At 72.8% G+C, this 57,671-nt stretch carries 45 protein-coding genes, 14 pseudogenes and 1 riboswitch (2 of these 60 cut by a window edge); of the genes and pseudogenes, 33 read left to right on the top strand and 26 right to left on the bottom strand.

Annotated features, from left to right (window positions below; all coding sequences use genetic code 11):
- Together UG55_RS11495 and UG55_RS11485 are read left to right on the top strand one after the other, a co-directional pair.
- On the top strand, nt 1-747 hold the 3' portion of the coding sequence (locus UG55_RS11495; RefSeq protein WP_242424170.1) for a LacI family DNA-binding transcriptional regulator. 312 nt of this gene lie to the left of the window's left edge; only the last 747 of its 1,059 coding nucleotides appear in the window; its start codon lies off the left edge, out of view; the stop codon is at nt 745-747.
- A gap of 1,067 nt (nt 748-1,814) precedes the next feature.
- Nucleotides 1,815-4,298: an MMPL family transporter gene (locus tag UG55_RS11485; RefSeq protein ID WP_066066884.1), complete on the top strand. Its 2,484-nt coding sequence runs from the start codon at nt 1,815-1,817 to the stop codon at nt 4,296-4,298.
- A 48-nt stretch (nt 4,299-4,346) separates the two neighbouring features.
- On the opposite strand, the pseudogene UG55_RS35575 reads toward UG55_RS11485, so the two are convergent.
- From UG55_RS35575 to UG55_RS29965, 4 genes and pseudogenes are all read right to left on the bottom strand, one after another.
- Nucleotides 4,347-5,643, bottom strand: a pseudogene (locus UG55_RS35575) (heavy metal translocating P-type ATPase); the annotation flags it as partial.
- A 1-nt stretch (nt 5,644) separates the two neighbouring features.
- Nucleotides 5,645-6,830: cation-translocating P-type ATPase (locus UG55_RS35570; RefSeq protein ID WP_242424169.1), on the bottom strand; the 1,186-nt coding region annotated here is incomplete at its 3' end.
- 54 nt (nt 6,831-6,884) lie between these two features.
- Nucleotides 6,885-7,955 carry a hypothetical protein gene (locus UG55_RS11475; protein WP_066066999.1) on the bottom strand — a complete coding sequence of 357 codons (1,071 nt, stop codon included), beginning with the start codon at nt 7,953-7,955 and terminating at the stop codon, nt 6,885-6,887.
- A gap of 121 nt (nt 7,956-8,076) precedes the next feature.
- Nucleotides 8,077-8,283 (bottom strand): hypothetical protein (locus tag UG55_RS29965; RefSeq protein ID WP_206779365.1); only part of this gene is annotated, 207 nt, incomplete at its 3' end.
- A 238-nt stretch (nt 8,284-8,521) separates the two neighbouring features.
- Between UG55_RS29965 and UG55_RS35565 the strand changes: the two are divergent.
- From UG55_RS35565 to UG55_RS11465, 4 genes and pseudogenes are all read left to right on the top strand, one after another.
- Nucleotides 8,522-8,590, top strand: a pseudogene (locus tag UG55_RS35565) (Crp/Fnr family transcriptional regulator); the annotation flags it as partial.
- Nucleotide 8,591: 1 nt separating this feature from the next.
- Nucleotides 8,592-8,898, top strand: a pseudogene (locus UG55_RS35560) (Crp/Fnr family transcriptional regulator); the annotation flags it as partial.
- Between the two features lies 1 nt (nt 8,899).
- A partial coding sequence (locus UG55_RS35555; protein WP_242424168.1) for a helix-turn-helix domain-containing protein occupies nt 8,900-9,124 on the top strand: 225 nt, incomplete at its 5' end.
- A gap of 138 nt (nt 9,125-9,262) precedes the next feature.
- A complete protein-coding gene (locus tag UG55_RS11465) occupies nt 9,263-10,207 on the top strand; it encodes an LLM class F420-dependent oxidoreductase (RefSeq protein WP_066066880.1) in 945 nt (314 codons plus the stop codon).
- 91 nt (nt 10,208-10,298) lie between these two features.
- On the opposite strand, the pseudogene UG55_RS35550 reads toward UG55_RS11465, so the two are convergent.
- The 4 genes and pseudogenes from UG55_RS35550 to UG55_RS11450 all read right to left on the bottom strand — a co-directional run.
- Nucleotides 10,299-10,870: pseudogene (locus UG55_RS35550) on the bottom strand (NAD-dependent epimerase/dehydratase family protein); the annotation flags it as partial.
- 1 nt (nt 10,871) lies between these two features.
- Nucleotides 10,872-11,270, bottom strand: a 399-nt coding sequence (locus tag UG55_RS35545; protein WP_242424167.1) for an NAD-dependent epimerase/dehydratase family protein, incomplete at its 3' end; no start/stop codon positions are given.
- A 100-nt stretch (nt 11,271-11,370) separates the two neighbouring features.
- Entirely contained in the window at nt 11,371-12,606 is a 1,236-nt protein-coding gene (locus UG55_RS11455; protein ID WP_066066875.1) for a glycosyltransferase family 4 protein, read from the bottom strand.
- A gap of 475 nt (nt 12,607-13,081) precedes the next feature.
- Nucleotides 13,082-13,765, bottom strand: a complete 684-nt coding sequence (locus tag UG55_RS11450; protein ID WP_066066873.1) for a class I SAM-dependent methyltransferase — start codon at nt 13,763-13,765, stop codon at nt 13,082-13,084.
- Nucleotides 13,766-13,857: 92 nt separating this feature from the next.
- Here UG55_RS11450 and UG55_RS35540 point away from each other — a divergent pair.
- Nucleotides 13,858-14,319 (top strand): annotated as a pseudogene (locus UG55_RS35540) (helix-turn-helix domain-containing protein); the annotation flags it as partial.
- 1 nt (nt 14,320) lies between these two features.
- Nucleotides 14,321-14,520, top strand: a pseudogene (locus tag UG55_RS35535) (XRE family transcriptional regulator); the annotation flags it as partial.
- A gap of 509 nt (nt 14,521-15,029) precedes the next feature.
- On the opposite strand, the gene UG55_RS11440 reads toward UG55_RS35535, so the two are convergent.
- On the bottom strand, nt 15,030-17,294 hold a 2,265-nt coding region (locus tag UG55_RS11440), incomplete at its 3' end, for an AMP-binding protein (RefSeq protein WP_255360464.1).
- A gap of 243 nt (nt 17,295-17,537) precedes the next feature.
- Between UG55_RS11440 and UG55_RS35530 the strand changes: the two are divergent.
- The 4 genes and pseudogenes from UG55_RS35530 to UG55_RS11425 form a co-directional block, all read left to right on the top strand.
- A pseudogene (locus tag UG55_RS35530) lies at nt 17,538-18,078 on the top strand (3-dehydroquinate synthase family protein); the annotation flags it as partial.
- A gap of 1 nt (nt 18,079) precedes the next feature.
- Nucleotides 18,080-18,578, top strand: a pseudogene (locus UG55_RS35525) (3-dehydroquinate synthase); the annotation flags it as partial.
- The gene (locus UG55_RS11430; RefSeq protein ID WP_066066863.1) at nt 18,575-19,453 is read left to right on the top strand and encodes a shikimate dehydrogenase; all 879 of its coding nucleotides are present in this window, start codon (nt 18,575-18,577) and stop codon (nt 19,451-19,453) included. The pseudogene UG55_RS35525 and the gene UG55_RS11430, both read left to right, overlap by 4 nt.
- A complete protein-coding gene (locus UG55_RS11425; protein ID WP_083986678.1) occupies nt 19,450-20,493 on the top strand; it encodes an ROK family protein in 1,044 nt (347 codons plus the stop codon). Before UG55_RS11430 ends, UG55_RS11425 begins: the two co-directional genes overlap by 4 nt.
- A 29-nt stretch (nt 20,494-20,522) precedes the next feature.
- Here UG55_RS11425 and UG55_RS35520 read toward each other — a convergent pair.
- The 4 genes and pseudogenes from UG55_RS35520 to UG55_RS11410 form a co-directional block, all read right to left on the bottom strand.
- Nucleotides 20,523-20,669 (bottom strand): annotated as a pseudogene (locus tag UG55_RS35520) (HAD family hydrolase); the annotation flags it as partial.
- A 1-nt stretch (nt 20,670) separates the two neighbouring features.
- The coding region (locus UG55_RS11420) for an HAD-IA family hydrolase (protein WP_242424165.1) at nt 20,671-21,173 on the bottom strand (503 nt) is incomplete at its 3' end.
- A gap of 84 nt (nt 21,174-21,257) precedes the next feature.
- Nucleotides 21,258-22,370: a Gfo/Idh/MocA family protein gene (locus tag UG55_RS11415; RefSeq protein WP_242424164.1), complete on the bottom strand. Its 1,113-nt coding sequence runs from the start codon at nt 22,368-22,370 to the stop codon at nt 21,258-21,260.
- Nucleotides 22,367-23,533 (bottom strand): DegT/DnrJ/EryC1/StrS family aminotransferase, encoded by a 1,167-nt coding sequence (locus UG55_RS11410; protein WP_066066859.1) that lies wholly within the window; start codon nt 23,531-23,533, stop codon nt 22,367-22,369. Before UG55_RS11410 ends, UG55_RS11415 begins: the two co-directional genes overlap by 4 nt.
- A gap of 399 nt (nt 23,534-23,932) precedes the next feature.
- Between UG55_RS11410 and UG55_RS11405 the strand changes: the two genes are divergently transcribed.
- The 3 genes from UG55_RS11405 to UG55_RS11395 all read left to right on the top strand — a co-directional run bounded on the left by UG55_RS11405 (nt 23,933) and on the right by UG55_RS11395 (nt 27,470).
- A complete protein-coding gene (locus UG55_RS11405; protein ID WP_066066857.1) occupies nt 23,933-24,370 on the top strand; it encodes a type II 3-dehydroquinate dehydratase in 438 nt (145 codons plus the stop codon).
- 367 nt (nt 24,371-24,737) lie between these two features.
- Nucleotides 24,738-26,681, top strand: a complete 1,944-nt coding sequence (locus tag UG55_RS11400; protein ID WP_083986677.1) for a DUF6461 domain-containing protein — start codon at nt 24,738-24,740, stop codon at nt 26,679-26,681.
- A 114-nt stretch (nt 26,682-26,795) separates the two neighbouring features.
- Nucleotides 26,796-27,470: an alpha/beta fold hydrolase gene (locus tag UG55_RS11395; RefSeq protein WP_066066855.1), complete on the top strand. Its 675-nt coding sequence runs from the start codon at nt 26,796-26,798 to the stop codon at nt 27,468-27,470.
- A 40-nt stretch (nt 27,471-27,510) separates the two neighbouring features.
- Here UG55_RS11395 and UG55_RS11390 read toward each other — a convergent pair whose 3' ends face one another.
- Both UG55_RS11390 and UG55_RS11385 read right to left on the bottom strand, forming a co-directional pair.
- Complete coding sequence (locus tag UG55_RS11390; RefSeq protein WP_066066854.1) at nt 27,511-28,824, bottom strand: DUF2252 domain-containing protein; 1,314 nt, start codon at nt 28,822-28,824, stop codon at nt 27,511-27,513.
- 75 nt (nt 28,825-28,899) lie between these two features.
- Nucleotides 28,900-29,961 carry a YafY family protein gene (locus UG55_RS11385; RefSeq protein ID WP_066066852.1) on the bottom strand — a complete coding sequence of 354 codons (1,062 nt, stop codon included), beginning with the start codon at nt 29,959-29,961 and terminating at the stop codon, nt 28,900-28,902.
- A gap of 108 nt (nt 29,962-30,069) precedes the next feature.
- Here UG55_RS11385 and UG55_RS11380 point away from each other — a divergent pair, with 108 nt between their 5' ends.
- The 8 genes and pseudogenes from UG55_RS11380 (at nt 30,070) to UG55_RS11365 (ending at nt 37,055) form a co-directional block, all read left to right on the top strand.
- Nucleotides 30,070-30,471: a VOC family protein gene (locus UG55_RS11380; RefSeq protein ID WP_066066850.1), complete on the top strand. Its 402-nt coding sequence runs from the start codon at nt 30,070-30,072 to the stop codon at nt 30,469-30,471.
- Nucleotides 30,472-30,602: 131 nt separating this feature from the next.
- Complete coding sequence (locus UG55_RS11375; RefSeq protein ID WP_066066848.1) at nt 30,603-31,412, top strand: alpha/beta fold hydrolase; 810 nt, start codon at nt 30,603-30,605, stop codon at nt 31,410-31,412.
- Between the two features lie 52 nt (nt 31,413-31,464).
- Nucleotides 31,465-31,541, top strand: a riboswitch (S-adenosyl-L-homocysteine riboswitch).
- 16 nt (nt 31,542-31,557) lie between these two features.
- Nucleotides 31,558-32,971, top strand: a pseudogene (locus UG55_RS35515) (homocysteine S-methyltransferase family protein); the annotation flags it as partial.
- Between the two features lies 1 nt (nt 32,972).
- A pseudogene (locus tag UG55_RS35510) lies at nt 32,973-33,133 on the top strand (dihydropteroate synthase); the annotation flags it as partial.
- Nucleotide 33,134: 1 nt separating this feature from the next.
- Nucleotides 33,135-33,345 (top strand): annotated as a pseudogene (locus UG55_RS35505) (dihydropteroate synthase); the annotation flags it as partial.
- Between the two features lies 1 nt (nt 33,346).
- Nucleotides 33,347-34,271 (top strand): annotated as a pseudogene (locus UG55_RS35500) (B12-binding domain-containing protein); the annotation flags it as partial.
- A gap of 1 nt (nt 34,272) precedes the next feature.
- Nucleotides 34,273-35,268 (top strand): vitamin B12 dependent-methionine synthase activation domain-containing protein (locus UG55_RS35495; RefSeq protein ID WP_304440403.1); only part of this gene is annotated, 996 nt, incomplete at its 5' end.
- A 152-nt stretch (nt 35,269-35,420) separates the two neighbouring features.
- The gene (locus UG55_RS11365; protein WP_066066844.1) at nt 35,421-37,055 is read left to right on the top strand and encodes a DNA polymerase ligase N-terminal domain-containing protein; all 1,635 of its coding nucleotides are present in this window, start codon (nt 35,421-35,423) and stop codon (nt 37,053-37,055) included.
- Nucleotides 37,056-37,073: 18 nt separating this feature from the next.
- Here the strand turns inward: UG55_RS11365 and UG55_RS11360 are convergent, their stop codons facing one another.
- The 8 genes and pseudogenes from UG55_RS11360 to UG55_RS35490 form a co-directional block, all read right to left on the bottom strand.
- Nucleotides 37,074-37,421 carry an EthD family reductase gene (locus UG55_RS11360; protein WP_242424163.1) on the bottom strand — a complete coding sequence of 116 codons (348 nt, stop codon included), beginning with the start codon at nt 37,419-37,421 and terminating at the stop codon, nt 37,074-37,076.
- A 13-nt stretch (nt 37,422-37,434) separates the two neighbouring features.
- A complete protein-coding gene (locus UG55_RS11355; RefSeq protein ID WP_128422945.1) occupies nt 37,435-38,364 on the bottom strand; it encodes a CYTH domain-containing protein in 930 nt (309 codons plus the stop codon).
- Nucleotides 38,365-38,504: 140 nt separating this feature from the next.
- Complete coding sequence (locus tag UG55_RS11350) at nt 38,505-38,699, bottom strand: ferredoxin (RefSeq protein ID WP_066066842.1); 195 nt, start codon at nt 38,697-38,699, stop codon at nt 38,505-38,507.
- Between the two features lie 141 nt (nt 38,700-38,840).
- Nucleotides 38,841-39,674 carry a TauD/TfdA family dioxygenase gene (locus UG55_RS11345; RefSeq protein ID WP_066066840.1) on the bottom strand — a complete coding sequence of 278 codons (834 nt, stop codon included), beginning with the start codon at nt 39,672-39,674 and terminating at the stop codon, nt 38,841-38,843.
- 67 nt (nt 39,675-39,741) lie between these two features.
- A complete protein-coding gene (locus tag UG55_RS11340) occupies nt 39,742-40,320 on the bottom strand; it encodes a carboxymuconolactone decarboxylase family protein (protein WP_066066838.1) in 579 nt (192 codons plus the stop codon).
- 865 nt (nt 40,321-41,185) lie between these two features.
- The gene (locus UG55_RS11335; RefSeq protein WP_066066836.1) at nt 41,186-42,484 is read right to left on the bottom strand and encodes an acyl-CoA dehydrogenase family protein; all 1,299 of its coding nucleotides are present in this window, start codon (nt 42,482-42,484) and stop codon (nt 41,186-41,188) included.
- Nucleotides 42,481-43,511 (bottom strand): annotated as a pseudogene (locus UG55_RS11330) (acyl-CoA dehydrogenase family protein); the annotation flags it as partial. The pseudogene UG55_RS11330 and the gene UG55_RS11335, both read right to left, overlap by 4 nt.
- Before the next feature lies 1 nt (nt 43,512).
- Nucleotides 43,513-43,620 (bottom strand): hypothetical protein (locus tag UG55_RS35490; protein ID WP_242424190.1); only part of this gene is annotated, 108 nt, incomplete at its 3' end.
- A gap of 448 nt (nt 43,621-44,068) precedes the next feature.
- Here UG55_RS35490 and UG55_RS11325 point away from each other — a divergent pair.
- The 3 genes from UG55_RS11325 (at nt 44,069) to UG55_RS11315 (ending at nt 46,815) form a co-directional block, all read left to right on the top strand.
- The gene (locus tag UG55_RS11325) at nt 44,069-44,623 is read left to right on the top strand and encodes an enoyl-CoA hydratase-related protein (protein WP_066066832.1); all 555 of its coding nucleotides are present in this window, start codon (nt 44,069-44,071) and stop codon (nt 44,621-44,623) included.
- The gene (locus UG55_RS11320) at nt 44,620-45,402 is read left to right on the top strand and encodes an alpha/beta fold hydrolase (RefSeq protein ID WP_083986675.1); all 783 of its coding nucleotides are present in this window, start codon (nt 44,620-44,622) and stop codon (nt 45,400-45,402) included. Before UG55_RS11325 ends, UG55_RS11320 begins: the two co-directional genes overlap by 4 nt.
- Nucleotides 45,403-45,648: 246 nt before the next feature.
- The gene (locus UG55_RS11315; RefSeq protein ID WP_066066829.1) at nt 45,649-46,815 is read left to right on the top strand and encodes an acyl-CoA dehydrogenase family protein; all 1,167 of its coding nucleotides are present in this window, start codon (nt 45,649-45,651) and stop codon (nt 46,813-46,815) included.
- A 33-nt stretch (nt 46,816-46,848) separates the two neighbouring features.
- On the opposite strand, the gene UG55_RS11310 is transcribed toward UG55_RS11315, so the two are convergent.
- Nucleotides 46,849-47,301 carry a deaminase gene (locus tag UG55_RS11310; RefSeq protein WP_066066981.1) on the bottom strand — a complete coding sequence of 151 codons (453 nt, stop codon included), beginning with the start codon at nt 47,299-47,301 and terminating at the stop codon, nt 46,849-46,851.
- A 236-nt stretch (nt 47,302-47,537) separates the two neighbouring features.
- Nucleotides 47,538-49,133, bottom strand: a complete 1,596-nt coding sequence (locus tag UG55_RS11305) for a WS/DGAT domain-containing protein (protein ID WP_066066980.1) — start codon at nt 49,131-49,133, stop codon at nt 47,538-47,540.
- 1,009 nt (nt 49,134-50,142) lie between these two features.
- On the opposite strand from UG55_RS11305, the gene UG55_RS11300 reads away from it, so the two are divergent.
- The 7 genes from UG55_RS11300 to UG55_RS11270 all read left to right on the top strand — a co-directional run.
- Nucleotides 50,143-51,243, top strand: a 1,101-nt coding sequence (locus tag UG55_RS11300; protein WP_242424162.1) for a thiamine pyrophosphate-dependent enzyme, incomplete at its 5' end; no start/stop codon positions are given.
- A complete protein-coding gene (locus UG55_RS11295) occupies nt 51,240-52,232 on the top strand; it encodes an alpha-ketoacid dehydrogenase subunit beta (protein ID WP_066066826.1) in 993 nt (330 codons plus the stop codon). The genes UG55_RS11300 and UG55_RS11295, both read left to right, overlap by 4 nt.
- Before the next feature lie 47 nt (nt 52,233-52,279).
- The coding region (locus tag UG55_RS11290; protein WP_242424161.1) for a dihydrolipoamide acetyltransferase family protein at nt 52,280-53,667 on the top strand (1,388 nt) is incomplete at its 5' end.
- Between the two features lie 125 nt (nt 53,668-53,792).
- Nucleotides 53,793-54,737 (top strand): prephenate dehydratase, encoded by a 945-nt coding sequence (gene pheA / locus UG55_RS11285; protein ID WP_066066978.1) that lies wholly within the window; start codon nt 53,793-53,795, stop codon nt 54,735-54,737.
- Between the two features lie 74 nt (nt 54,738-54,811).
- Entirely contained in the window at nt 54,812-55,552 is a 741-nt protein-coding gene (locus tag UG55_RS11280; protein ID WP_066066822.1) for a pentapeptide repeat-containing protein, read from the top strand.
- Complete coding sequence (locus UG55_RS11275; protein WP_066066820.1) at nt 55,545-56,810, top strand: CaiB/BaiF CoA-transferase family protein; 1,266 nt, start codon at nt 55,545-55,547, stop codon at nt 56,808-56,810. Before UG55_RS11280 ends, UG55_RS11275 begins: the two co-directional genes overlap by 8 nt.
- 100 nt (nt 56,811-56,910) lie before the next feature.
- Nucleotides 56,911-57,204 carry a hypothetical protein gene (locus UG55_RS11270; protein ID WP_242424160.1) on the top strand — a complete coding sequence of 98 codons (294 nt, stop codon included), beginning with the start codon at nt 56,911-56,913 and terminating at the stop codon, nt 57,202-57,204.
- Here the strand turns inward: UG55_RS11270 and clpB are convergent.
- Nucleotides 57,191-57,671, bottom strand: the 3' end of a protein-coding gene (clpB, locus tag UG55_RS11265) for an ATP-dependent chaperone ClpB (protein WP_066066817.1). Its footprint extends 2,165 nt past the window's final position; the window shows 481 of its 2,646 coding nt (coding positions 2,166-2,646); the start codon falls outside the window, past its right edge; its stop codon occupies nt 57,191-57,193. The genes UG55_RS11270 and clpB overlap by 14 nt on opposite strands.

Genomic DNA, 57,671 nt, shown 5'->3' with positions numbered 1-57,671 from the left:
CAGTCACTCGGCTGGGCGGTCTTCCTGGCCAGCACCGATCTGGACGAGGCCCGGGAAGCCGACTATCTCGACCGGATGGCGGGGGCTGCCGACGGCGTGCTGGTCTGCTCGACGTCCGGCAGCCCTGACCAGGTGCAGCGCATGGTCGACAGCGGCATCGCCGTCGTGGCCTGCGACGAGCGCGTTGCCGTGACGGGCGCCGGCGGGGTCTTCTCCGACGACACCGCCGCGGGCCGGATCGCCGCCAGGCACATCCTCACCCGGGCACCGCGCCGTATCGCGATGATCTGCGGGCCGGAGCACCTCGCGACCGCCCGCGCGCGCCGCACCGGTTTCCGGGACGAACTTCAGGCGGCCGGGCGTTCCCTGCCACCGTGGCGGTCCCTGGCGAGCGACTACACGATCGACGGCGGCCGCTGGGCCGCCGACCAGATCCTCGCCTCCGACCCACGCGTCGACGCCGTCTTCTGTGCCAACGATCTGCAGGCCGTCGGGGCCGCGCAGGCGTTGCGCCAGGCCGGCCGCCAGGTCCCCGCCGACGTGATCGTGATCGGCATCGACGGGATCGCCTGGGGGGAGGTCACCGAACCGTCACTCACCTCGGTCACACGTGATCCACACCGGCTGGGTTCCGAGGCGGCCAGACTGTTGATCCAGATGGTGGGTGAGGGCGCCCAGCCCCGCGAGATCGTGCTACCGGTCGCCCTCGTCGAGAGGGACAGCACCCGCCGGAGCGGCGGGGACTGAGGTGGCGGAGGCGGCGGCGGCAGCGGCAGCGTGGACGGACGCGGCGGCCTCTGACGGGAGCGCGGCGGGCAGGTCCACGGCCTCACCCCGGCGGGAGGTGACGGCCGCATGGTGGCGCGCGGACCGGGCGGAGACCGCCGGCCTGCGCCGGGAGCGGATGAGGCGGTGGGAACAGTCGATCAGATGCCGGTAGAACTGCTCGTCGTCCAGGGCGGTGACCCGGGGGTCGATTCCCGCCCCACGTAAGCCGGCCAGCAGCATCCCGGCGGCCATCACCGAGCCGACGTCCGGGCTGGGGCCGGCGAGTAATCCGAGCAGGCGCTCCGCGAGCGCGGGGTACTCCGACTGCTCTCGCAGAATGGCCGCACAGGTCGGATCGCCCTGCATGAGGCCATACAGCCGGCGGTTACCGATAACCAGGTCGGCGAGGCCGATGATCACGGCGTCTACCTGCGCGGACCGTGACCTCCGGCTCTCCGCGCGGGCGGCCACCTCGGCGAGCTGGTCGAGTGCGGGCCGGACCACGGCGAGAACGATCTCGTCCTTGGTGCGGAAATGGTGGTAGACGGCCGCCTTGGTGACCNCCACGGCGTCCGCGATCATCTGGAGCGACGTCGCNCTGACGCCTTTTTCGGCGAACAGATCCAACGCGGTGGCTCGCAGCTTCTCCCGGCCTTCCCCCACGCCAACCCGGCGATCCGCCAGTTCGACCGTCACGATCTCCGTCTCCCATCCGGGCCCGGAATTCGACCCGGCCGGCCATCGTGGCCGCCGGGGCCGATCCCGCGCTTCGCGGGCCTGTCAGACCGGGATCGGCCGGCCCATTGTGGCCTACTACCTGCCCATTCGTGGCCGTACCTATGGATAGGACCCGTCCGGAGGCAACCGCGGGGCCACCGGGCCCTGTCCGCGCGGGCCCGCACCCGGTGGATGACTGATCGTCGTGCCCGCGAAGCCACCATCAGGCACCGCCGAACAGTCATCAGACGGCCGATATTCGAGGGAACGGCCCGGCGTCCGCGTGAAATCCGCGACGACGCGGGTGATGCGCCGCGAGGGGATGGATTGTGGGCACCGTTCTGTACCGGCTCGGCCGGTCCTGCCACCGCCACGGCCGTGCCGTGGCGGGCCTGTGGCTGGTCCTGCTCCTGCTGACCGGCGCCGGCGCGGTCCTGTCGCGCGGCCAGGCCGGCCAGTCGGTCGTCCCGCGCCCGCAGCACTCGACCGGAGGCGCCCTGACCGCAACCGCGCTGAGCGGGACGGACTCCCAGCGCGCCGTGGACCTGCTGCGGCAGCGGCAGGCGGAGACCAGGGCTGACGCCGCGACCGCCTACGTCGTCTTCTCGCTGCCCGCGGGAGCCGCCGGCAGGGCCACCCTGGCCGACCCTCCGCTGCGGGCCGCGGTCGGCGAGGCTGTGGCCGCGCTGGGCCAGACCGCCCTCGTCGCGCGGGTCGGTGATCCTTTCGACGCCGACGCCGACGCCGTCCCCGGCGAGGCCGGCCTCGCCGGGGACGGCCGCACCGCGTACTCGGTGGTCACCTATCAGGTCACCAGCTCCGAGCTGCCAGCGGACGCCCGCGGCGCCCTGCTCGCGGCGGTCGGCCCGGCCCGCGCGGCGAAGATCACGGTGGATGTCGCGGGGACCGCCGGGGGCGAGGCGTCCAGACCGCTCGTCACCGGCCTTCCCCGCCTGCTCAGCGCAGCGGGCGTGCTCGCGGTCGCGACCGTGTGCGCCGTTCTCGCCGCCGGCGTGCCCGTCGGAGTCACCGCGTTCAGACCCGGCCGCCGGCGCCGGCCTGCGGTGGGCCCCAGGTCCGGCACCGGGCCAAGCACACCGAGCACACCGAGCGGTTCGAGCGGGCGGGCCGCCGCGCTCATCCTGCTGACCGGGCTCGTCAGCGCGGCCCTCGGCATCTGCTGCGTCCGGCTGGCGGTCGACCGCCTGGGCCTCGACCCGGTGGTCGCGACACCGGCCCTGGTGATCGGGCTGGTCACCGGGCTCGGCTGCGCGGCGCACATCGTCGCGGCGGCGAGGCGCGAGTGGTCGTCCGGTCAGCTGGGCGCCGAGGCGACCGGGCGGGCTGTGGGCACAGCCGGTTCGGACGTTGTCCACGTGGGTCTCATCACGGCCATCGCCCCGGCGGTTCTCGCCATCGCCCGGGTACCGCTGCTGACAGCGCTGTTCCTGACGATCGCCGGCATCGTGGCGATCACCAGCTGCGTCGTGCTCACCCTTCCGGCGGCCCTCCTCGGCGCCGTCGGAGCCAGCCGCGGGCGGGCCACCGCCGCTAACGCCGGCAGCGCGGTCACCCCCGTCGGAGAAGCCCCGCCGGCCGGAGCCGGACGTCTGGCGGCGGCCGCGATCCGGCGGCCGGTGCCGGCGCTCCTGCTCGGCCTCGCCGTGCTCGGCCTGCTGGCACTGCCGGCAGCCGAACTGCGTCTGGGCGTCTCAGACGGTGGCTCCGCCGCGCCGGGCAGCTCCGAGCGCCGGGCCTACGACCGGATCAGCTCCGCCTTCGGGCCCGGCTTCAACGGGCCGCTGCTGCTGGTGATCGAGACGGCGGACGCCAGCGACCCGGAGGAGGCGACCGATCCGGAGGAGGCGACCGAGCGCATCCGCCGGACGCTCGTCGCCATGGAGAACGTCGCGCTGGTGACCGGGCCACGGCCCGAACCCGGCGGGCGGCTCGTCACGATGACGGTCGTCCCACTGACCGGCCCGGGTGATCCGGCCACCGGGGAGCTGCTCCGCGCCCTCCGGGACCGCGCCGCGGGACTCGCGGTCACCACCGGGGCGCGGATCACGGTCTCCGGTCAGAGCGCGATCAGCCTCGACGTGGCGCACCGGTTCGCCGACGTCCTGCCGCTCTGCCTGGTGCTGCTCACGGGCCTGACGGCTGTCGTGCTCCCGCGGGCAGCTCGCAGTCCCGGCGCGACACCGCCCGGCGCGATACCGCCCGGCGCGATGCCGCCCGGTGCGACGCCGCCCGGTGCGACGCCGCCCGGCCCGGCGTTCGCGCTGCTCGGGGCGGCCGGTTTCCTGGCCACCGTGATCGCGGCGGCCGGCGCCGCGGTGGCGGTGTACCAGTGGGACTGGCTGGCCGGGCCGCTCGGTCTTCGGGCCGGCGGCGCCGTCCCGGCAGCTCTCCCGCTTCTGCTCGCCGCGTTCCTGAGTGCCCTCACGACCGGCCACCAGGTGCTCGCACCTTCCGGGATCCGCGCGAAGCCGGTCGCGGCCACCGTCTTCGGCGGGTTGGTGCTGTCAGCCGACCCACTGCTCCGGGCAACCGGCCTGGCCGTCGCGTTCGGCCTCGCGGTGGACGTCCTGATCGTTCGCCTCACGGTCGTCCCGGCCGCGCTGTCCCTGCTCGGCCGGTCCGCCCGGTGGCACTCGCGTACTCCTGGCGGCTGGCGGCGACGCCACGGCCGGGACGCCGCGGGCATCCGGAGCCCGCAGGACCCGGAAACCACAGACGGCACGAGCACGGCGGCCGTCGACGACGAGCACGCCTCGTGGGCGCCCCCCGACCGCGATCTCGTCCACCGCTGAGGTCCCTGACGCGGCCGGCGCGGCCGCCCGCCCTCCGCGCCGGCCTCCTCACGCCTCCCGACCCACGGTGAACCGCCGCAGGCGCAGGCTGTTTCCGACGACGAACAGCGAACTGCCCGCCATCGCGGCTCCGGCCAGCATCGGGTTCAGCAGACCGGCCGCCGCGAGCGGGAGCGCGGCCACGTTGTAGGCGAAAGCCCAGAACAGATTGCCCTGGATCGTGCTCAGGGTCCGCCGGGCCAGCCGGATCGCGTCCACGGCGGCCAGCAGGTCACCGCCCACCAGCGTCAGATCGCTGGCCTCGATCGCTACGTCGGTACCGGTCCCCATGGCGAGTCCCAGGTCGGCCTGGGCCAGGGCGGCGGCGTCGTTGACCCCGTCCCCGACCATCGCGACGACCCGCTTGTCGGCCTGCAGCCGGCGCACGACCTCGATCTTGTCCTCGGGCAGGACCTCGGCGATCACGTCCTCGGGGGCGATCCCGACCTCGGCCGCGACGTTGCCCGCCACCGTGGCGTTGTCGCCGGTCAGCAGGATCGGGCGCAGTCCCAGACCGCGCAGCTCACGGATGGCGGCCGCGGAGGTCGGCTTCACCGCGTCGGCGACGGTCAACACCCCGCGGGCACGCCCGTCCCAGGAGACCGCGACCGCGGTCCGCCCCGCCGCCTCAGCCTCCCGCACCACCTCGGCCAGCTCGGCGGGCAGGCCCTGAGAACAGCTGGTGAGCAGTCGGGGCCGACCGACCAGCACCGCGTGTCCCTCCACCATTCCGCGGACGCCCAGTCCCTCCCGGTTGGCGAACTGCGTGACGGTGGGCAGATCCTCGGCGCGCCGGGCCGCCAGGCCTGCGGCCGCCCGGCTGATCGCGCGGGCCACGGGGTGTTCCGACGCGCCCTCCAGCGCACCCGCGAGCCGCAGCACCTCGTCGCGGTCCTCGCCGGGGGCGGTCGCGACGTCCTGCAGGGTCATCTCGCCCGTCGTCACCGTTCCGGTCTTGTCCAGGACGATCGTGTCGGCCCGCAACGTCGACTCCAGCACCTCCGGTCCCCGGATGAGGATCCCCAGCTGGGCGCCCCGGCCGGTGCCCACCATGAGCGCGGTCGGCGTGGCCAGCCCGAGCGCGCACGGGCAGGCGATGATGAGCACCGCGACGGCGGCGGTGAAGGCGAAGACGAGCCCGTCGCCGCGCCCGGCCCAGTAGCCGAACGCCGCGACCGCGATCGCGATCACGACGGGAACGAAGACACCGGCGACCCGATCCGCGAGGCGTTGCACCGGTGCCTTGCCGTTCTGCGCGTCCTCGACCAGACGTCCGATCCGCGCGAGCTGTGTGTCGGCCCCGACCNGCGTCGCCCGGACGACGAGCCGGCCGCCGGCGTTCAGGGTGGCCCCGGTCACGCTGTCCCCGGGGATGACCTCGACCGGCACTGACTCCCCGGTGAGCATCGACGTGTCGACGGCTGACGTGCCGTCGGTCACCACCCCGTCAGTGGCGATCTTCTCCCCCGGTCGGACGACGAACAGATCACCCACCCCGAGCTGCTCGATACCGAGGCGTGTCTCCCGGCCGTCGCGCAGAACGGCGACGTCACGCGCCCCGAGCGTGAGCAGCGCGCGCAGGGCCGACCCCGCCCGCCGCTTCGCCCTCGCCTCCAGGTACCGACCGGTGAGGATGAAGGCGGTGACCCCGGCCGCCACCTCCAGGTAGATGCTGTCCCCCCCTCCCCCGCGGGTCACGGTGACACTGAAACCGTGGGTCATACCAGGCTCGCCGGCGTCACCGACGAACAGCGCGTACAACGACCACCCGAACGCGGCGAGGGTGCCCATCGAGACGAGCGTGTCCATGGTCGTGGTGCCGTGCCGCAGATTCGTCCAGGCCGCCCGGTGGAACGGCCAGGCCCCCCACACCACCACCGGAGCCGCGAGCGTGAGCGAGAGCCACTGCCAGTAGTCGAACTGCAGGGCCGGGACCATGGCCAGCGCGACCACGGGCGCGGTCAGCGCGGCGACCACCCGAAGGCGGTCCCGCAGCGCGTGCACACGTGCCTCGGCGGCGCGGTCCTGCGCGTCCTCGGCGGATGCGGCGTCGGCGACGGGAACAGCGCCAGCAGCGGGAACAGCGCCAGCGGCGGGAACGGCGGCGTCGCCGGCACCGGATGGTTCGGGGGCGGACGCAGCGCCGGAAGCGGTGTCCTCGGTGCCGCTGCCACCACCGCCGGGAACACTTGGGTGGCTGCGGGGTCCGCTACTCGCCGCCGGGCCGAGCCCTCCCGGCTCGGCGGGCGCGGCGGGCCTGGGCATCGGTGGGAGGGTCGCCGCATACCCCGCGGCCTCCACCTGCGCGACGAGCCGCTCCGCCGGCAGGGCCGCCGGGAAGCTGACTCTCGCCTTCTCCGTCGCATAGTTGACGGTGGCGGTGACGCCTTCGATCTTGTTGAGCTTCCGTTCGACACGAGCCGCGCAGGAGGCGCAGGTCATCCCGCCGATCACCAGGTCGACCTCACGTCGGTCGGTGGTCAGAGGGCTCATCGGATCTCCCAAAGGAACACGGAGTGGGGGGCGGCGGCAGGACCGGAAACGGGGTCAGTGCGTGTGCGCCGGCGGGGACGTCCCCGTCGGCGTGGCCAGGTGGGCTGTGCCGTCCGCCATGACAGTCATGGTGAACTCGGCGGTGCGTACCTGCCCCTCGTGCTTGAAGTCCAGGAAGAGCCGGTAGGAACCCGCCGACGGGAACCTGGTGGCGAAGGACAGCGCGGATCCGCTGTCCGCCGCGGCGGAGGCTCCGGAGCTGGCGGTGCGGACCGAGCCCGCCGGTGCGACAGCCCCAACCGGACCGGCGGAACCGACCGGGCCGGCGGTGCCGACCGGGCCGGCGGTGCCGGCAGTCCCGGCGGAGTTCGGATGGACGTGCAGGTAGGCGAGATCACCCTGGCGGAGCACCACCAGATGGCCGAACGCCCCGAGGTACCGCTCGAGGCTGGTGACGGGCTGCCCGTTCCTGGCGACCGCGAAGCGCAGCGTGGCCGCCTCCCGCGTGTCCGCCTGCCCCCCCAGCGTCACGGTGTAGCCGCCGGCGGTCATGGCCGTGCGCGAATCCGGCGGAAGAGCCACCGGCCGCAGATCACCACTCGCGGTGAGATCGGCACCCAGCGTGACAGCCGAGCCCGTTCTGGACGACCGCGGGATGAAGTCCGCGAACACCCGGTAGACGCCCGGGGCTGCCAGTTGGAGCGGCACGCTCCAGGTTCCCGCGGCGTCGCGGGTCGGGTGCAGGTGCTGGTAACCGGTGAGATCACGCCGAACGACGATCAGGTGCAGGTCGGCGTCGTGGGCACGGGTGAACTCCGTCACCGGGCGGCCGTCGGTGCCGAGGATCCGGAAGGTGTAGGTACGCGATCGACCGACGGGCCAGCTGAGCTCGCCGGGGGCGAGCGTGTACCCGCCGGCGGAGATCGCCAGGCCGCCGATTCCGCCGGTGACACCGTCCACACCGCCCGCCGCCCCACCGCCCCCGGCGGATGCCTCCTGGCCGCTGGCTCCGGCCTGGCCGTCGGAGTCCCTGGACGGACCGATCGTCGTCCCGACGACGTAAGAGACACCGAAGAGCACAGCCAGCGCGAGACCGAACCCGCCGATCCGGGTCAAAGCGTTCATCGTCCGTCCCTTCGCGCGGGCCATCGAACTACTAGTCCGTACGGTACATACCCCGGGGGGGTATAGGTCAACGATACCCGCGGATCGGTGGCGTCACTCTCACACCTTCGGACGGCACTGNCCGAAGGCGAGCAGTCATGCCCGGCGCCAGGGCGCTCACCAGCACCGACGTCGTCGGCGTCGGCCGCGGGCAGCCGCCGACGGGCGCCCGTCCGCGCAGGCGGGCGCGGGCAGGCGGGCGGGTGAACGCGGGCAGGCGCGCACCGGAAGGGCAGTGGATGGCGCAGGACGGGCGCAGGACGGACGGGCGCTGCTGTGCGCGGAGCAAGCGCGGAAAGGACAGCACGCTGTCCCTCTCGGTACTAACACAGGACGCTCGGCCGGTCGCCAACCACAATGGGAACCTCAAACGTTCCGGGTACGGATGCCCGGGGTGGAAGGAGGGCATTCCTTTGGTCGAGGATTCCCGGCCGTTTCCGCCGGGCACCCTGCCCGCTCGGCTGAACCCGGCGCTGCGCCAGCAACTTCTCTCCCTCGGCGGGATANGCCACTACCCGCACGGCGAGATGCTGATGCGGGAGGCCGAGCCGTACGGAGAGGTCATCCTGATTCTGGATGGCTTCGTGAAGATCACCNCCAACGGCGAGGAGAACCGGCTCGCCTTCCTCGTCATCCGATCGCGCGGCGACGTCCTGGGCGAGATCAGCGCCATGGAGCAGGACACCCACACCGGTACCGCGACCGCCGCCGGACCGGTCGTGGGCCGGGCGATGAGCGCGGCGGCCTTCCGGTCGTTCCTCGAACAGAATCCGCCCGCCGCCTTCGCCGTCGCCGAAATGGTCGCGAGCAAGCTGCGCAGCTCGATCCGGCGCCGGGTGGAGCATGTCGATGGCTCGGTGCGCGGCCGGCTGGCCCGGGTGCTCATCGAACTGGCGGCGCTCTGNGGTCGGCCGGCCGCCCGTGGCGTTCAGCTCGCGGTGGGGCTGAGCCAGCCCGAACTCGCGGCGCTCGTGGCCGCGGACGAACGCTCGGTCAACCGCGCGCTGGCCGAACTGCGGACCATGCAGGTCGTGGATGTCGGCTACCGCCGGGTCATCATCCTGGACCCGGAGGGCCTCGAGCGGGTCGCTTCCGGAAACGGCGAACGACCCGGCGGGTCCGACGGCTGAAGCTGACGAGAACATTCGGTGAATGGGCGGTCCAGCTTCGCCCCGGCAACCGGATCTCCGCCCGCGCCGACCTGGTCGCATGGCCGGCCCGGGCGGCGCCCGGTCGACGGCCCGGCTGCTCTTTGCCAGGGTTGCGGTATGGACCTGCGTATATTCGTCGAACCCCAGCAGGGTGCAACCTACGCGCGACAGCTCGCGGTCGCCCAGGCGGCTGAAGAGTACGGCTTCGGCGCGTTCTTTCGATCCGACCACTACCTACGAATAGGTTCGGGCAGCCCGCTTCCGGGCCCGACGGACGCCTGGGTCACCCTGGCCGCGATCGCCCGCGAGACCACGACGATCCGCCTGGGGACCCTGGTGACCAGCGCGACGTTCCGGCTGCCCGGCCCGCTCGCGCTCACCGTCGCGCAGGTGGACGAGATGAGCGGTGGACGGGTGGAGCTGGGGCTCGGTGCCGGCTGGTTCACCGCGGAGCACTCCGCCTACGGCATTCCGTTCCCACCGGTAGGTGAACGTTTCGACCGGCTGGCCGAACAGCTGGCGATCATCGAGGGGCTGTGGCTGGCTCCCGTCGACGGCGCCTTCTCCCACCAGGGCAGGCACTACCAGCTGACCGACAGTCCGGGCCTCCCGAAGCCCGTCCAGGACCCGCATCCGCCGATCATCATCGGTGGGTCCGGCCCGCGGCGCACGCCCGCGCTGGCCGCGCGATACGCGGCGGAGTTCAACGTGCCGTTCGCTCCGCCGGAGCGGGCGGCCGCCCAGTTCGAGGTGGTGCGCGGGGCCGCCGCGGCCATCGAGCGGGATCCCGCCGACCTGGTGTACTCCGTGGCGCTCACGCTCTGCTGCGGCCGCGACGACGCGGAAGTCCGGCGCCGCGCGGAGCGGATCGGCGGGGAACTGGGAGATCTGGACACGCTGCGGGCGAAGGGACTGGCCGGGTCACCCGCCGAGATCCTCGACCGACTCGCCGCCTACGGACCGGACGGCGCGGGTGCGAGCCGGGTGTATCTCCAGGTCCTCGACCTGGAGGACCTGGACCACCTCGCGCTGGTCGCGCAGGAGGTGCTCCCCCGTCTCTGAGCCACCGGATCTCTGGGGCACCGGCCGGCCCGTCGGTGAACCACCGGCGGCACGACCGGCGATCTCCACCGCCAGTCGTGCCGCGGGCGCCTCAGCCCGCGGGTGCGGCGGCCGCGCCGCCCACGGCCTCGGTGGCCAGTTCGGCCCTGAACCACTCGATGGTGCGCAGCAGGCCGTCCCGCACGTCGACGAACGGCTCCCAGTCGAGCTGCCGACGGGCGAGGGTGATGTCCGGTCGACGCACCATGGGATCGTCGCCGGGCCGCGGGATGAACGTGATGGGCACGTCCGCGCCGACGAGCTCGACCACGAGACGCGCGGTGTCGATGATGGTCATCTCGTGCGGGTTGCCAAGGTTCACCGGGCCGGGCAGGCCGCTGCGCAACATGCGGACGATGCCCTCGACGAGGTCGTCCACGAAGCAGACCGAGCGGGTCTGCATGCCGTCACCGGCCACCGTGATGGGCTCGCCCCGCAGGGCCTGCGAGACGAACGCGGGAATGGCCCGCCCGTCGTCGGTGCGCATCCGGGGGCCGAAGGTGTTGAAGATCCGGATGATCGCGGTGTCAAGCCCGTGCCGGTTGCGGTAGGCGGTGGTCAGGGCCTCGGCGAACCGCTTCGCCTCGTCGTACATGCTGCGCGGCCCGATCGGGTTGACATGCCNCCAGTACGACTCCTCCTGCGGATGCACCAGCGGGTCGCCGTAGACCTCCGAGGTGGAGGCGAGCAGGAAACGCGCACCCTTGCCGCGGGCCAGATCGAGGCTGTTGAGAGTGCCGTGGGACCCGGCCTTCAACGTCTCGATGGGATACCTCGCGTAGTCCAGCGGCGACGCCGGGGACGCGAACTCCAGCACGGCGTCGACGACCCCGGGCACCGTGATCTGCTCGGAGACGTCCTGCTCGACCAGCTCGAACCCGGACCGGTCGAGCAGGTGTTCCACGTTGCTCCGCCGGCCGGTCAGAAAGTTGTCGACGCACACGACCTCCTCGCCATCAGCGAGCAACCGATCACACAGATGGCTGCCGAGAAAGCCCGCGCCCCCCGCTACGACGACACGCATAGTCGAAACCCCCGTACTGTCAGCTCAACAATTCAGACGAATGGCCCCGGCTACCTGCGACCGGCCTGGCAGCCAGGCACGGCACGAGGTGACGGGCGGACTAGCCGCGCCCCACGCCCCCACGGCGCTGGTGATGACGCGTGATCGCCCTGAGATAGACCTCCTCACGACGCGCGGCGATCACGGCGGGGTCCAGCTCGACGGTCCCCTTCCTGGCCCGCAGACCGACCGCTGCCGCGTGGGCCGCGTCGGCCAGGAACGGCTCGAGCGCGTCCGCCATCGCATCCGGATCCTCCGGTGGAACGACGGCGCCCCCCTTCCAACGGTCAACCCAGGCCGCGACACCGGTCGTCGCCGTGGCGACCACCGGGCGCGCGGCAGCCATCCCCTCCAGGCCCGCGATGGAGAAGCTCTCGAACCGGCTCGGCACCACCACCGCACGTGCCTCCCCATACAGACCAGGAAGATCGGTGCGTGCCACGTGGCCCTCGAACCGCACGGGAACGCCCAGATCAGATGCCTTGCGCTCCAGCCAGGTCCCGGTTTCGACGCCTTCGACCCGGCCGGAGGACTTCCCTACAAAGATAAGCTTTGCGTCGACGCCCCTCGCATGCAGGCGGGAGGCTGCCTCAAGGAGCACGTCAAGGCCCTTGCGCCACTCCAGCCGGCCCACGACCACCAGGTTCGGCCCCGTGTGCTCGGCCGTCGCCACCTCCGCGAAGGGCGTGTTGTCGAACGGGTAGGGGATCACGTCGACGTCGCTGTCCGGCCGCAGCCAGTCGAGATTCCGCAGCATGTCGACGAGGAGTTGCGACGGCGAGGTCCGCACGTCGGCACGCAGCGCCGAGAAGCGATCTATCCGGTCGGCGAGCTCACCCTTGCGGGTCAGTTCGGGATCACGCAGCCGGACGTCCATCATCGTCGGCGTGTGCAGGTGGATCACCAGCGGTGTGCGCCGACCAAGCGCCGTGAACAGACCACGGGTCTCACCGTCCTGGGTCTCGATGACATCGGGCCTGATCCCGCTCCGCCGCAGCCAGAAGCCGTACGACAGGGCGAGGCAGGCCCGCAGCGACAGCGAGTCCCGCGGATGGTTCCGGCCGGTGACCAGCTTCGAGGCGGGCCCGAGGTAGCGGCTCATCGGCGCCCGCAGCAACGGGCGCCGATGGACGTGGACGCCGTCCTTGATCTCGTCACGAACATGGCGCCCCTGCGTACACAGCACATGAACTTCATGCCCGCGCCGCGTCAACGCGTGTGCGATGTCGTGGGTGTACACACCGGCACCGTCCCAGATGATGGGCGGGTACTGCTCGCACAGAAAAGCGATCCGCATGCACAACTCCAGGCGACCGTCAGGTCATACAACTCCGGGCGCCCATAGTAGTACCGAANCCTCGACCGCCAGTCGAAGGCGGCTGCCCGTCACACCACGGAACACTTACGTCAGGGCACCATTCCTCTACTTAGCTGTAGAAGCATTCCTCTACTTAGCTGTAGAAGAGCAGGCGGTATACCGGGAAGCTTTTACGGCACATTCGTGCCGGTCGCCGAGCAGCCATTGCGGCCGCTGCCGGCCAGACCGCCGATGCGATCGGGGCCCACGACGCAATGACCGATCCCGACCGCTGCCCGCCCGCGCGAAGAAATCCGGGGCGACCGGCGGGACGCCCGCCGCGACCGTAGAGGTCGGGCGAGGTGCCTGGCAGCCCGACCAGACCACACACGGCCCACAGCACCCGGCACCGCGGGGCCGCGGCGCGGCCTGACCGGTATTTCCCCGCGCCCCGGGGCGCCGGGAAATACCGCCGCTAACCCGCCCAGCCGGCGTACACGGCGAAGCGCCAGACCTTCACCGAACAGTCGACGGAGCTGAATCCGGATTCCCGTAGCCAGGCGAGCTGGTCCGCCAGCGGGGAGCAACGGTCGTGCGCCATCCGGGTGAGCGCCGCCGCCCACTCGTCGTCGTCGGTGCCGGCCTCGCGCGCGTAGCGTTCATGCATAATCTCGTACCTTTCGCTGGCCCGCTCGTCCGGACCGGAGATCTGCTCAAGGTTGACAAACAGACCACCGGGGACGAGTACCGAACGGATCCGGCGAAAAAGCTTCTTCTTCTCGTCGTCGGCGAGGTGATGAATCGCCAGCGCCGATACGACGGCGTCAAAAGGGCCACCCGGCAGCGGGCCGGTGAGATCGGCGACCGTCGCGCCGTCCACCCGCCCACCGAGCCGCGCCACCGCGCGGTCGAGCATCGGACGCGCGCCGTCCAGCAGGTGCAGGCGCGCGCCGGGCACCGCCGCGAGTACCGAGGCGGACAGCAGCCCCGTCCCCGCGCCCAGGTCGAGGACCGCCGGGCTCGCGACGCCGAGCTGACCCACCAGGTCCCCGACCGCCCCGTAGAGCAGGTCGAAGGCGGGTACCAGACGGCGCCGTTGCGCGTCGTAGGTGGCCGGATCCCAGATCATCTCACCATATGAGATTTCAATCTCAGTCATTGGACAAGCATACGGTGCATCCGCGGTGGCGCACCAGACCGTGCGGGAACTGTCGACTTGACAGGACCAGCCGTGACACCCGAAATAGGAGCGTGACCGAAGGTCATGCGGCGGCGGGCCTCGGCGCGCTCGCCACCACCGTGGGATCACGGCTGCGGGTGCTGCGCAGGCAGCGCGGGGCGACACTCGCCGAGCTGTCACAGGAGACCGGGATATCGGTCAGCACACTTTCCCGGCTCGAGTCCGGCCGTCGCCGGCTCACGCTTGAGCTGCTGCTCCCGCTGGCCCAGGCCTATCAGGTCCCGCTCGATGATCTGATCGGTGTGCCGCCGCCCATCGATCCCCGGGCACTTCCGCGGCCGGTCGAACGGGCCGGGCTCACCTTCGTCCCGCTGACCAGGCGCCCAGGCGGGCTGCAGGCATTCAAGATGACCGTCCCGGCCCGCTGGCCGGCCTGCGCGGAGGAGCCGCAGAGCCACGAAGGATACGAATGGATCTATGTGCTCGCCGGGAGGCTGCGGCTGGTCCTGGACGGAAAAGGGATCCTGCTGACCNCCGGCGAGGCGGCGGAGTTCGACACGCACATTCCGCACGCGTTCAGCAATCCCTGGCCAGAACCCGTGGAGACGATCAGCATCTTCGGGCCGCAGGGTGAACGCCTGCACGTCAGGGCACGACCGGCCCATCCTCAGCCGACCCATCCTCAGCCGGCCCGGGCCCAGGCCCCGTCGCAGCCGCCCGGGCCATCGCCGTAGCCGTCCCGGCGACGTCCTCAGCCGGACCGCACCTCGTCAAGGCGGGCTCGGAAGTCCGCGGCGAGCACCTTCACATGCGGCTCGTTGAGCATCGTGTGGTGCTCGCCGGGCACGGTGAGGACGGTGACATCGCCGGTCAGGTGGCGCGTCCACCCGACGCGGCCGGCTTCGGTGCTGTCCTGCGCGAGGTAGAGCAACGCCCGGCCCGCATAGGGACGCACCCGATACAGGCGGCTGATAGCCCGCGCGTGGTCGAAGAAAGCGTCGTAATGAGCCAGGCCGGGATAGCGGACAATCCCGGCGAACGGTAGGCGCACCGCCTTGCGCGCCTTGGACACGCCCGGCAGACCTGAAAGTCGGCCCCGCCCGCGGGGGCTGTCCGTGACGAGGCCGGGAACGGCCTCGGAGACCTTCCCGTTCCCCTGCCCCTGGCCGCTCTCGCGACCCGCCCCCGAACCCGCGCCCGCGCCCGCACCCGTCTCGTCATCCGGCCCGGGACGCGCGGACGNGGGCAGTTTGGTGTCGAGCAGGGTCAGCAGGGCTACTTCCTCACCCGCGGCCGTGAGCAGGTGGGCCATCTCCAGCGCGACCAGACCGCCGAAGGAGAACCCGGCGAGACAGTACGGCCCGGCGGGCTGGATCAGCCGGAGAGCGGTCAGGTGACGGCGGGCATGTCGCTCGACGCTCCAGTCCGGGAAGGCCCGGTTCTCCAGGCCCTGGGCCTGGAAACCGTAGACCGGCAGGTCCGTCCCGAGGTCTCGGGCGAAGGCGACGAAGTTGATCGCGAGCCCGCCGGCTCCCGCCACGCAGAACAGGGGCGGCCCCGATCCGCCGGCGTTGAGCGGCACGCACGTCGGATGGGTCGGGACGTCGCGGTGCGCCGCCGCCACCCGGGCCGCCAGCGTCGCGACCGTCGGCGCCTCGGCCAGGACGGAGGTCGGCAGGGCCATCCCGAACCGGGTCCTGATCTCGCCGAGCAGCTTCTGGGCCAGCAGCGAATCGCCGCCCAGCTCCACGAAGTCGTCGTCCACACCGATGTCGTCGATCTCGAGAATCTGCGCGAACAGGTCACGCAGAGCGTGCTCCCAGTGGTTGTGGCCCGACGGCGCACGGCCGGGAACCCGGGCGGGCGGCGGCGGCAACGCCGCCCGGTCGACTTTCCCGCGCTCGTTGCGGGGCAGTGCGGTCAGCAGCACCACCGAGGCGGGAACCATGTAGGCCGGCAGTCTCTCCCGCAGCAGACCACGAACCATCACAGCGGCCGACCTGATGGCGCTCGTGCAGACCACATAAGCGATCAGCCGCGGCGGCCGGCCCTCCGGGCGCTCGGCCACGACCACCGCCTCGACGACATCGGGCGAGGACAACAGCACGGTTTCGATCTCCGCGGGCTCCACCAGGTAACCGCGGATCTTCACCGCGGCGTCGGCACGCCCCAGCAGTTCGATGCATCCGTCCGGACGTCGGCGCGCCAGGTCACCGGCCCGGTAGACGACCGCCGGCCCCCGAAAGCCGGAAGTCGACTCCTCGCGGACCGGCCGGAAACGTTCCGCGGTCATCTCCGGGGCGTTCCAGTACCCCGCGGAAAGGTAGCGGGACGTCACCGAGATCTGCCCGGCGACGCCATCCGGCACGGCGCCGCCGGCCTCGTCCACGATCTCGATGAGTTTTCCGTCGACCGCCCATCCCGCCGGCAGCGGCCCGGCCGGGACGGCATCCCCGGAACGGACCGGGAAGAAGGCCAGCGACGCGGTCTCCGTCGAGCCCGACCAGTTGTAGAAGGTGCACCCGGCGGGGAGGAACTCGCGCAGCGCCGCCACCTCGCGGCCGTAGACCGCCTCGCCGGAACTGGTCACCGCGCGCAGGCTCCCGAAGACGCGTCCGGGCGGGGTGGCCCCGACGAGGGCACGAATGAGCGCCGGTGTCAGATGCAGCGTGGTGACCCCGCGGTCCACGAGCCATTCGGGGAGGGCCTCGATGCCAGCCGCCCGCGGGTCGAGGACGTGCAGCGTGGCGCCGCGCAGCAGCCCCCAGAACATCACCGTGATTCCCGCCGCGAAGGCAGTGGGCAGTACCAGGGCAACCTGGTCCGTCGAGGTGATGCCGACCTGGCTGACACCCGACTCCAGCTCGTGCAACACGGTGCGGTGGCGCCAGACGACTCCCTTGGGCACGCCGGTCGAACCGGAGCTGAACACCACGAAGGCCGGGTCGTCGGGACCAGCGGCCTCCCCGGGCAGCGGATCGGCCGGCATCGCGGCCGGCCTCGCGGACCCGACTCCCGGACCGGGCGCTGGCATGGCACCTGACCTGGGGCTTCGCCCGGCTGCCGGCTCCGTGACCAGGCCCCTCTCGTCGAGGATCACGGACTGGATCGGACCGGCCGCCGCGAGCAGCTCCTGGTGTCGGGAGTCGGTCACACAGGTGGTGACACCGGCCAGGCGCACGATCTGCGCCAGCCGCGCGGGCGGAAGCATCGGGTCCAGCGGTACGAACGACCGCCCGGACCGGAGCGCACCGAGCATCGCGATGATCGCCGGCGCGCCCTGACCCAGGAGGATGCCGATGTTCGCGTCAGCGCCGCGAACCGCACTGCCGGCGCTGGGGGCGCTGGGGGCCGCGGCTAGATAACGGGCCAGCCCGGTGGAGCGCAAGTCCAGCGCGGCATAGTCCAACTCGAGATTCTCATCGCGCACCGCGATATTATCGGCACACATCGTGATAACCCTGGAGAACCGGGCCATGATTGTCGTGTCCGGCGACGCCGAATTCATCGCCGGGATGACCAGCGGCTGGGTACCGACCATTCGCGACTCCCNCCTCCTCCGCCCCGCTCACCGTTGCCCGGAGCACCACCAATCATACGGTTCGATAGGGCCACACTCACCCACTCGTGCCATCGCCGCACCATAGGTCAAGCCATTCATGCATATTGGCGACGGCCGTTCCGGCCCTGTCGCCCACAAGACAGCCGCCACAGGTGGTCAAGTATCCGACCACGGCCATAAAAGGAAAGCATGACAGAGTCATCCGTGTCCCATCGGGTATGGGTCGATCTCGGCTCCCGCGGCTACCCCGTCGAGGTCGGGCCCGGCGTGCGTGAGCTGTTGCCGCAGGCCGTCAGCCGCATCGGCGCGTCACGGGTCGCGATCGTCTCGGCGCGTCCCGAACCCGACGCGGTCCCTGACCCGGGCATTCCGGCACTGCGCATCACCGCCCGCGACGGGGAGCACGAAAAGACACTCGCCAATGTGCAGAACCTGTGCGAACACTTCGCGGCCTTCGGCCTGAACCGTTCGGATGCCGTCGTGTCCTGCGGAGGTGGGACGACCACGGACGTCGTCGGCCTGGCCGCGGCGCTGTATCACCGCGGGATCGCGGTGATACACCTGCCCACATCGCTACTGGCACAGGTCGACGCCAGCGTCGGCGGCAAGACCGCCGTGAACCTGCCGGTGGGAAAGAACCTGGTCGGTGCCTACTGGCAGCCGGCCGCGGTGCTCTGCGACACCGACCACCTGCGAACCCTGCCCGCCCGGGAATGGACCAACGGTTACGNGGAGATCGCGCGCGCCCACTTCATCGGCGCCGGTGATCTGCGCGGCCTGCCGGTCGCGGAACAGATCGCCCGCTGTGTGGCGCTGAAGGCGTCGGTCGTGGCGCGCGACGAACGCGACACCGGACTGCGCCACATCCTCAACTACGGCCACACCCTCGGCCATGCGCTGGAGATCGTGACCGGCTTCGCGATGCGTCACGGTGAAGGCGTCGCGGTCGGGACCGTGTTCGCCGGCCGGCTCGCGGCAGCCCTGGAGCTGATCGACGACGACCGCGCTGCCGAGCACCTCGATGTGGTCTCCCACTACGGCCTGCCGACGGCACTGCCCGCGGGCGTCGATACTGAAGCCCTCGTCGCGGCGATGAGGCTGGACAAGAAGTCGACCAACACCGGCCTGACCTTCGTCCTCGACTCCGCCGAGGGCCCACGGCTCGTCCCCGACGTCCCGGAGAAGCTGGTCGTCCGTACGCTGGAGTCGATGGAGCGGGTGGCCGCATGACGACGTCCGAGGCCCTGGCCCCGACGCTCGGGGCGGTCCGGCGGGAGATCACCGGGACGACGAGGCTGTATGTCGTCGTCGGCGACCCCGTCGACCAGGTTCAGGCCCCGATGCTGATGAACCCGGTGTTCGAGCGGGCAGCGCTCGACGCCGTCCTCGTCCCGGTGCACGCACCGCGTGAGCGGTTCCCGACCGTGCTGGCCGGGCTGCGTTCCATGGCGAACCTGGACGGCATCCTGATCACCATTCCGCACAAGGTGGCCGCGTCGGCCCTCGCCGACCTCCGCTCCCCCGCCGCCGAGATCAGCGGCAGCGCGAACGTGCTGCGTCGCGAGCCGGACGGGCGCTGGCTCGCCGACAACTTCGACGGGGCCGGATTCGTCCGTGGCCTGGGCCGGGCCGGCCACCCGGTGGCGGGCGCCAGGGTGCGTCTGGTCGGCGCGGGCGGGGCCGGCAGCGCCATCGCGGCCGCCCTGCTCGACGCCGGCTGCGCCGGCCTGACCGTGCTGGACCCCGACCACACCCGACTTGCCGAACTGGTCAGCCGGCTGGAGGCCCACTGGCCCGGACGGACCGTCGGGCTGCCGGGCACCGCAACGGTGCGTGCGGCCGCCTCGTCCCCGCCGAGTGAGCCTTCGCTCGACCTCATCGTGAACGCCACGCCCCTCGGTCTTCGCCCCGACGACCCGCTGCCGTTCGACCCCGCCGAACTACCGGCAGGGTGCGTGGTCGCGGACATCATCATGAAGCCGGCGAACACCAGGCTGCTGCGGGCGGCCCGGGCGCACGGCCTGCCGGCCCACCCGGGTATCCACATGCTCGCCGAGCAGGTCGACCTCTACCGGGCCTTCTTCGACCTGCCCGGTGCGCGATGAGCCATTCCCGGACCACCGAACCCGCGGGCAGGTCCAGGACCGCCTGCGCCGCGACCGGTGCCGCGGCATCCGGGCGGGACGGCATCCTGGGAATCGACGTCGGTGGTACCAAGGTGGCGCTCCGGCTGGTGGCCGCGGGCGGGCCGCCGCGGGCGGCAGTGATGCACTGGACGCCCGGCGTCCCGGCCGAGACCGACCTGCGTGACCTGGGACGGCACGTCACCGAGCTGTGCGCGGCATGGGATGGCCGCGTCTCGGCGGTCGGCGTCGCGATGCCCGCGACGCTCGCCGCGGACGGTCGGGTCACGACCTGGCCGAGCCGTCCGTCCTGGGCGGGTCTGGATCTCGGGCGGGCGCTGCGGGATCTCGTCCCGGGCGCGCGGGTCGCGCTCGGCGACGACGGAGACCTGGCCGCACTGGCCGAAGCCGACCACGCCGGAGCCACGAATCTGGTCTACCTCGGTGTCGGCACGGGCATCGGCGGCGGCATCGTCCTGGACGGGCGGTTGTGCCCTGGACCGATGCGAGGCTCCTGCGAGCTGGGCCATCTGATCATCGCCATGGAGGGGCCGCGGTGCCGGTGCGGGCGCCGAGGCTGCCTGCAGGCGCTCGCCTCGGGCCCTGCCACTCTGCGCCGCGCAACCGACCTGCGCGACGCAACTGGCCAGTGTGACCCGGCCGCGCCGGTGCCCGGCGTAGCCCCCGGGCTCGCTCCCAGGCCCACGGTCACCTATCCCGAGCTGCGGAGGGCCTGGGAAACGGGTGAATCCTGGGCGCACGCCGCGCTCCAGGCGACCGCGCTGGCACTGGCCGCGGCGGTCGTCAGCCTGACCGAGCTGGTGCGGCCCGATCTCGCGGTGATCGGCGGCGGGTTCGCCGACGGCCTGACCGGGTTCACCGAGCTGGTCGCGGCGCGGGCCGAGGATCTCGCGCGGCCCGGTCACCCGCCGGCACCCGTCCGGGCGGCCGCACTGGGCGGCCTGTCCTCCCTGGCAGGCGCGGTACTGCTGGCCCGTGACCTTGACCGGACGCCCGGCTGAGGCATCGCGGCCCGAGCGAACCGCGGGCGTCAGACGGCCAGGTACGGCCGGGCGGTGAGCAGGCCGAGGAGCTGGCCCGGGGAGTGCACCACCCAGTCCGGCCCGGCTTCCAGCAACTCGGCCTCGTCGGTCTCGCCCCACATCGCGGCGACGGCCCGCACCCCAGCCCCCCGCGCNCTCTGGATGTCGGTCACCGCGTCCCCGACCATCACCGCCTCCGCCGGCGTCGCGCCAAGCACGTCGAGCGCGAGCAGGACGATGTCCGGCGCGGGTTTGGGACGAGCGACCTCGTCGGACCCGATGACTCGCTCAAAGCAGTCGAGAATGCCCAGCTCCGCGAGCAGGTCGCGGGCACGCGGGCCGCTCTTGCCCGTCGCCACGGCCAGCCGTGCCCCCCGCCTGAGCAGGCCGGAAAGGAGCTCGCGGACACCGTCGAAAAGCACGACCCGGTGGGAGAGCCGATAGCTCTCCCGAACGAAAGGGCCTTCCATGGCCAGTGGGAGACCCATGATTTTCATGATGTCGGGGAAATAGCGGCCGAGGTGACGGTTGTACTCCTCGAACGGCGCGGGGCCCGGTCCGACGACCTCCGCGTAAGCGCGGGTGAATGCCTCGCGCATCACGGCATGGCTGTCAACCAGGACTCCGTCGAGGTCGAAGACGATCGCACGGGGGTCCATCGATTCTCCCAGGCTNGGNGGGGNNNGGNGGGGNGGGGNGGGGTGGGGTGGGGNGGGNCCGCGGGACTGCCCGGCACCCGACGGCTACGCGGCGGCCGGCGGCGCGGCGGACTGGTAGATCCGTTCGATGGCCGCGATGGTGGACCGCGCCTGGGCCACCGCGATGCCGCGTTGGGCGGGATCAGCGAGCAGCACCGGCAGCTCGTCGAGCTGGCGGCGGTATTCGGCACCGATCGGTTCGGTGGTCACATCCACCTGAGTCGTGGCGCCGTCCTTCGTCCGGGACAGCGACGAAACGGGCCGCCGGTTCGGGCTGAAGCCGAAGGTGCAGCGCAACTCCGCCGAACCGGCACTACCTTCGACACGCAGGACCGTCGCGTCCAGCGGCTCATGGGAGGCCCAGCTCGCCCGCAGGGTCACCGACACCCCGGCGCCCGTCACCAGGAAAGCCCGGACGGTGTCCTCGACATTGCCGCCGGCGGCGGCGCCCACCGCGTCGGGATGTCGCCAGGAGGCGCCCCAGGCCGCGTCGGCGACGAAGTCTCCGGAGATCGTCCCGACCGCCTGGATGAACTCGCCCGCCCCGACGATCGGCGCGACCGCGTCGAGCAGGTGCCAGCCGAGGTCGACCAGCGCGCCGCCACCGGCGAGCTCGCGCCGGGTGAACCAGCCGCCGGCGTCCGGGACACCACGCGCGCGCACCCAGGACGCGTCGACGTGTCGGATCGTGCCGAGCTCGCCGGCGAGGTCGTACAGCGCCCGGGTGTCCGCACGGAGGCGGGCGGCGCTGCCGGCGAGCAGCACCGCACCGCCGGCCAGCTCGGCGGCGGCCAGGGCCTCCGCCTCCGCCACGCTGAGGCAGACAGGTTTCTCGACGAACACCGGGATCCCGGCCGCGAGCAGGCCCGCGGCGACGCGACTGTGCAGGTGGTTCGGAACGGCGACCACCGCCAGGTCCACCGCGCCGCGGCTCAGTTCCTCGGGCCGTCCCAGCACCGTGAGCGCGGCCTCGGCGGCGGCTCGCTCGCGACCGGCCACCTCAGCCCGGACGCGGGGATCCGGATCGACCAGGGCCACCACCTCGAACGCGGGGTGCTCGCGCAGGCGCGGCAGCCAGATCGACCGCCCAGCCCAGCCGAGCCCGACCACGGCGACCCGGACCGGACGTCTCCCACCCACCGCGGACGCCCCGCTCACGCGGCCGCCAGCGTCTCGGCGAGGATCTCGGCGATGGCGTGCATGTCCTCCTCGGTTCCGAGGAGGGTGCGGTGATGCAGCCAGATGCCGTCCGCGCTGAGTGCCTCGACGTTCGGGCAGCGGGCCGCGAGCTCGTCGACGGTCGTCTCGGGTGCGCCGGTCTCCCAGAAGCCGTTCGACCGGTAGATCGCCCGGAACGCCGCGAAGGCCGGCAACCCGCGCTCGACCAGCGCGTCGACGAGCGCGTTGCGACGTTCCTCGCCGAACCCGGGCACCCGGAACATCGCCATGTAGTGGGAGTTGCGGTCACAGCGCGGGTCCCGGCTCTGCGGGACGACGCCGGGGATCTCGGCGAGCAGGCCGGCGAGCAGCGGCCAGCGCTCCTCACGAAGGTCGATCTGCCCGCCGAGCCGGGCGAGCTGCGCCCGCAGGACCGCGGCGGAGAACTCGTTCATCCGGAAGTTCGACCCGGAGGTCTGGTGCAGGTACCTGCGGTCGGTCCGCGGGCGGCCGCAGCTGTGCCGCAGGAACGCCTGCTCGAACTGCTCCGCGTCGGGGAAGGTCACCGCGCCGCCCTCACCGGCCGTCATCAGCTTGCCGTTCTGGAAGCTGAACGCGGCGATACTGCCGTGCTCGCCGACCCGGCGGCCCTGCCAGCTCGCCCCGTGCGCATGCGCGGCGTCCTGGATGAGGGGGACGCCGCTGTTCGCGGAGATCTTGCCGAGGGCGTCCATGTCGCTGAAGTGGCCGGCCATGTGCACCGGCATGATCGCCCTGGTACGTGGTGTGATCGCGGCCTCGACGGCCGCCGGGTCGATGCAGTAGGTGTCGAGGTCGACGTCGACGGGCACGGCGACCGCGCCGAGCCGCTGCGCCGCCTGGGAGGAGGAGATGAACGTGAAACCGGGGACGATGACCTCTGTCCCCGGACCGGCGCCGAGCACCTGCAACGCCAGCTCGAGCGCGTGGGTGCCGTTGGTGACGGCGAGCGCGTGCGGCGACCCGTGATACTCGGCGAACTCCCGCTCGAACGTGTCGACCTCGCTGCCGCCCATGCGCCACCACTGGCCCTGGTCGAGCGCCCGGATGAGCCCGGCACGCTCGGCGTCGTCAAACTGCGGCCATGCCGGGAACTCGGGCGCAGGCCGTCCACCGTCACTCATATTTACGTCACCTCTCAGGATTGCTACGGATCATTAACGTGTACGGAGGGTCATGACGCCGACCAGCCTGCCGGCGACCGCGCCGGCCGCGTTCCACGCTCGGTCCGGCGGCGGCGACGCGCTGACGGCAACAAACCGGCGATGGCGGTAAGCGCGGCGATTTACACGGAGCAGGCGACCGGTCCGGAATTCCAGACAACCGCAATGATCACAGGAAATCCACGGCTCCCGCTGTCGCGAGCGCGACACCACGGATCGTGACCACCATGGAGCTTCCCGAGTCGACGGCGAACGGGTGCAAGCAGTACGGCACACCTCGGGCGCCTCATCGACACAAAGGTGCCGCCTGCTATAAAAATGCATCCCGGACAACGTGCTACACACCTGTAGAGGTTCACTGTGAGCAGCATTCTCCTCCTGAACGGCCCCAACCTGGGCATTCTCGGCCGGCGGCAGCCGGAGATCTATGGAACGGCGACGCTCGCCGACATCGAGGCCGCCGTCGCCAAGCGGGTCGCGGAGCGGGGCTGGGAGGTCGTGTCGATCCAGCGTGAGTCCGAAGGCGAGCTGATCCACGCCATCCAGGACAACTACGACGCGCTCGGCGCGATCGTGAATCCGGGGGCGCTGATGGTCGCCGGGTGGAGCCTGCGCGACGCGCTCGCCAGCTTCCCCCGGCCCTGGATCGAGGTGCACCTGTCGAATGTGTGGGCGAGAGAGTCGTTCCGGCACGAGTCGGTGATCTCCCCGCTGGCCACCGGACTCATCGCGGGACTCGGTCCACTCGGCTACGAACTCGCCGCCGACGCCCTGCTGCGCATCGTCCCGGCGGCCTGAACGGCCGCGCCGGCCGGGTCGGCCAGGCCGCCCGGCCGGCGGCGCCGACCTGAACAGTCACGTCCCCGTTGGCCCGATGGTGGCATTGACGAAGGCCGGGCATAACCGGCCGACCGCCGCCCCGGACATCACCGGGCCGGCCGGAACCTGGCACATCCGGCCAGATTCCGACAGCCAGGCGGCCGCCGCCGCAGGTCGCACGGCCGGCCGCCTGGCTCGACACATCCGGCGAGCGCTGTCGTTGTGTCAGAAATTGCCGCCGTACTGCGATCGGCGACAGATCACCACGAATGTGTGTTGCCGGATCGGCACACTCAAGAAGAGCCGATCGCTCCTGCATCGGAGCGAGATCAGTAAAGTTTCGTGGGTGTTTCGACCGGACCTGGAAAGCCGTCTGATTTCCCTCCCCGAGCCCACCGTCGAGTTGCCGGCGGACCTCCTGGATCCGCTCGCTAACGTCATCGCCGAGATCTTTCAGCAGCTGGTCGCGCGGATTCCGCCGACCCCCGCGGCCGAGCTCGGTCGGATCAGCGCGGCGGAGCGGCCCGCCGACCGCCCCGGCGCGCCGGTGCTCACCGCGCTGCGCTCGGTCGGGCCGCGCCTGCCCGAACGGCTGCTGGGCGCGCTTGAACTGGTCGTCGACGAGATTCCCCTGCGCGCCCCGCGCGGCCTCACCGCGGGGCTGGCCGCCGAGCGCTCCGGGCTGGCGGACGCCGTGCCGCCGCGGGCCCGCACCGGCTCCCGGGCACTGGCCCCGGCGGAGGAACCCGAGGCGGTCGAGGCCGTCGCCAGGCTCGACCGGGTCAGCCCGGGTGCCTGCCAGCTCATCCTCGCCTACGTGCGGCGGCTGGTCGACCATCCCGTGACCGCCCCGCTGCTCGTGGTGGACGACCGGGTGTACGACGCCGACGGTGCCCACTCGGACGGTGCCCACTCGGACGGCGGCGACCTGGACGGCGGGGCACTCGGCACCGCGTCGGCTCCCGCCGACGAAGCGACACTCGCCGCCCGTCACGGGGCCGCGCACCTGGCGCTCGCGGTGGCGGTGGCCACCGCGGTGCTGCGTGAGCTGGACCCGCCCGCGCTGCACGCCGAGGCCCCCGTCGTCACCGGCACCGCGGTGGGCTGCGCCGTGCTGGCGCTGCGGGGACGTCCGATGCCCGACTCCTACCCGGCCGCGCTGCTCATGCGCCAACGCGCCGACTACCGGCTGCCGCGGCACGCGGCCGGGTGTGTCCCGGTGGAGAGCCACCGCTTCGGCCTGGTCGAGTGCGAGAACCTCACCGAGGCGCTGCCGGACGGCGCCGACGGCCGGCGAGCGGACTTCAGCCGCAACGGGCTGGTGGACGTCGTCGCCGGCGGGGTCCTCGTCCGCACCGGCATCGGAACGGGCCGGGTGAGTGTCGCCCTGCGGGTTCTGGAGGCGCCCCCCGGTGCGCCGACTCCCGCCGAGGTCGCCGCCTGGGACGAGATCGTGGACGTGAGCTGGACCGCCACCGGCGGCGCCGCCTCGGTCGTCGGTTCCGCCGCCACCAGAGCGGACGCGCCGGCCGACGCTCGTTCCCTCTACCACCAGACGCCGCCGTGGCCGGGGGACTACCGGCTCCGGGTCCGCGCCCGCGGGCGTGACGGTGCCGGCGAGGACGAGACCTACGAGCTGGTCGTGTGGAGCGCACCCCCGGCACCGGAGACCGTCCACCGGCGCAGTGACCAGCTCGGGTACCGGCTGCGAGGCGAGGTGCCGCCGCCGGCGACGTCCCAGCCGGAGACGCGCTACCGGTGGGTGCGCCGGCGCAGCGGGTTCCGCGAGGCCGCGACGTTCACCGTGGTCGTCGGCGCCACCCCGCAGGACGTCGTCCGCTACTTCGACGCCGACCCCGGTGCGCCCTGCTCGCTGACCCGGCTCCGCGCCGAGCGGCGCACCGACCCTTACCTGCTGGTCCTGCCCCTCGAAGGCACCGACGACGCGGTTCTCGCGGTCGAGGAGAGCGGTCTGCAGGGCTCGCGGCACGCGGTGCTCTCCGCCGTCTCCCGGCATGGACTGGCCGCGAGCATGTTCTGGAACATCAACGCGCTCACCCGGCTCTCCCTGGCGCAGGACGGCGAGGTGCTGGCCGCGTTCGAACCCGGCACGGACCCGATCCCCGACGTCGTGCTGCCGCTGCTGCGTGACCTCGACCTGGCCGGAGCGACCGACCGCGTCGCCAAGGGTCTCGTCGTCGTCGAACGCTTCACCGGCCACACGATCCTTCCCGAACACCTCCAGCGGATGGTCGACGACGACGTCGCCTATCTGATCAACGAACCCTGACCGACGGATCGCCGCGCCACCGACCGCGGGCGGGGCAGCGGTCGGGCGACGGGTAGGGCGAAATGCCGCGGAACCGGGAGCATCCGCCGGTGGCCTGGGCTTACGGTTCGGAACATGGCTGACACACCACCGGTGGTCCTGGTCCACGGCCTCGGCTCCTCCAGCGAGCACGGCTGGCGCGGGTCCGGCTGGATCGACATGCTCCAGGAGGCGGGCCGCGAGGTCATCCTGGTCGACCTGCCGGGGCACGGCACGTCGCGCCGGGACACCGACCCGGCGTCCTACGCCGACGCCGCCGCCGAGATCGTCGAGACGTTCGCCGGGCGCGGCCCCGTCGACGCGGTCGGGTTCTCGGCCGGCGCGCACCTGCTGCTCGAGGCCGCGGTCCGCGGGCTCGGGGCCTTCAACCGGCTGGCCCTGCTCGGCCTCGGCCCGCGCATGCTGGAGTTCCGCCCGGAGCGGGGGCGGGCGTTCACCCCGGACGCCGAGGACGGCACCGACGTCCTGGCCCGGGTGATCAGGGGACTCGCGCGCCGCGCTGGCAACGACGTCGACTCCGTGCTCGCCTTCGCGCAGCGGCCGATCCCGCGGCTCACCGCCGCCGACCTGTCCGCGGTGGCCTGCGAGGTGCTCGTCGTCATCGGCGAGCGGGACGAGGCCGGCTCACCCGAGGAGTTCGCCGCGCTGTTCCCGAAGGCCACCGGACGGACCATCGAGGGCGCCGACCACTACTCCGTCCAGGCGAACCCGCGGGCGATGAGCGCCGTCTTCGACTTCCTCGGCGTCTGATCCCCAGCCTGCGCGGCGCCTGATCCACAGCCCGGCGGGCTCAGTCGACGTCGATGATCTCGCCGTTGCGGAACATGTCGACGAACAGGGCGTGGTCGGCGTGCACCCGGGCGCCGTAGTCGTGCGCGAACTCGACCATGGCCTGCGTGAACGCCTCCGCGTCCGCCGAGATCGCGGCGTGGATGGCCTCCTCGGTGGAGAAGGCCACCAGGTCGTGCTCGCTCTCGTCGTCGGCGACGGCGTGCATCCGCGCCGTCGACCGGCCCAGGTCGGCGACCAGCGCCAGCATCTCGTCCCGCTCGTTCACCTCGGACCAGTCCAGGTCCTGCGCGTAGGGCGAGACCTCGGCGACGAGCTGGCCGACTCCACCGAGCTCGGTGTAGCCGAGCCAGGTGTCGCTGTCCGCCTGCAACGCCCGCTGCGAGACCGCCGTGCGGTGGCCCTGGTGGTGGAAGTAGCGCACGATCCGCTCGTCGGCGACGAACCGGCTCACCGCCGGGACCTGCCCCTGCTTCATGTACAGCACGACGTCGTTGTCGAGCGCCTCGGTCTGCCCCTCGACCAGCAGGCTGTAGGACGGCAGGCCGGCGCTGCCGATGCCCACTCCGCGCCGGAGCACGACGTCCTTGACCGTGAGCGACACCGGACGGGTGCGCCGGCCCGGCGGCACCGTGGCCAGGTAGCGGTCGAAGGCGTCGAGGACGTTCGCGCGGGTCTCCTCGTCGACCGCGCTGACCCCGTCCACGTGGGCGAAGCGGCGGTCGTAGTTCTCGACCACGGTGAGCTCGTCGAGCAGGGCCACCCGGGTGGCGCGCCGGGCCTGCTGCAGGAAGGCGTGCACCACCCCCGAGGTGGTCTCCCGGGTGAGCAGGTCCGCCGACGACCCGCCCTCGGCGAGGTCCCGGATCTTCTCCCGGTAGGCGCCGACGCAGGCCCGCACCAGGTCCGTGATGACGGCGTCGCTGAGCGCCTTGGCCCGCCCCAGCAGAGCGAGGCTCGCCACCAGCCGCCGCAGATCCCAGGTGAACGGCCCGACGTAGGCCTCGTCGAAGTCGTTGACGTTGAACACCAGCACACCGCCGCTGCTCATGTAGGTGCCGAAGTTCTCCGCGTGCAGGTCGCCGTGGATCCAGACCCGGCTCGTCCGCTCGTCGAGGAACGGGTCGTCCAGCTGCTGGAGATCGGCGTAGAACAGCGCCGCCGAACCGCGGTAGAAGGCGAACGGCGAGGCCGCCATCTTCCGGAACTTGCGGCGGAACGCGCCGGGCTCGGCGGCCATCAGCGCGCCGAAGGCCGCCGTGAACACCTCACCGATCACTTCGGGCCGGTCGGCACCGGCAGCGGACGTCGTCATGGCCGCGCCTCCTCGTCGCATCCTCTTCGTGCCCGGCCAAAGCATGCCAGCGGCGACCGGCACATGGGGGCGGCGTCACCCAGGGTGCCCGCCGCCGGGCCAGCTGTAGATCGCTGCGAGGTCGGCGGCGGTGGCGGCCATCGCCGCGCGCAGTTCCGGCGGGTCGAGCACCTCCAGCTCCGCGCCGAGGGTGAGCAGGTCACCGCGGGCGTGTCTGATCGACTCGATGGGCAGTTCGGCGCGCACCCAGCCGTCCGCCTCGGGGTGGCCCACCGCCCGCTCGACCGCCCGCTCGACCGCCCGAGCCACCGCGGGCGCGAGCCGGAAGGGAGCCATCCGCACGCCCTCCGGGGAGAGCCGCACCGTGGCGGTCGCGCGGTAGACCCCCTTCTCGTAACGCTCCGTCCACCCGTTCCAGTACTCCGCGAGATCGAAGCCGTCCGGATGCCGGAAAGACTCCGGCAGTGCCTCCATCCGCAGGATCTTGGCGACCCGGTAGACGCGGGCCGTGCCCTGGGGTGCCGGGTCCGGGCTGGCCACCGCGCCCCCCGCGCCCCCCGCGCCCCCCGCCGGGGCGGCCACCAGGTACCAGGTGCCGCTCTTGAGCACGACGCCGAGCGGCTCAAGGTCGCGGACCACCTGGCGGGGAGACCGCCAGCGCAGGTAGGTGATCCGGATACGCCGGCACCCCCAGACCGCCCCGGCGACCGCGGCCAGGTGCGGCACCGGCTCGGCGTCCCGGAACCAGCCCGGCGCGTCGAGGTGGAACAGGCGGCGCGCCCGCAGGGCCCGTTCGCGGTTCCCGGACGGGAGCGCCGCGAGCAGTTTGAGCTCGGCGGTGGCGGCCTCCAGGCCGAAGCCGAGCGCGGCGGCGGCCTCGGGGAGCCCGGCCAGGGGCAGGGAGTCCGACTCACCGGCGGTCAGTCCGGTCAGGCTCGTGCGGTAGCCGGCGAGGAGCCGATACCCGCCGGCCGATCCGCGCTCGGCCACCACGGGGACACCCGCCCCGGCGAGCGACTCCAGATCCCGGTAGACGGTGCGGACCGACACCGCCAGCTCGTCGGCGATCTCCCGGGCCGTCAGCCGCCCGCGTGCCTGCAGCAGGAGCAGAACGGACAGGAGCCGGCCGGCGCGCACCCTCCCATCTTCCGCCGCGATACCTGACAGGAGAAGTCAGGTATCGCGGCGAGGATGGGCCCAGCGGGCGGCCGCGCCCGGCGGAGATGGCGACCAGGAGGTACGGCGATGGCGACACCGACATCCACGACGGGGTTGAGTTGGGCGGGGCTGATGCTGGACTGCCCGGACGCGAAGGCGCTGGCCGAGTTCTACGGCGAGCTGACGGGCTGGGGGGTGGGCGGCGCCGACGAGGCTGGCGCCTGGGCCTTTCTGACGCACCCGGGCACGGGGGTCATGATCGGCTTTCAGCGGGTCGAGGGCTACCGGCCGCCGCGGTGGCCGGACCAGGCCGCGCCGCAGCAGTTCCACCTGGACTTCCGGGTCGACGATCTGGCGGCCTCCGTCGGCCTGGCGGAGAAGCTCGGCGCCACGCAGGCCGAGTTCCAGCCGGGCGGGGACCGCTGGCGGGTGCTCCTCGACCCGGCCGGCCACCCGTTCTGCCTCTGCCCGCCGGCCTCGTCCGACTGAGCCCGGGGCCGGCCCCGCCACACCGGCCTGGAAGCCACCGCGACTCCGGAACCGGTGACCGAGGACCATGGAACCGGTCAGACGGTCATCGAGTCGGGCAGCCGCGGCGGCTCCCGGCGGGAACCTGGGGGATGCGCGTGTCGGTGCGGGTACAGACGACGCAGGTCCGGACGCTGACGGTGGGCCCCCCGGGCGCCTCGAACGAGGTCCTGGTCGTCGGGGACGGGACGCCCGTGATCCTGGTGGCCCACGCCTGGGGCGCGTCCGCCCGGGTCATGCTGCCCACGGTCCTGCGGCTGCCCGGCACGAAGGCCGTGGTGAACTTCCGCGGCTACGGCGGGTCGGCACCCCGTCCCGACGGCTGGACGTACGCCGATCTCGCCGACGAACTGGCCGGCGTCGCCGAGGCCGTCGGGGCGACCACCGGCGTCGGGCAGAGCATGGGGGCCGGCGCGTTGCTGGCACTCGCCGACCGGCAGCCGGACCTGTTCACGACGCTGGCGCTGCTGCTGCCGCCGGCACTGGACGAGCCGATCCCCCCGGACGTGCTCGAGATGTTCCGCCGCATCCACGGGGCCCGGCTCGTCGGCGACCCCGACGAACTGCGCGCCGAGATCGCCGCCTGCATGACCCCGGAGCTGCGCGGCGCCCGCGGTGGTGACCTGTACCTGCGCGCCTACGCCCTCATGCTGCTGGCCTGCACGGCGCCCACCGAGCGGCCGGGCAACGCACCGGTCGCCAGCCGTTCGGGGCTGGCCCGGGTGGGCGCGCGGACGCTGGTCGTCGGGCAGGAGGGCGACCTGATCCACCGCACCGCCACGGTGGCGGAGGTCGCGACGGCGCTGCCGCGGGCACGGACGCACGTCTTCCCGGCGGCGGTGCCGATGTGGAGCGACCGGCGAACGCTTCGCGGCCTGCTGACCGACCACCTCGCGGACTGACCGCGCCAACCGGGCTCGAACGCGCCACCGGGGACCGTGTAAGGTCGATTTCCAGGTCGAGGGGCGCTGCAACGGGCCGGAGGTCCGCCACGCTCGGCTGGAACCACTCCGTAAGGGCGCCTCCCGTCACAGGGAGGTGTGTCTCATGGCTGAGTCCGGAACACGCGTTGTCGGCAGCGCCGAGCGGGCCCTGCGGGACCTGCTGGAGCAGCGGGTCGTCGTCCTCGACGGCGCCTGGGGAACGATGCTGCAGAACGCCGGCCTCACCCCCGCCGACTACCGCACGGAGCGGTTCGCCGACCATCCGAAGGACGTCACCGGCGACCCGGACCTGCTGAACCTGACCCGGCCGGACATCATCCTCGACGTCCACCGGCAGTATCTGGCCGCGGGCGCGGACATCACCACGACGAACACCTTCACCGCGACGAACATCGGCCAGGCGGACTACGGCCTGCAGTCGCTGGTGCGGGAGATGAACGTGGCGGGGGCCCGGCTGGCCCGGCAGGCCGCGGACGAGGCCGCGGCGAAGAGCGGCTCGCCGCGGTTCGTCGCCGGGTCGATCGGCCCGCTGAACGTGACGCTGTCGCTGTCGCCGCGGGTGGAGGATCCGGCATACCGCGCGGTGACGTTCGACGAGGTGAAGACCTCCTACGCCGAGCAGATCGCGGCGCTGGCCGAGGGCGGTGCCGACCTCCTCCTCATCGAGACGATCTTCGACACGCTCAACGCGAAGGCCGCGATCGCCGCGGCCCGCGAGGTCGCCCCGCAGCTGCCGCTGTGGATCTCGGTGACGATCGTCGACATGAGCGGGCGGACGCTGTCCGGGCAGACCGTCGAGGCGTTCTGGAGCTCGATCGCGCACGCCGAGCCGCTGGTCGTCGGGGTGAACTGCTCGCTGGGCGCCGAGGAGATGCGCCCGCACGTCACCGACCTGGCCCGGCTCGCCGGCACGTACACCGCCTGCCATCCGAACGCCGGTCTGCCGAACGCCTTCGGTGGCTACGACCAGACACCGGCGGAGGCCGGCCGGCTGATCGGCGGGTTCGCGGCCGAGGGCCTGGTCAACGTGGTCGGCGGCTGCTGCGGGACGACACCCGCGCACATCGCGCGGATCGCCGCCGCGGTCAGGGAGGCGGCCCCCCGCGCCGTCCCGGAGCTGCCCGCGCGCACCCGGTTCAGCGGCCTGGAGCCGTTCGAGATCGGCGCGGACACCGGCTTCGTCATGATCGGCGAGCGGACCAACGTCACCGGTTCGGCCCGGTTCCGCCGGCTGATCGAGGCCGACGACTACCAGGCCGCGATCGACGTCGCCCTGGAGCAGGTACGCGGCGGGGCGAACCTGCTGGACGTCAACATGGACGCCGACCTGCTCGACAGCGAGCGGGCGATGACCACCTTCCTCAACCTGCTGGCCACCGAGCCGGAGGCCGCCCGGCTGCCCATCATGATCGACAGCTCCCGCTGGAGCGTGCTGGAGGCGGGGCTGCGCTGCGTGCAGGGCAAGGGCGTGGTCAACTCGATCAGCCTCAAGGAGGGCGAGGGCCCGTTCCTGGAGCNGGCCCGGCGCATCCGCGACTTCGGCGCCGGCGTGGTCGTGATGGCCTTCGACGAACAGGGCCAGGCCGACACCACCGAGCGCAAGGTGGCCATCTGTGCCCGCGCCTACGACCTGCTCACCCAGCAGGTCGGCTTCCCGGCCACCGACATCATCTTCGACCNGAACGTGCTCGCGGTGGCCACCGGCATCGCCGAGCACAACGGCTACGCCAAGGCGTTCATCGACGCCCTGCCGCTGATCAAGCAGCGGTGCCCCGGCGTGCGCCTCAGCGGTGGCATCTCGAACCTGTCGTTCTCGTTCCGGGGCAACGACGTCGTCCGGGAGGCGATGCACTCGGCCTTCCTGCTGCACGCGGTGCGGGCCGGGCTCGACNTGGGCATCGTCAACGCCGGCCAGCTCGCCGTCTACGAGGACATCCCCGCCGACCTGCTTGAGCTGGTCGAGGACGTCCTGTTCGACCGCCGGGACGACGCCACCGACCGGCTCGTGGCGTTCGCCGAGACGGTCAGCGGCAGCGGGACGAAGCGCGTCGTGGACCTGTCCTGGCGGGAGGCGCCGGTCGAACAGCGGCTCTCGCACGCGCTCGTGCACGGCATCGTCGACTTCATCGAGGCCGACACGGAGGAGGCCCGTGCCACGGCGGCCCGCCCCCTCGACGTGATCGAGGGCCCGCTGATGGACGGCATGAAGATCGTCGGTGACCTGTTCGGCTCGGGCAAGATGTTCCTGCCGCAGGTGGTGAAGAGCGCCCGGGTGATGAAGCGATCCGTCGCCTACCTGGAGCCGTTCATGGAGGCCGAGAAGCAGGCCCTGCTCGCCGCCGGCGGCGCCGACGCGGAGCAGGGGCGGCGCGGCAACGGCAAGGTCGTGCTCGCGACCGTCAAGGGCGACGTGCACGACATCGGCAAGAACATCGTCGGCGTGGTGCTGGGCTGCAACAACTACGAGGTCATCGACCTGGGCGTGATGGTCCCGGCCAAGGTCATCCTCGACACCGCGGTCGCCGAGGGCGCGGACGCGGTCGGCCTGTCCGGCCTGATCACGCCCTCGCTGGACGAGATGGTCTCGGTGGCCGGCGAGATGCAGCGCCGCGGCCTGAAGCTGCCGTTGCTGATCGGTGGGGCGACCACCTCGCGGCAGCACACCGCGGTGCGCATCGCACCCGCCTACGAGGCCACAACCGTGCACGTCCTGGACGCCTCCCGGGTCGTCGGCGTGGTCTCCGACCTGCTCGACGGCGACCGGGCGGCCGACCTCGCCGCCCGCAACCGGCAGGAGCAGCAGCAGCTGCGCGAGCANCACGAGAAGCGCCAGCAGCAGCCGCTGCTCACCCTCGCGCAGGCGCGGGCCAACCGCGAGCAGGTGCCGTTCGACGACCTGCCCGTGCCCGCCTTCACCGGCCTGCGGGTCGTGCGCCCGGAGCTGGCCGAGCTGCGCGCGATGATCGACTGGCAGTTCTTCTTCCTCGCCTGGGAGGTGAAGGGCAAGTTCCCGGCGATCCTGGAGCAGCCCGTCGCCCGCGAGCTGTACGACGAGGCGAACGTCCTGCTGGATCAGATCATCGCGGACGGCAGCCTGCGCGCCGAGGGCGTCTACGGCTTCTGGCCGGCCGCCGCCGACGGTGACGACATCCTGATCGACGTGGCCGCGGTGAACGCCGACGCACCGGCCGCGGCCGGGCAGCCGACCCGGGACGGCCGGCTGGCGCTGCCGATGCTGCGGCAGCAGACGGCCAAGCCGGCGGGCCGCCCGAACCGCTGCCTCGCCGACTACGTGGCCCCGGCCGGCGACCACCTCGGCGCGTTCGCGGTCGCCATCCACGGCGCCGACGTCCTCGCCGCCAGCTTCGAGGCCAGCCAGGACGACTACCGGTCGATCATGGTGAAGGCGCTGGCCGACCGGCTGGCGGAGGCGTTCGCCGAGTACATCCACCTGCGCGCCCGCCGCGACTGGTTCGAGCCGGACGCCGACCCGGCGCTGGCGGACCTGCACGCCGAGCGGTTCCGCGGCATCCGCCCCGCCTTCGGCTACCCGGCCAGCCCGGACCACAGCGAGAAGCGCGTGCTGTTCGACCTGCTGGAGGCGGAGAAGGTCGGCCTGGGCCTGACCGAGTCGTTCGCCATGACACCCGCCTCAGCGGTCAGCGGGATCATCTTCGCCCACCCGTCCTCGCGGTACTTCACCGTCGGGCGGATCGGCCGTGACCAGGTCGAGGAGTACGCGGCGCGGCGCGGGCAGAGCATCGCCGAGACGGAGCGGTGGCTGCGCCCCAACCTCGCCTACGACCCGAAGTAGCCTTCGACCCGGAGTAGTCGCCCTCCGGCCCCGGGTGACGCGACCGCCACCACCGCTGTCGTTACACTGCGTCACAGTCGGGACGGTGGGAGCCGCGGCGGCGGGACGCCGACCGCGCCGGTGCGCGCCGCCACGGTTCCGGGAGGGGTGGCGTGGCGAGTTCCTCGAAGTCCCCCGGGCAGGAGCCGGCCGGGCCGGCCGGGCGGCTGGACCGCTACCGGCGGAAGCGGGACTTCGCCGGTACCCCGGAGCCCGCCGGCGAGCCGCGGGGTGACGGCCCGCCCGCGGGCCGGCCCCGCTTCGTCGTGCAGCGGCACCGTGCCCGGCGGCTGCACTACGACCTGCGTCTCGAGATGGGCGGCGTGCTCGCGAGCTGGGCGGTGCCGCGCGGCCCCACGCTCGATCCGGCGGCGCGGCGGATGGCGGTGCACGTCGAGGACCACCCGCTGGAGTACCTGGACTTCGAGGGCGTGATCCCGCCCGGCCAGTACGGCGCCGGAGACGTCATCGTCTGGGACATCGGCACCTGGGCGCCGCACGGCACGGACGACCCGGTCGCCGCCGTCGCCGCCGGCGAGCTGCACGCGGACGTGTTCGGCCGGAAGCTGCGGGGCCGCCTGGTGCTGATCCGCCGGGAGGAGCCCCAGTGGCTGCTCCTGCACAAGCGGGACGCCGAGACGATCCCCGGGTGGGATCCGGAGGAACACCCCCGCTCGGTGCTCAGCGGCCGCACGAACGACGAGGTCAGGGCGGCGCCCGAGCGCGTCTGGCGGTCCGGTCCACCCGCGGGTCGCGCCGGTACCGCCGGCACGGCCGGTACCGCGGAACCGGCGGTGCGAGCGCCCGCCGGGACCGAGCTGGCCGCGCTCGACGAGCTCGGGCCGAGCGGGGTGTGGGAGGTGTACGGCCGGCGGCTGCGGCTGACCAACCTGGACAAGCCGCTGTTCCCGGCGGCACCGGGGCGCCCGGCGACGACCAAGCGGGACCTCGTCCGCTACGCCGCGCTGGTCGCGCCGACCGTCCTGCCCTACCTCGCCGGCCGGGCGCTGAACATGCACCGGTTCCCCGACGGCGCCCAGGCTCCCGGCTTCTGGCACAAGCAGGTCCCGGCGCACGCCCCCGACTGGGTCACCCGCTGGCGCCCCCGGCGGGTGACCCCCGGCCGGACGACCGCGCATCTGGTCGTGGACTCCCCCGCCACGCTGGTGTGGGCGGCCAACTTCGGCGCGCTCGAATGGCACGCGTGGACGGCGCCGGTGGACGCCCCCGACCACCCCTCGTACGCGCTCATCGACCTCGACCCGGGTACCGGGACAGCCTGGGAGGAGGTGCTCCTGCTGGCCCGGCTGCACCGCACGGCGCTGGAGCACCTCGGGGTGACGGCCCGGCCCAAGGTCACCGGGCGCCGGGGCATCCAGATCTGGGTCCCGGTCGCGCCGGGCACCGGCTTCGAGGAGACCAGGGACTGGGTCGCCCAGCTCTCCCGGGCGGTCGGGGCCGTCGTCCCGGACCTGGTGAGCTGGAAGTGGGAGGTGCGGGAACGCGCCGGCCGCGCCCGGCTCGACTACACCCAGAACGCCCCGAACAAGACCCTGGTCGCCCCCTACAGCCCGCGCGCCGCCGCCGGGGCGCCGGTCTCCGCGCCGATCGACTGGGACGAGCTCGACGACCCGGCGCTGCGCCCGGACGGCTTCACGATCCACTCGGTCCTGCGCCGGCTCGCCGAGCGCGGTGACCCCTTCCGCGCCGTGCTGGCCGCGGGGCAGCCCCTGCCGCCGGTGACCTGACCGCGGGCCCGGGACGGATCAGTCGGCGAGCTCGCTGATCTGCATCACCGGAGTGATCGTGGTGTAGTTCGCCAGATCGGAGCTGATCTCCGAGCTGTCGGCGCTCATGGCCTTCTTGAGCTCGTCCATCGACTCGAAGCGGAAGTGTGCCGCCGCCACGTACGGCCCCCGGATGCCCCGGTCGACCTCCACCTGGGTGAGCCCCCACATCCTGCAGGCCATCGGGATGTGGGAGTTCAGGTAGTAGTCATGGTCGAACGTCGCGCCCTCGGTCTTCGGGTACAGCACGCTGAGCCGGATCACGGCGATGGCCTCCTCGCTCGCGGCGCCTGCCAGATGATGTGCCAGATGAGACGCCCGTCCCACAGCTTCTCCCAGATCACCTGATCGGCGCATCCGTCCCGAGTGGGAGGCTTGGCCCCGTACCGGAGAAGAAGTCCAGGGTGAGCCGGGTCTTGGTCTGCTGCGGCCCGGTGAGGTCGACGCCGTGCCGGCGCAGGACGTCGGCCGCGCGGGCGGCGACCGGCAGGGCCTCCGCCGGGGCGCAGCGGGTCGACAGCTCAAGCAGGCGGGACCCGTCGGGATAGGTCCACCGCTCGACGAACAGGCGGCGCCCGAGCCCCTCCGGGCGGATCTTCGCCCGGCGCGCGTCCACCGGGCCGAACATCATCAGGTCCTCCACGGCGAAGCCGGCCGGCAGGCGGGCAGCCAGCAGCCGCAGCTGCGGGCGGGTGAAAAGGCGGTGCGGCGGCCTCGACCGGGTCATCACCCGCGCGACGTCGTCCGTGCCGAGGCGGGCCCGCAGCGCGCCGGAGCAGACGTAGTAGCCCGGCATCCCGTCGACCTCGATGACGAAGTCCTTCGAGCGCCGGAGCCGGCGCGGGACATCGGTGGGGACGAGCGGGCGGAGCTTGACGACGGCGTCGTCGGAGCCGCCCGCGATGCTGCGCAGCCGCGCCACCGCGCCGTTGCGGTGCAGCGCCCGGTCCGGGGTGTCGAGGTAGAGAACGCGCTGGCGGCGGGCCCGGGCGAAGTCGACGCCGAGGGCCACGCAGGTGCTCTCGTGCGCGTCGGTGGGCACGACGAGCTTCAGCTCGACGCGGTCGGCCTCGCCGGCCAGTGCCAGCAGCCGGTCGAGCTCGGAGTCGGGAAGCTGCCAGAACCGCTGCGCGGCACGCCGGCGCCGGGCGGAGGCCGAGCCGCTCGGCACCGCGGAACCGCCGTGGGCCCGGCCGCGGGGCGGCTCGGCGCCGCGGGAAAGGACGGATACGCGGAACTCACGCAGCGCGGCAGGATGGATACGGCTCATCGAAGCTGATCGTAGATGTTCAGGCCGGCCTTCCCTCGACAAAGGAAGATTCCTTCTTCCCGTCGAAGATCCACGGAGAAAAACGAGAACACGGGCGGCCGGGCCGCCCGTGGTCGTTTCCGGCCCAACGGGCCCGGTGCTCAGTCGTCGACGAGCTTGATGGCCTGCTTGGGGCAGGCCGCGACCGCCGCCTTCAGGTCGGCGCGCAGCTCCTCGGCGGGCTGCTCATCCAGGATGACCAGATAGTCGTTGTCGTCAAGCTCGAACACCGACGGGGCGATGCCCACGCACAGCGCGTTGCTCTCGCACAGCTTGAAGTCGACGACCACTCGCATACTGACCTCCGTCAGGCAGAAAAGTTCGGACCGGGACGACGTCCGCCGTCCCGTTAGGCGCCGCTCACGTCCGTGACCGGCGGCCCGTTGGACGCATCCTTTCGTGCGCACGCATTCGCGCGCACGGCTTGCTGGCGGAGGTCAGGCTACGGCCTCCTCGCCCACGAGTGTGGTGCGGTGCATCAGCCTGCGGGAGGTGGCCGTGTACGGGATCGCCCGGTGCAGCATGCCGGTGTTGTCCCAGATGACGAGGTCGCCCGGGCGCCAGTGGTGGCGCAGGACGAACCGCGGCTGCGTCGACCAGTCGAGCAGCCGGTCCAACAGCTCGCGGCTGGCCTCCGGTGACCAGCCGACGACGTGGCTCGCGGTCGCGCCGACCAGCAGCGACTTGCGCCCGCTGCGGCGGGTCCAGACCAGCGGATGCTCGCGCTCGGGCACCCGGGCCCACGCCGCGCGGGTCTTCTCCGAGGCGTCCGGCTCGGAGAGGCTCTGGGCGGCCGCGAAGCTGTGCACGACGCGCAGCTGGGCGAACTGCTCCTTCTCCGCGTCCGACAGGGCGTCGTAGGCCGCGTAGGTGTTGGCGAACTCGGTGTCGCCGCCCTCGTCGGAGACCTGGCGCGCGGTCAGCAGCGTGGCCTTCTGCGGCAGTTCGTCAGTCGCGCCGTCGATGTGCCAGAAGAACGTGCCCCGGCGGTAGGGGGCCAGCACGCTCTCCGCCGGGTCGAGCGTGATCTTCGAGACCTCGGGGAGCCCGTCCAGGCCGCCCATGGGCGCGACGACGACCGTGCCGAGCAGCCGGCTGAAGGCGACCAGGTCCTCGTCGCCGATGTTGACCTCGCGGTAGACGACGACACCGTGCTTCTCCAGCAGCGCCCGGCACTCGGCCGCCGCCGTCTCGCCGACAAGCTGGTGACCCTCGGCACCGGCGATCTCGACGCCGACCTCCGGGCTGATCGCGGAAACGGTCACGGCCATGGCTGCTCCTGTCAGATCCTTGTGCGAGGCCGGCCCCGGCCGGCGCCGGGGCGGCGGCTCTCGGCGCTCAGTCGTGGCTCTCGTGGAGGTCGTCGTCCAGCGGCAGCTCGAAGGAGAGCATCATCATCGCCAGCATGTCGTAGGTGCCGGTCGTGAAGATGATGTCGAGCAGTTGCTGCACGTCGAACTTGGTGGCGAGGATCTCCCACGTGGGCGCGCTGATCCCCCCGTCGTTGATCAGCTCGTCGACGGCCCGGATCAGGGCCGCCTCCAGCGGGTCCCAGAACGGCGCGTCGGGGCCCCACGCCACGCGGGCGATCTCGGCGTCGGTGACACCGAGATCGCGAGCCATGATCACATGCTGCGCCCATTCGTAGGCGACCTTGCGCACCGCGGCCACCCGCAGGACGATCAGCTCGCGCTGACGCAGCGTGAGGGTGGTGCCCCGCAGAATGTGGCCGTTGAAAGTGAAGAACGCATGCGCCAGGTCGAGATGGTGGGCGAGCGTTCCCAGCGTGTTCAGGGCCTTGGAGCGCCCCTCGGTGGGCAGCGGAGGATGCCGCGGCGCCGCCGGAGTCATCGCGGCCAGGGCCGCGCGCATCTCCTTCGGCCACTCCCGCAGGGGACGCGGTTCGATCCGTGCCATGTCAGGCTCCTCCGCCGTTGAACCAGTGAGTGCTCGAGCGACCGCCAGCGACGCCCATCGCCCCGAGTACCGATCGGACCACCGTCACCCACCGAGCCCCGGACGAGGGCACAGCGCTGATCGAACCTCGGGGGCCGATCGCGCCCAGCGGCTGGCCGGATACCAGCCAATCACACTGGACCAATGCTGAAAAATGACTATCACCTGACGTTCGGCCGGTCAAGAGTCGGAGATTCACCCCGCCCGGACATCACCCGGACATCACCCGGAAGAATCTTATATGGCAGGTTCGAGAATGGTCATCACGGTACCTCCCCGCCGCCCGGGCCGCACGGGGCTCGGGCCACACCACCCGACGCCACCGCCGCCGGCGGTCCGAGGTCGCGACGGCGGGGGGGTCGCCGACGGCGGCGGGTATGGGCGCGCCGCGGGCGTCGGCCACCGGCCGCCGCCGGGCGGGACGAGCCCGACAAATACCCGTTCGGCACGTTGCGCGTGAATACTTTTCTCAAAAGAGGGAACCCCATTCTCGCCGTACTGCCGAGCGCGGGTGATATCCCTCCCGAGGTCGCCGCGGCGGACGGTGCGGAGCGGGTGGTCCGCCCGAAGAAGGGCCCGCCCGAAGAAGGGCCCGCGCGAAGAAAGGCGGCGCGAAGCAGGCCGGCGAAGAAGCTCGGCGGGAAAGAAGGCGCGGCCCGAGGAAGGCGATGCGAAAGAGGACGCGCTCGGCGAAGGCCGGCGGGCGCGGATCAGCGACGCCCCCGGCCGCGGCCGCGGCTCCGCGCGGCCGACCGCCCCGGCGGCAGGTACACGCCGTCGTGTACCTGCCGCCGGGCGGCGGGCCGGAGATCGGTGACTCAGGCCGTCAGCGGCGGCTCGCGCCGCCCCGCGGCACGTCCCGGAACGCCACTCCGCGGTCCATCGCGGGCTCCCGGGGCATACCGAGCACCCGCTCGCTGACGACGTTGCGCGCCATCTCGGTGGTGCCGCCGCCGATGCAGCTCACCTGCCGCAGCAGGAAGTCGTTGCCGCACTCGGCGGTCGCGCCGTCGTCGTCGGTCCACGCCGCGCCGGCCCCGCCGGCGATCTCGAAGGAGAGGGTCGACGTCCGCGCGGCCGTCACGCCGGTGAACAGCCGCCCGACCGCCGCCGACTGGTCCGGGATCTTGCCGGCCCGCATGCCGGTGGAGATCCGCTCCTGGAGCGCGTGGGTGACGATGTCGAGCATCCGGCCCTCGCCGATGAGGTCCCGGGCCAGCGGGTCGTCGAGTCGGCCCGCGTCCCGCGCGATCTCGACCAGGTGGGTCGCCCGGATGCTGCCGCGCGCCCCGTTCTTGGGGATGGTGACCAGCGGCGAGTTGTGCAGCATCCGCTCGTGGAACATCCAGCGGGTGCCGACCGTCCAGCCGTCGTCGACCTGGCCGACCCGGTCGGAGTCCGGCACCCGGACGTCGGTGATGAACTCCTGGCAGAACTCCTTGTTGCCGTTCAGCATCTCGATGCGGTGCACCTCGATACCCGGCTGGTGAATCGGCATGATGAACACCGTCAGGCCGCGGTGCTTGGGCACATCCCAGTTCGTCCGGGCCAGGACCAGGCCCCAGTCGGACCACCAGGCCCCGGTCGTCCAGATCTTGGACCCGTTGAGGATCCAGTCGTCACCGTCCCGGACGGCCGTGGTCAGGGCGGCGGCGACGTCCGAGCCGGCGCTCGGCTCGGAGAGGAACTGCATCCACAGCTCCTCGCCCCGCAGGATCGCGGGGATGTGCCGGCGCTTCTGCTCCTCGGTGCCGAAGTCCAGCAGCACCGCCGCACACGGAGAGAAGGTCGGCGCCTGGATCTCGGACGGGTACTCGTAGCCGGAGATCTCCTCGCTGAAGGCCCGCTGGTGCTCCGGCGTCAGGCCCTGACCGCCGTACTCCTTCGGGAAACAGATCCCGGCGAACCCGGCGTCGAAGAACATCCGCTGGATCTCGCGCTGCCGGGCGACGGCGGCGAGCTCCTCCTCGTCGCTGTGGCCCGCCCGCATCACGCCGACGCCGGAGTTCGCCGGCAGCGGCGCCAGGTTGGCGCGGATCCAGTTCCGCGCCCGCAGGCGGAAGCTCTCGACGTCCTCGATGTCGCCCACCGCTGTGGCGCTGCCGCTCGTGGCGCCCGTGCTCATGCCCGCTCCTTCAGGTGCTCGACCACACTGGCGATCCGCTGCCGGTGCTCGGCCGGTGTTCCGTACAGCGCCCGGTCGAGGACGACCCGGCGCAGGAAAAGGTGTAGATCATGCTCGAAGGTCACGCCGATGCCACCGTGCATCTGGACGCAGTCCTGGAGCAGCTCCGAGCCGTAGTCCCCGATGAACGCCTTGGCGACGCTCACCAGCTCGGCCGCGTCGGGCGACTGCGCGTCGACGGCGCTCGCCGCCTTGTCACTGATCGCGTGCGCGGCCTCCAGCCAGGACTTCATGTCGGCGAAGCGGTGCTTGAGCTCCTGGTAGGAGGCCAGCGGCCGGCCGAACGAGTAGCGCTCGAAGGCCCACTGCACGGTGAGGTCGAAGGCCGCCTGCATCGCGCCCACGCTCTCCGCGCACTGGATCACCAGCGTCAGCTGAAGCTGACGCTCGATCTGCTCGGCGGCACCCCCGAGCTCGCCGACGACGGCGCTCAGCGGCACCCGCACGCCGTCGAAGCGCACGGTCGAGAAACGCCGGGTCAGGTCCACGGTCTTCAGCGGGGTGATGGTCACCCCGGGCGCGTCGGCCGGGACCAGCACCTGGGTGAGGCCCTCCGCCGTCCGCCCGGTGACCAGCAGGTACCCGGCCTGGGCGGCCGACTCGACCGGGCGCTTCACGCCGTCGAGGACGATCTCGTCGCCCTCGACCCAGCAGGTGAGCCGCACCGTGCCCAGCCGGTCGTTCGGCGCCGGCTCGGTGTGCGCCCACGACGCGATGGTCGCGCCCTCCAGCAGGCCCTCCAGGACCTCCAGGTGGGCCTCGCCGCCGGTGGCACTCAGGGCGGCGGCGACGACGTTCGTCGGCACCAGGGGCCCGGGGGCCGCGCGGAGCCCGAACTCGTGGGCCGCGATCGTCAGATCGACGAGACCGGACCCGCTGATCGAACCGCCGCCGTGCTCCTCGCTGACGAGCAGGGACGTCCAGCCGAGCTCCGCACCGGCGCGCCAGTAGTCCGCGTCGAAGCCGGNGGGGTCGTCCCGCAGCAGCCTGATCCGGTCGACGGGCACCCGGTCGCTCAGGTAGCGGGCGGTCGCCTCCCTGAGGACTTCCTGATCAGCATCCAACTCCAGCAGCACAGCCTGATACCTCCACGTTGCTCCAGCCCTCACGCGACATCTGGCACCGCAGGAGGTGAGAAAAATTTATAGGCGTATTTGACCGGCGTTCAACCCGTAGCACGGGACGGGCCTCCCGCGCACCGAGGGACCTCGACATCCACGGGGCTGCGAGGGGTCTGGCCGGCGACCAACAGCCGCGGGCCGGCCGACAACTGGGACTCCGGTCAGCTCAGGCGCCCTCCGCACACCCAGGCCGCACCCCCACACTGCCATCTCGGCTTTTCCCGGGTCCGACCGGCGGGGGACCGGCCACCCTGGGTACCGGGGGCCGACGGAACCAGCGCCGCGAGTGGGCATCTGTTGACCCTCAGTGTGAAGGTGTGGGTCAATGCGGCATCGACGCCGGAATCGGGGGCCCGTCGATCGCGGTTTGCATCCGTCCGCCTGCGACCGGCGAAGGAGACCGATGCGTCCCGAGCACGTCGAGTACGACGTCGTCGACGATCACATCGGCGTCATCGCGTTCCGCCGCCCGCGGGCCGTCGACACCCACGGAGCGCACCATGCCCAGCTGCTGCGCGAGCTCGACGACGCCTGGCGGACGGCCGCCGAGGACAGCCGGGTCCGGGTCGTCGTGCTGAGATCCGCCGGCCGGCACTTCTTCGCCCGCCCGGACGGGTCCGGCGGCGGGGAGATCCGCCACCAGCGCCACTACGCCAGGGCCTGGCGGGACATCCCCAAACCCGCGGTCGCGGCCGTCCAGGGCAGGTGCCTGGCCGGCGGCGTGCTGCTGTGCTCGCCGTGCGAACACGTGGTCGCCGCCGACGACGCCGAGTTCTCCCACCCCGGGCCCGGCGCGGAGATCCTCGACGGCGCGGGCCGCCACGCGGCGGCGGGCAGAACCCTCACCGCCGCCGAGGCCCAGGCTCTCGGCCTGGTGACCACGGTGGTGCCGCTCGCCGCGCTCCACCGCACCGCCCTGACCCTCGCCCGCGGCCTCGGCCTCGGTGGGGCCGCGTGAGCCCGGACGGCCGCGCGAGCACCGACACCGACACCGACACCGACACCGACACGGGCACGGGCACGGGCGTCCTCGTCGATCATGGTGGCGTCCGGCTGCATGTGCTGGACAACGGCCGCTCCGATCGGCCGGCACCGCCGGTGGTCGTCGTTCCCGGCATGGCCGAGGCCGCGCGGGAGTACCGGTGGCTGCTCGAGCGGCTCGGGGACCGCCGCGTGCTGGCCGTCGACCTGCGTGGCCGGGGCGACAGCGACGCACCGGCCACCGGTTACGCCTGGGAGGACCACATCGGGGACCTGCGGGCGGCCGTGACCGCGCTGGGCCTGCGCCGACCCGTGCTGGTCGCCTTCTCGCGCGGTTCGTCCTACGCCCTGGGATACGCGCTGCGGTATCCCGACCAGGTCGCCGGGCTGGTCGTCGGCGACTACTGGGCCCGGCACGTGCGCCCGCCGGACGCGGTCGTGGAACGTCAGCTGAGCACCCGGATCCGCGGCGTCCCGATGTCGGAGCGGATGCCGCGGCACGCGGCGCGCGCGGTCTTCGCCGAGGCCCGCGACCACGTGCTCTGGGATCGTCTCCCCGAGCTGCGCTGCCCCGTCCTGGTGATCCGCGGCGGGCGCCGCGGGGCCGTCGTGACCGACGAGGTCGCCACCCAGTGGCGGGACGCGCTGCCGACGGTGCGGCTCGCGACCGTCGAGAACGCCGGGCACGATCTGTGGAGCCGCGACCGGGACGCCTACCTGGCCGCGCTGCTGCCCTTTCTCGCCGCGCTCGGCTGACCCGCGGGTACCCGGCGTGGGACGGTAGCGTGGCCGGGGTACCTCGCGGACCCCGGGCATCCGTGCTGCCCGCCGGCGGGGCGACCCGCCTGACATCACGTACAGCATTAATTACTCCCACGGAACGTGATGTTCGTCTGTGGCGAATCAGATGCGCGGTCTCGTCCCGCGCGGGATTGTCTGTCTTGGCGCGCCTCGCGGGGCCCGCCGTTTTCCCGCCCGCCTCGTCCAGTGGAAGGTCGATCGATGCACTTCGAACTCACTCCGGATCAGGAGCAGCTCAGGGCCGGTGCGCGCGAGCTCGCCCGCAGCTTCGGGGACGACTACTGGGCGGAGAAGGACCAGAAGTGCGAGTTCCCGTGGGAGTTCTACAACGCGTTCGCCGAGGGCGGCTGGCTCGGCATCGCGATCCCCACCGAGTTCGGCGGCGGCGGGCTGGGCATCACCGAGGCGGCGCTCCTGCTGGAGGAGATCGCGGCCTCCGGTGCCGGCATGAACGGGTGCAGCACGATGCATCTGACGATCTTCGGGCTGAACACGATCGTCAAGCACGGCAGCGCCGACCTGCAGAAGGAGATCCTGCCGCGCGCGGCGGACGGGTCACTGCACGTCTGCTTCGGCGTGACCGAGCCGAACGCCGGCACGGACACCACCCGCATCTCCACGTTCGCGCAGCGGGTCGACGGCGGTTACGTGATCAACGGCCGGAAGGTCTGGATCACCAAGGCCGGTGACTCGCAGAAGATGATTCTCATCACGCGCTCGACGAAGCGTGATGAGGTCACCCGCCCCACCGACGGCATGACGCTGTTCCTCATCGACATCGACCGGGACAAGATCGACCTGCGCGCCATCCCGAAGATGGGCCGCAACGCCGTCTCCTCGTACGAGGTCTTCATCGACAACCTCTTCGTGCCCGAGTCCGCGCGCATCGGCGAGGAGGGCAAGGGCTTCAAGTACCTGCTGGACGGGCTCAACCCGGAGCGGATCCTGCTGGCGCACGAGGCGCTGGGCATCGGCCGCGCCGCGCTGGAGAAGGCCACCCGGTACGCCAAGGAGCGGGTCGTCTTCGAGCGGCCGATCGGCCAGAACCAGGGCGTCGCGTTCCCGCTGGCCGAGGCCCAGATCCGGCTGGACGCCGCCGAGCTGATGGCCCGCCAGGCCGCCTGGCGCTACGACCGGGGCCTGCCCTGCGGCCCGCAGGCGAACATGGCCAAGTGGCTGTGCGCGGAGGCCGGTTTCCAGGCCGCCGACCAGGCCGTCCAGACCCACGGTGGGATGGGCTACGCCCGCGAGTACCACGTGGAGCGCTACTTCCGTGAGTCGCGCGTGATGCGGATCGCCCCGGTCAGCCAGGAGATGGTGCTCAACTACGTCTCCCAGCACGTCCTCGGCCTGCCGAAGTCGTACTAGCCGGCCGGCGGCCCGGCCCGGCCCGCCGGCCGCTCAGATCGACAGGTGAGCGTTCACCGCGCGGGCCTGTTCCGCCAGTTCGGGTAGTTCCACGACGGTGAGGCCGGCCGCGGCGAGGAGCTCGCAGCCCTGGCAGTCGGCCACGAACAGGCTCGGCTCGCGCCAGGCGATCACCACCCGCGGGATCTTCGCGGCGAGGATGAGCTGGGTACAGGTGCGCGGTCGGGATCTGCGCTGCGAGCAGGGTTCCAGCGTGCTGTAGATCGTCGCGGTGGCGAGCCGGGGGTCGTCCGGGGCGATCTTCGCGAGGGCGGACTCCTCGGCGTGCACCGCGTCGTCCACCTCCCGGGAGAAGCCCGACGCGATCTCCTCGCCGTCCGCGCCGACGATCACGGCGCCGACCGAGTAGGCGCCGGTGGCCGGCGGGCAGCGGTGGGCGAGGTCGACTGCCCGCCTCATCCACCGGTGGTCGTCGAAATGGGGCATGGGATCGCTCGCCCTCCCGCGGGGCGGGTCACGGCGCACCCCCCGTGCCCGCCGGCCGCGCGGTCGCTGTCCGGATGACGTCATCGACAGCATCGTCTGACAGCGATGTCCGTGCGAGCGGACGGCCGGCGGCGGGTGGGTGGACAGGCGGTCCCGGCGACCGACCGCCAGTGACCAGCCGACTTCGGCAGGTGACCGGTGGCCGGTGGCCGGTGGCCGCCAGCCGGCGCGCCGGGCTACCCGGCGTGGCCGGCCACCGCCCCCGCCGGGCGGCGGCGCCACGGGAGCAGGCCGCCGGGCTCCCGGGCCACCACACCCGTCACCGCACCGGTCACCGTGCCGGTCATCAGCGCCGTCACCGCGGCCGCGGCGGCGGGGAGGCGCTGCGCCGGCACGGCGACCCGCGGTCGGGGCGCACAGTCCCGCAGGGCGGCGAGCTCGTCCAGCCACAGCTGGGCGAGCCGCTCCCGGCCCGGCACGCTCTCACTGGCGACGAACATGACACCGACCCGGTTGTCGACACCGAACATCGCCACGGCGAGGTGCTGGCGGCCGACCAGCAGCGGCCCCATGCCGATCAGGTCGGTCATCGGCCGGCCGGCGACGGACAGCGGGCCGCGGATGGTCCGGGCGTTGGTCGCCACCAGGGCCATCTTGCCGATCTGGGTCGGGTAGCTGCCGACCTCCGCGAGCATGCGCTGGCTGGCGAACCTCGCCATCGCCGGGAAGTGGTGCCGTTCCACCAGCCCGAGCCCGCCCCGCTTCATCCGGGACGTCGCCGCGGCGATCCGGGCCAGCCGCCGGGCCGGGTCCGGCTCCGCGCAGTAGAGCGGCACCCGGGCCCCGGTGTTGTAGTTCGACAGGATGTCCCGCTCCGCGGCGGCGCGGATGCTGACCGGCATCAGGGCGTGCACGGGCCGCGACCCGCGCTTCCAGTCGGCCGGCGACCAGGCCCGCAGCGCACCGGCGAGCGCGGCGAGATACACGTCGTTCACGGTCACGCCGTGCGCGCGGGCGATCGAGCGCAGCGTGCCGACCTCGACCGAGACCCAGTCGTGCCGCGCGGGGCCGGCCGGCGGGCCGCCCCAGCCCGCCAGCCGGCGGGTCGGCAGCAGGCAGCCGACGCCCCGGGCGACGAACTTCGCGTACTCGACCGGCCGCGGCCGGGGGATCGTCCCGGGCAGGCCCAGGTCGATCTCGTCGCTGTCCCCGAACAGCAGGTACATGACCCGGTAGAGGGCCATGCCGTCCTGCTGGACGTGGCTGGATCGGTACACCAGCGTCGTTCCGGTGGCACCCGGCGTCGGGTCGCGCAGCAGGTAGAGCATCCACGGCGGCCGGGTCAGGTCGACCGGCCGGCTCACGATGCTGTCGACGGCGGCCCGCAGCCGCTCGTCGCCGCCCCGCTCGCCGATGCCGGCTCCGGTCCCGGTTCTGACGCCGCTGTTCGCCTCGCCGGCCGCCGGGTCGGCGGGTGGCAGGTCGACGGGTGGCAGGTCGACGGCGACGACGTGATCGTCGAGATTCAGGCCGGGATCGGAGACCCAGCGGGTCTCCTTCGCCGTGGAGCCCCGCTCGGCGGACCAGACCGTCACTGTCTCCAGCCGGTCGGTCAACATGCGGGCACGCGGGTCCCGCAGCCGCTCGGCGATGTGCGCCCGCAGTTCCGCCAGGTCCAGCTGCGGGCCGTCGAAGTGCAGGAGTGCGCCGATGTCCTGGTGCTCCCCCGGATGGCGCTCGACGAAGGCGAGGTAGGCCCGGTCCCCCGGGGTCAACGGTCGCACGTGCGCGGGCGTGTAGTCGGTCTTCCTGATCGCGCCGAGCAGGGCCATCAGATGCTCACCCACCCCGTCTGCGGGCAGTGGGTACAGGTCGGGACCGTCCGGTCGTCAGCCCTGGCAGATCGGCGCAACTGTGCGCGAGAGATACCTATACCCATGCATCAGTTACTACTCGTGTTTGTCGCGACATCCAGCGTTGTGTCCGACGTCTCGTCGACGGGCTTGCGGGACGCACAGCAAGTAGCTGATCACCGGCAGGAATCGGGGTCCGCGACCAGCGGATAAGCCGGATCCCCTCATGACAACCGTATCGACACCCGTCGGGCACCAAGGTGTGCGCGGGCGCGCGCCGGAGCGGTCAGGTCCGCCCCCGCCCCGTCGAGATCCGCCGCGGTGGGCACCGTCGCCCGCCGATCAGGATATTGGTCACCCGCCGTGATGGACGGCAACACGACAACCCGTCGCAGGCACCTTCGGCGGGCACCCCCGAGACCCTGCTCACAGGCCCCCGGGACATCTCACCGCACGCATTGCCCGAAGCCCGTCGGCCGCGGCGGCTCCTTTCTCTGCCGGCCGCCCGCCCAGGCTTTTCCGGGCCGGTGCCGGCGCGCAGTTCTGGGCGCATCCGCCCGTTGCCCGACCGGCGAGCGCCCCGCCAGCCTCCACGGGCGACCCCCTGACCAGGAACTTCGCCGCCTGGCGGGGCGGTACGCCACCCAGCGGGAAATCGCGGGAAGACAATGTGGCCACCGTGCTGCGCGCATCAATACCGATATTCTCCGGCCCGGAACAACGCACCACCCGGCCCACCGGCCGGAATTTTCGAATATCCCCCGGAGCGGTCCCCGGGGTGATTCTGAACACGATCCAGTCACCCACCCGAGGCGGAAAATCGGTTGGCAGCGGCCGGCTACCGCCAGATCTGGTCCACGGGACGCCGCCGGGTCACTCCGCCACCAACCGCCGAAGGTGGATCATGACGGTCCTCGACGCCAGCGCCGCCCCCGGTCTCGCCGGGCCGCCGAGCTCTCACGGCCCGCGGCGCGACCCCGCGCCACTNCTGCCCGACCCTGAACCGGTGCGGGTCCTCGGCACGGAGGCAGCCGGCGAGATCGACCCCGTCCTGCTGCGTGAGCTGCACCGGCGCCTGGTGCTGGGCCGGCGCTTCAACCAGCAGGCCACCACGCTCGCCCGCCAGGGCCGCCTCGCGGTGTATCCGGCGTCCACCGGCCAGGAGGCCTGCCAGATAGCCGCCGCGATGGTGCTGCGCGAGACGGACTGGCTGTTTCCCAGCTACCGCGACACACTGGCGGTGACCGCGCGGGGCGTGCCGCCGATGGACGTCCTGGCGCTGATGCGCGGGCACACCCACTGCGGCTACGACCCGCGGTCGTACCGGACGGCGCCGCTGTCGACCCCGCTGGCCACCCAGGCCTGCCACGCGGTCGGCCTCGCCCACGCGGCCCGGCTGCGCGCGGCGGCGGACCCGGCGGCCCCGCGGGACGTGGTGGCGCTCGCCCTGGTCGGCGACGGCGGCACCAGCGAGGGCGACTTCCACGAGGCACTGACCTTCGCCGGGGTGCTGAAGGCACCGGTGGTCTTCCTCGTGCAGAACAACGGCTACGCGATCTCGGTGCCGCTGTCCCGGCAGACCGCGGCGCCGACGCTCGCGCACAAGGCGGTCGGCTACGGCGTCACCGGCCGGCTGGTCGACGGCAACGACGCGCCGGCGGTGCACGCCGTGCTCGGCGCGGCGGTCGAGCAGGCGCGGTCCGGCGGCGGGCCGGTCCTCGTCGAGGCGATCACCTACCGCCTCGACGCCCACACCAGCGCGGACGACGCCAGCCGCTACCGGGACCAGCGGGAGGTGGACTCGTGGCGGGAACGCGATCCGCTCGCGCTGCTGGAGGCGCACCTGCGCGCCGCCGGTCTGCTCGACGCGGCGACGGCCGACGCGGCCGCGCGGGCCGCCGAGGAGCTCGCCGCCGGCATGCGGGCGCGGGCGGCCGAGGCTGCCGAGGCGCCCGGCCCCGATCCGCGCTCCCTGTTCACACACGTCTACGCCGAGCCGACCAGCCAGCTCCGCGAGCAGGCCGCCGCGCTGGCCGCGCGCCTCGCCGACGAGGCGCCCCGAACCGACAGCGGGAGCGACCCGGCATGAGCACGGCGACCGGTACGACCACGGCAACCATGGTGCAGGCACTCAACGCGGCCCTGCGCGACTCCCTGCGCGCGGACACCGACGTGCACGTCCTCGGCGAGGACGTCGGCACTCTCGGCGGGGTCTTCCGGGTCACCGACGGCCTGGCCGCCGAGTTCGGGCCGGACCGCTGCCTGGACACGCCCCTGGCCGAGGCGGGCATCCTCGGCACGGCCGTGGGTATGGCGATGTACGGGCTGCGCCCCGTGGTGGAGATGCAGTTCGACGCCTTCGCCTACCCCGCGTTCGAGCAGCTCGCGTCGCATGTCGCCAAGATGCGCAACCGCACCGGCGGCCGGCTCCCGCTGCCGCTCACCATCCGCGTCCCGTACGGGGGCGGGATCGGCGGTGTCGAGCACCACAGCGACTCCAGCGAGGCCTACTACGCGCACACGCCGGGTCTGCACGTCGTGACACCGGCGACGGTCGCCGACAGCTACGGCCTGCTGCGGGCCGCCATCGCCTCGGACGACCCGGTGGTCTTCCTGGAGCCCAAGCGCCTGTACTGGTCCAGCGGCGAGTTCACCCCGTCGGCGGTGGCGCCGATCGGCCGCGCGGTGGTCCGCCGGCCCGGCACGGCGGCAACGCTGCTGACCTACGGTCCCTCGCTGCCGGTCTGCCTGCGGGCCGCCGAGGCGGCCAGTGCCGCCGGCCTGGAACTGGCCGTCGTCGACCTGCGGTCGCTGGTTCCCTTCGACGACGAGACGGTCTGCGCGGCGGTGCGGGCCACCGGGCGGGCAGTGGTGGTCCACGAGGCCACCGGGTTCGGGGGCGTCGGGGCGGAGATCGCCGCCCGGGTCAGCGAACGGTGCTTCCACCACCTCGCCGCGCCGGTGCTGCGGGTGACCGGATTCGACATCCCGTATCCGCCTCCGCTGCTCGAACACCACCATCTTCCGAGCGTGGACCGCGTTCTCGACGCCGTCGCCCGACTCCAGTGGGAGCAGTGAGACCGTGGCCGCGGTACGCGAATTCGCCCTGCCCGACCTCGGCGAGNGGCTGACCTCCGCCGAGATCGTCCGCTGGCTGGTCGCCATCGGGGACGTCATCGCCGTCGACCAGCCGGTGGCGGAGGTGGAGACCGCCAAGGCGGTGGTCGAGGTCCCCTGCCCGCACGCCGGCGTCGTCACCTCGATCGCCGGACCAGCCGGCACCCAGCTGCCGGTCGGCGCGCCGCTGATCACCGTCGCCGTCAGCGGGATCGGTGGCGGAGGCGGCGCGCCCGCGACCGCGACCGAAGCCGAGGCCGGCGCGGCGGGCGAGGCCGGCGCGGCGGGCGCGACCGGCGCGGCGGCGGCGCGGGCGGGCGGGTCGGGCAGTGTCCTCGTCGGGTACGGCACCCGGGAGCAGCCGGAGCGCTCCGCCAGGCCGGACTTCGCCACGCTGGCGGCCGGCTCCGCGGTGCCGACCCACCCGGCCCACCCGGCCGGCCCGACCCACCCGGCCGGGCCCACCGCGCCGCGGCCGCCGGAGGCGGTCAGGGTCATCTCGCCGCTGGTCCGCCGCCTCGCGCGCGACCACGGCCTCGACCTGGCCACGGTCACCGGCAGCGGCCCGGCCGGGCTGATCCGCCGGGGGGACGTGGAAGCGGCCATCGCCGCCGGGCCGGAGTTCACCGCCACCAGGCCGGCCACACCGCCCGCCGCGCCGGCGGCGGCACCCGCGGCCGGGTCGGACCCGTCCGTGATCGCGCTTAGCCCGCTGGCCCGGCACGCGGCGGAGACCTTCGCCCGCAGCCGGCGCGAGGTCGCCGACGCCACCTGCTGGGTGGACACCGACGCCACCGAGCTGCTCGCGGCCCGCCGGAGCCTCAACTCCGGCCCGGGTGACGCCGAGCGGCCGATCGGGCTGCTGGCGATCGTCGCCCGCGTCTGCGTCGCCGCCCTGCTCCACTTCCCGGACCTGAACTCCCAGGTCGTCACGGATGCCGAGGGACGGGCGACCGGCGTGCGCCGGCACCGGTCGGTGCACCTCGGCTTCGCCGCGCAGACACCGCGGGGCCTGGTGGTGCCGGTCGTCCGCGACGCGCAGAACCGGACGACGACCGCGCTCGCCGCCGAGATCGCCCGGCTGACCGCCGCCGCGCGGGCCGGCCGGCTGGTGCCCGCGGAGCTGACCGGCGGCACCTTCACGCTGAACAACTACGGCGTCTTCGGGGTGGACGGCGCGACGCCGATCATCCATCACCCGGAGACCGCGATGATCGGGATCGGCCGGATCATCGCCCGGCCGTGGGTGGTGGACGGCGAGCTGGCCGTGCGCAGCGTCGCCCAGCTGTCGTTCACCTTCGATCACCGGGTCTGCGACGGCGCGACCGCGGGGTCCTTCCTGCGCTTCGTCGCCGACGCCGTCGAGAACCCGGCCCGGCTGCTCCGGTTCCTGTGAGCACCCGCCCGGCGGCTCCGCCCGCGGCGAGGACACCGGTGGCCGGCTCCGCGCCCCCGGCAGCGATCGCCGTCCCCCGCCAGACCGGCGACGCCAGCCACCGATCCGGTCCCAGAAGGGATGTCTTGCCTGCCCACCCGCAGCGATGCACCTACCTCGGCCCCGAGGGCACGTTCACCGAAGCCGCGCTGCGCACGCTGCCCGAAGCCGTCACGCACGAACTCTTCCCGTCCGGCTCGGTGGCGGCCGCGCTGGACGCGGTGCGCAACGGTGACGCGGGGGCGGCCCTGGTGCCGGTCGAGAACTCCGTCGAGGGGGCGGTGACGGCGACCCTCGACGAGCTCGCGACCGGCCGGCCGCTGACGATCCGGCGGGAGGTGCTGCTGCCGATCAGCTTCGCGCTGCTCGTCCGGCCGGGCACCACCCTGGACGACGTCAAGAGCGTCACCGGGCACCCGGTCGCCCAGGCCCAGGTGCGGCGCTGGCTGGCCAGGCACCTGCCGCACGCCGAGTGGGAGTCGGCCGCCTCCAACGCCGAGGGCGCCCGCCTGGTGCGGGACGGGCGGTTCGACTGCGCGTTCGCCGGCGAGTTCGCCGCCCGCCTCTACGGCCTGGAGGCACTCGTGACCGACATCAACGACGCCGGGGACGCGACAACTCGTTTCGTCCTGCTGGAGCGGCCCGGCCGGGTCAGCCCGCCGACCGGGCGGGACAAGACCTCGGTGGTGGTGTGGCCGGACCGGGACGAACCGGGCGCGCTGCTGGAGCTGCTGCGGGAGTGGGCGGTGCGCGGGGTGAACCTGCTGCGGATCGAATCCCGGCCGACCGGTGAGGGCCTGGGTCGGTACTGCTTCTCGATCGACGCGGAGGGCCACATCGGTGACCGCCCGGTGCGGGAGGCGCTGATGGGGCTGCACCGGATCACTCGCAAGATCCGTTTTCTCGGCTCGTATCCGCGGGCGGACCGGATCAGCTCGGCCGGGGACCCGTTGCGGGCGAACCACGAGTTCGCGAAGGCCGCCGCCTGGATCGCCCGCTGTGTCGAGGGAATCGGCGAGGTCACGGACTAGTCACGGATCAGGAGCGCCGGCTGCCGCGCGCAAACAGTTCCGCCCTAAGCCTGATGTGGCTAATCTCACCAATTATGACGCAGGACAAGCGGCGGCGGCCGCTCCCGCCGGCAGCGGCCACGACGGTCCGGGCGGAGCCAGCCACCGGATGGGGTCATCCGCTCGGTGGGCTCCTCGCGGCCGTCCTCGGCCGGCGCCAGGACCTCGCCCCGGTCCCGCGGCCCGGCGGGCCGAGCCTCGCCGGCACCGACCTGGCCGGCCGGGTCTTCACCGGACGCCGGCTGCGCGCGGCGGACCTGCGCGGGGCCTTCCTCAGCGGCGCGGACCTGCGCGGTACCGACCTGCGCGCGGCGGACCTGCGCGGTACCGACCTGCGGGACGCCGACCTGAGCAGCGCGACGCTGTCCGGCGCCGACCTGCGCGGGGCGCTCCTGGCCGGCACGCATCTCAACGGCGCGGATCTTCGCGACGCCGACCTGCGCGCGGCCTATCTGTTCCGGGCCGACCTGCGCGGCGCCTTCCTCCTGCGCGCGGACCTGCGGGAGGCGAACTTCGGCGAGACCGTCCTGCGGGGCGCGGTGCTGTGCGACGCGGACGCGACCGGGGCCGTCCTCGACTCCACGGACCTGCGCGGGGCGGATGTGTGCGGCACCGCGTTCGCCGAGGCGCTGCTCAGCGCGCCACGGCTGGACCGGCTGCGCTGGTCCGCGGCGACCACCTGGCCCCGCCGCGAATGGGCCCACCGGTTACGCTCCGCCTCCCGCCAGACGGGTCCGGGCCGGTTCGAGGTCGTCGACACGGCCGGCCGTGGTTGACGGCCCGCTGTCCGGGGTGCGCGTGCTGGAGGTCGCCACCCACGTGTTCGCCCCGACCGCGACGGCGGTGCTGACCGAGTGGGGCGCGCGGGTCGTCAAGGTGGAGCATCCCGACGGGGGCGACCCCTACCGGGGGCTGACCACCGTGGGCCTGCACTCCGAGTACCGGGGAGTCGACCCGTTCTTCCAGTCCGCCAACCGGGGCAAGCGCTCGGTGGGCGTCGACCTGGCCCACCCGCGGGGCCGCGCACTGCTCGACCGCCTGCTGGCCGACAGCGACGTCTTCGTCACCAACCTGCGGGAGGGTGCGCGCCGGCGCCTCGGCATCGACGTCGACGACATCCGCGCCCGGGAGCCGTCGATCATCTACGTGCGCGCCACCGCGTTCGGCGCCCACGGGCCGGACGCGCGCCGCGGCGGCTACGACTCCGGCGCGTTCTGGGCGCGCAGCGGCATGCAGCAGCTGCTCGGGGCCCCGGGCGCACGGTGGCCGGGGCTGCCGCGCCCCGCCTTCGGCGACCTCGTCGCCGGGCTCGCGCTGGCCGGGGGGATCAGCACGGCGCTCTACCGCCGGGCGACGACCGGCGAGGGCTCCGTCGTCGACGGCTCGCTGCTGGCCGCCGGCCTCTGGCAGGTGCAGCCCGACATCGTCAACGCCTGGATCGACGGGGAGGACCACCCGGACACCGGGGAGGAGCACCCGGACACCGGGGAGGCCCCGCGGGCGGACCCGCGAGCCGACCGGTACGCGACCTGGAACCCGCTCATGCTCCCCTACCGGACCGCCGACGGCCGGTTCATCGCGCTGATGATGCTGGCTCCGGACCGGAACTGGCCCTCGCTGTGCGACGCCCTCGGCCGGCCCGAGCTCGCCACCGACCCGCGTTTCGTCGACCTGGACGCCCGCCGCCGCAACGCCCGGGCCTGCGTCGAGGAGCTTGAGGCGGTCTTCGCCGCCAGCCCGCTCGCCGCCTGGCGCACGGCCCTCGCCGGGTTCGAGGGCGAGTGGGCGGTGAGCCAGCACCCGGGCGAGGTGCACGGCGATCCCCAGGTCCAGGCGAACGGCTTCGTCGCCGAGGTGGAGATGGGCGGCGGGTTCGGGATGCCGATGGTCACCACCCCGGTCCAGTTCGACGGCCGGCCGGGGCGGCCGGCCCGCGCGCCCGAGCACGGCGAGCACACCGAGGCCGTGCTGCTGGAGCTCGGCCTGACCTGGCCGGAGATCCTGCTGCTGAAGGAGCAGGGCGCGATCCTCTAGCAGAACCGGGGTGCCGCCGGTTCTGTCCGCCACATGCCGTCCAGGCCTTACCTGTCGAGTCCGGGCGGGGTTCGTCCTACCATCGGCTGATGAGTCCGCGGTGCACGACCACGCTGCCTGTCCCGGGCCACCCACTCGCGGTAGTTGGGTCGACTCCGGGGCGGGCCTGATGGGCCTGTTCCGGCGCCGCTCCGGCGCGCTGCGCGGCCAGGGCCCCTCCCCGGCGTTCGGCGGGCGGACGTTCAGCCGCCTGTTCGGGGTCTCCTGCTCGGAGTGCCGGCTGGGGCCCGCCTCGTTCACCCAGGTCGCCGCGGAGGCGTACTCGTGGGCGGACACCCACGACCAGCTCCACCATCCGGCCAGGTCGTCCGCGCGGGTGGTCACTCACCGCTGACGGCGGCCGCCCGGGCCAGCCGGGGCTCCTGGTGCGCGACGGCGAGGTGGTCCCCGGCGAGGTCGACCAGGACGTCCGAGCCGTCCCGCACCTCACCGGCGACCAGCGCCCGGCCGAGCCGCGTCTCGATCTCGCGCTGGATGAACCGGCGCAGCGGGCGCGCCCCGAACACCGGGTCGAAGCCCTCCCGGGCGATGAACTCCCGGGCGGCCGCGGTGAGCCGCAGCGTGATCCGGCGCTCGGCCAGGCGGGCCCGCAGGTCCGCGACCAGCAGCGTCACGACCTGCTCGATCTCGACCAGGGTCAGCGGCCTGAACAGGACGGTCTCGTCGAGGCGGTTGAGGAACTCCGGCCGGAACTGCCGCCGCAGCTCGGCCATGACCCGGTCGCGGGCCGCCGGGTCGATCTCACCGCTCGCCGTCACCCCTTCGAGCAGCCACTGCGAACCGAGGTTCGACGTCATGATG

This window comes from Frankia sp. EI5c (genome assembly GCF_001636565.1).
In the GTDB taxonomy this organism is placed as follows: Bacteria; Actinomycetota; Actinomycetes; order Frankiales; family Frankiaceae; genus Parafrankia.
This window is presented reverse-complemented; position numbering and strand designations above follow the sequence as displayed.

What these genes read in the sequence shown, in the direction of transcription:
- UG55_RS11465 (WP_066066880.1), top strand. Translation starts at nt 9,263, where the DNA reads ATGGACCTGCGTATATTCGTCGAACCCCAGCAGGGTGCAACCTACGCG.
- UG55_RS11410 (WP_066066859.1), bottom strand. Translation starts at nt 23,533, where the DNA reads ATGAGTGACGGTGGACGGCCTGCGCCCGAGTTCCCGGCATGGCCGCAG.
- UG55_RS11395 (WP_066066855.1), top strand. Translation starts at nt 26,796, where the DNA reads ATGGCTGACACACCACCGGTGGTCCTGGTCCACGGCCTCGGCTCCTCC.
- UG55_RS11390 (WP_066066854.1), bottom strand. Translation starts at nt 28,824, where the DNA reads ATGACGACGTCCGCTGCCGGTGCCGACCGGCCCGAAGTGATCGGTGAG.
- UG55_RS11345 (WP_066066840.1), bottom strand. Translation starts at nt 39,674, where the DNA reads ATGGCCGTGACCGTTTCCGCGATCAGCCCGGAGGTCGGCGTCGAGATC.
- UG55_RS11280 (WP_066066822.1), top strand. Translation starts at nt 54,812, where the DNA reads ATGACGCAGGACAAGCGGCGGCGGCCGCTCCCGCCGGCAGCGGCCACG.
- UG55_RS11450 (WP_066066873.1), bottom strand. Translation starts at nt 13,765, where the DNA reads ATGACTGAGATTGAAATCTCATATGGTGAGATGATCTGGGATCCGGCC.
- UG55_RS11380 (WP_066066850.1), top strand. Translation starts at nt 30,070, where the DNA reads ATGGCGACACCGACATCCACGACGGGGTTGAGTTGGGCGGGGCTGATG.
- UG55_RS11425 (WP_083986678.1), top strand. Translation starts at nt 19,450, where the DNA reads ATGAGCCATTCCCGGACCACCGAACCCGCGGGCAGGTCCAGGACCGCC.
- UG55_RS11430 (WP_066066863.1), top strand. Translation starts at nt 18,575, where the DNA reads ATGACGACGTCCGAGGCCCTGGCCCCGACGCTCGGGGCGGTCCGGCGG.
- UG55_RS11355 (WP_128422945.1), bottom strand. Translation starts at nt 38,364, where the DNA reads ATGAGCCGTATCCATCCTGCCGCGCTGCGTGAGTTCCGCGTATCCGTC.
- UG55_RS11295 (WP_066066826.1), top strand. Translation starts at nt 51,240, where the DNA reads ATGAGCACGGCGACCGGTACGACCACGGCAACCATGGTGCAGGCACTC.
- UG55_RS11475 (WP_066066999.1), bottom strand. Translation starts at nt 7,955, where the DNA reads ATGAACGCTTTGACCCGGATCGGCGGGTTCGGTCTCGCGCTGGCTGTG.
- UG55_RS11350 (WP_066066842.1), bottom strand. Translation starts at nt 38,699, where the DNA reads ATGCGAGTGGTCGTCGACTTCAAGCTGTGCGAGAGCAACGCGCTGTGC.
- UG55_RS11340 (WP_066066838.1), bottom strand. Translation starts at nt 40,320, where the DNA reads ATGGCACGGATCGAACCGCGTCCCCTGCGGGAGTGGCCGAAGGAGATG.
- UG55_RS11310 (WP_066066981.1), bottom strand. Translation starts at nt 47,301, where the DNA reads ATGCCCCATTTCGACGACCACCGGTGGATGAGGCGGGCAGTCGACCTC.
- UG55_RS11325 (WP_066066832.1), top strand. Translation starts at nt 44,069, where the DNA reads ATGCGTCCCGAGCACGTCGAGTACGACGTCGTCGACGATCACATCGGC.
- UG55_RS11375 (WP_066066848.1), top strand. Translation starts at nt 30,603, where the DNA reads ATGCGCGTGTCGGTGCGGGTACAGACGACGCAGGTCCGGACGCTGACG.
- UG55_RS11305 (WP_066066980.1), bottom strand. Translation starts at nt 49,133, where the DNA reads ATGGCCCTGCTCGGCGCGATCAGGAAGACCGACTACACGCCCGCGCAC.
- UG55_RS11315 (WP_066066829.1), top strand. Translation starts at nt 45,649, where the DNA reads ATGCACTTCGAACTCACTCCGGATCAGGAGCAGCTCAGGGCCGGTGCG.
- UG55_RS11335 (WP_066066836.1), bottom strand. Translation starts at nt 42,484, where the DNA reads ATGAGCACGGGCGCCACGAGCGGCAGCGCCACAGCGGTGGGCGACATC.
- UG55_RS11455 (WP_066066875.1), bottom strand. Translation starts at nt 12,606, where the DNA reads ATGCGGATCGCTTTTCTGTGCGAGCAGTACCCGCCCATCATCTGGGAC.